Below are 57,671 nucleotides of genomic sequence, written 5' to 3' on the forward strand. Positions count from 1 at the left end.
GTAAAGTCGTTCATGGCCCCAGTAGCTCGGCCCGTCATGGGTCTCGTGCGGCTCCCAGGTGTTCGGATCGATCAGCCGCCCGCCCCAGCCGTTCTCGACGAAAAAGCCCGACGGCGAGTTGGCGTAGAAGGAGGTCATGTAGTCATTGGTGTGGCGGCCGAGCGTATAGGCAAGCCGCCCTTCCTCGAGCCCGGCAAGGTCGTAACCCTGACCGACATCGTCGAGGTTCTGGAACTCAACCATAAAATGATGGAAGCCGAGCTTTCCGGAGCCCACCATGGCGAAGGAGTGGTGGCGCTGGTTCAGATGGAAGAAATAGAGGCCATAGGGTTCGAGCCCGTAATCGGACACATGGAAATCGAGAAGGTCGCGGTAAAACGGCATCATCACCGCGATGTCGGTCACATGCAGCACCGCATGGCCCATGCCGAGCGGCCCGGTCATGAAGCCGTCGATCGGCCGGCCGGGCACGAAGGGGTCGCTCGCGATCATCGGCGCGTGAAACAGTTCGACGCGATTGCCGCCAGGATCGGCAAAGTGGATGAGATCGCCGACGAAGCGGCGGTCGGCGAGTTCGCGAGACCCCCGCGTCACCTTCACGCCGGCCCTGTCGAGCCTCGCCGCATAAGCTTCGAGATCGTCGCGGTCTTCGACTTCAAAGCCGAGGAAGGCGAGCGTTTCGCCAGGCTCGTCGGAAACGAGGAGGCGCTGCACCCGGTCATCCATGCGGAAGGCCATCGCCTTGCCGCCGCGATCGATCTTCTGCATGCCGAGCAGCCTTCCGGCGAAATCGGACCAGTCGTCGAGCCGGTCGGAGCGCACGCCGAGATAGCCCAGTGCATTGATTGCCATGGTCATTCTCCCACAGAAAAGTGTGTTGAGGCCCGAGCATAACCGGTGAAACCGGTTGCTCTGAGAACCAATCCGCGCCCGTCCGCTGGGCGGACGCGGATCGTCGAAGGCTATTCGGCCGAGGCCTTGCGGGCGTCTTCGAGCACGGCACTGGCCGTTTCCGCGTCGCTCTGCTCGCTGACCCATTTGTCGGCGGCCCCCGAAAGCGCATCGTTCCAGAGAGCCGTGTCGGCATCGCTCAGCACGACGAAATCGACCTTGCCGGCGGCGCGATAGTCGGCCTCGATCGCGGCGTCGGCGGCATCAACGGTGGCTGCGATCTTTGCCGCTTCGCTCGTTCCCGACATCGCGTCGATCGCGGCGCGGTCGGCCTCGGGCAGGGCCTCATAGGTCCTTTTGTTCATCAGGATCGCCATCGGCTGGGCGGTGAATTTCAGCGTCGTGATCGATGGCGCCACCTCGTCGAGGCGGAAGGTCTTGTAGGCATCCATCACCCAGGCGGCGCCGGAGACCACGCCGCGCTCGAGATTCTCATAGACCTGCGGCGCTGGGATGGAGACGCCCGAGGCCCCGAGCATCTCGTAGAGCGTCGAGCCGAACTGCGAGGGCGTGCGCAGCTTCAGTCCCGCCATCTGGTCCGGCGTCGTCACGCCCTTGCCGGCCATGAACAGGCGGTAGCCGGGCGTGGTGAAGAGCGCGATGACCTTGTAGTCGGCATATTCCTTTTCCAGAGCTCCCTTGTCCCAGAGTGCGCTCAGAATGTGCGTGCCCTGCTCGGAGCTTCGGGCAAGGCCGGGCACTTCGACCACGCCCGACATCGGAAACAGGCCCGGCGTATAGGTCGGCACCACCAGCGCGACGTCGGCGACGCCGGCCTTCACCAGTTCGGCCTGGGCCGGCGGCGCGCCGAGAATGGCGCCCGGATAGAGCTTGAAGGCATTTCCCTCCGAGAGCTTCGCATTGACCGCATCGATCCAGGGCTGCAGGATCTGCGCGGAATAAAAGCCCTGCGGCGGCTCGTGCGAGGAGACCCGCATTTCCCGGGCCTGGGCCGCAAGCGGCGCCCCGAGAACCAGCGCCAGGGCGGCGGCCTTTAACAAAAGTCTGAACATCATTCTTCCTCCCTTGATGACAGTTCGCGAAACTAGAATGCGTGGCTCGGAAGCCAGGTGACGATGGCCGGGATCGCGATGATCACCGACACGCGGACGAGATCGGCCAGGACGAAGGGGGTTACTCCGCGCCAGAGTTCCACCATCGAAATCTCGCGATTGGTGGTTTTCAGGACGAAAAGATTCATGCCGACCGGCGGCGTGATCAGCCCCATTTCGACGACCATGACCGCGAAAATGCCGAACCAGACGAGATCGATGCCGGCGCTGCTCGCGATCGGCACGAACAGCGGCACGGTCAGAAGCAGCATGGCGAGGCTGTCCATCAGCGTGCCGAGCACCAGATAGATCGCCAGCATCAGCAGGATTACCAGGATCGGCTCGCCGGTGATGCCGGAGAAAAGGCCGGTGAGCGAGAAGGGCAGACCGGAAAGGGCCAGAAAGAAATTGAACAGGTTAGCGGCGATCAGCACCAGATAGAGCGCACCGCAGGTGAGCGCGGTATCGGTGGCGGCGGCGAAGAAGCCGGACGCCGTCAACCGCCGGGAGAGGAGCCCGTAGGCGAGCACCACCGCCGCGCCGACGGCGGCCGTCTCATTGGCGGTGAAGATGCCCGTATAAAGCCCGCCCATGATCAGGCCGAAGATTGCCGTCGGCGGAACGAGTTCGCGGATCGCCGCCAGACGTTCGGCCGTGCCGGCCTTGTCGCGCTTCGGCGCTTTCGACCAGCCGAAGGCGATCGGCAGCCAGATCGCCAGGCAGTAAAGCAGGACGGCGAGAACGATCGGTCCGGCGGTCGCGAGCAGCAGCGAGCGGATCGACTGTTCGGCGATGAAGGCATAGATGACCAGCACGGTGGATGGCGGAATGAGAATGCCGAGCGTGCCGCCGGCGGCGACCGATCCGGCCGAAAGCGAGGGCGTGTAGCCGGCCGCGCGCATTTCCGGCAGGGCGATGCGGCCCATGGTGGCGGTGGTGGCGAGCGAGGAGCCCGAAATCATGCCGAAGCCCGCGGATGCGCCGATGGTGGCGAGCGCAAGCCCGCCGCGCCGGTGGCCGATCAGAACGGCCATCGAGCGGTAGAGGCTTGAAGACAGCCCGCTGCGGGCGGCAAGGTTGCCCATCAGCACGAACAGCGGCAGCATGGTAAGCGTGTAGTTGGTGACGCTGTCCCAGACCGTCGTCGCCCCCATGGCGACCATGCCGGGAACGCCGATGATCAGCGCCGTGCCGGTGATGCCGACGAGGCCGAGCGCCACAGCGACCGGGATTTCGAGAAAGATCATCAGGATGGCAGCGGCAAAGCCGGCGCCGCCGAGGAAAAGCCCGCTCATTCGCCTGTCCCCCCGCCTTTGAACTCAAGCCAGAGTCCGACCAGAGCCGCTACCGCGGCCGCCGCCAGCGCGGCGGTGACGATGCCCAGAAGCAGCGGCATCGGCAGTCGCAGATCGGGCGTCGTTTCCGGCGACCCGAGCTTGGAAAGCGCATTGGCGGCAACGATCCAAAGCAGCAGCGCGGCGAAGACCGCCGAGGCTGCCGCGCCGAGAAGGCCGAGCGGCCGCGACAGGCGACTGGGCATCAGTTCCGACATCAGCTTTGCCGAGACATGGGTGCGCGTGGCGTAGCAGACCGGGATCGACAACAGCGCGCCCAGCCCGATCGAATAGGAAGTGAGCTCGATCGCCGCCGGAACGTTGCGTCCGAAGAGCGCGCGCATGGCGACATCGGTGACCGTGACGCCTGCGCCGACGAGAAAACACCCGGCCGCAACGGCCAGAAGAACCGTCGACAAGATTGTCTTGCGTCTTTCGGCCATCAGATCTGCCTTCCGCCGGAACAGGGCCAATGCCGGCCCCGCATGACAGTGCGCGCTTCGTGTTCATTATGCTGCATACTTCCTCCCGGTCGATGCACTGCTTCCTCCGTTTCAGCTTCTAGAAGCAAGAACCCGAAAAAGGGAGGCGCAGCATCAAACTGTCCGCCAGGCGGACGCATTGCTTGAGCCAGATCAATGCGCCACGACCACCCAACGTCTTCCGCCGTGCGACCGGCAGGATCTTGATCGGCGCGGGCGTCGTTTCTTCCATGTCCGGCACAATCATTCGCGAGCGCGCACGGGATAGAAGCATGCTTGACTTTCGTCATGTAAAACTTTACTAAAGCTTACTAACGCACGTCGGACAGTTCGTGGAGGGACCGCCGGCGGCGAGGGAGGAGACAGAATGGCCGGGATCGAACTCCGCCGATTACGCAAATCCTACGGGGCTTTCGAGGCCATTCCCGCCATCGACCTGACGATCGAGGACGGCGAATTCTGCATATTCGTCGGACCATCCGGTTGCGGCAAATCCACATTGCTCAGAACAATCGCGGGCCTTGAGGATGCGAGCGCAGGCGAGATCCTGATCGGCGGCGAAGAGGTCAGCCAACGTCACCCGGGAGAGCGCGGCGCGGCGATGGTCTTCCAGAACTATGCGCTCTACCCGCACATGACCGTGCGCCAGAACATGGGCTATGCGCTCAAGATCGCGAAAAAGCCGAAGGAAGAGATCAAGGCAACGGTCGAGCGCGCCGCCCGCACCCTCGGTCTTGAGGATCTGCTGGAGCGCAAGCCATCCGAACTTTCCGGCGGCCAGCGGCAGCGCGTCGCAATCGGGCGGGCGATCGTGCGCGACCCGAAGGTGTTTCTCTTCGACGAGCCGCTTTCCAATCTCGATGCGGAACTGCGCACGCGCATGCGCCTCGAGCTTGCCGATCTTCATCGTACGCTCGGGGTCACCATGGTCTATGTCACCCACGACCAGGTCGAGGCGATGACGCTTGCCGACCGTATCGTGGTGCTGCGCTCCGGGCGGATCGAGCAGGTCGGCTCGCCGCTCGACCTTTATGACAACCCCGAAAACCTGTTTGTCGCGCGCTTCATCGGATCCCCGTCAATGAACCTTCTGAAGGCAGAGGCTGAAGCCGACGGCATCCGCCTGACCGGGATTGATTGCCCACCCTTGCCCCGACCGGATTTCGTCCCGGCCGCGTGGCGCGGCCCACTCGGCATCAGGCCCGAACACCTTCGGCTCGGCGCCGGCGGAACGGAGGTCCGTCTGCGGGCTGTCGAACATCTGGGCGGCGTCACCTACGGCTATGCGACGCTTGCGGACGGAACCGAGTTCTGCGTCGATCTTCAGGGCCACAGGACGACGGCGGCCGGAGACAGCGTCGCGCTCGCCATCCCCACGGAGCGGGCATTCTTCTTTGATCAGAAAACGGAGAGAAGGCTCCGCTAACTTTCAGCACGGGAGGACAAAATGCTGAAATCGATACTCAAGGGCAGCGCCGCGACATTGATTGCGTCCGGCATCATGGCTGGCGCGGCAAGCGCCGAGGAAATCCGCATCTATTTCAATGCCGGCCACGGCTATGACACCTATCTTGAAGTCTTCGAGGAGTTCGAGGCCGACAATCCCGGCTGGACCGTCGCCTTCGAGCGCTACCAGTGGCCGGACCTGCGCACCAAGCTGGTGGCCGATTTCGCCGCCGGCAATCCACCCGACCTCGTTGCAGAACCCGGCGCCTGGGTGCCGGAATTCGCCCAGCAGGGCCTGCTCTACAACCTCGACGATCTTGCAGCGCGCGATCGGGCGGAATTCGATTATCCCGGCGACTGGCAGGATGCTTCCGTCGAAAAGAACACGGTCGACGGCTCGCTTTACGGCGTCCAGATCCACCTGACCTGCGCGACCCTGCTCTACAATGTCGACATGCTCAAGGAGGCGGGCTACGACAATCCGCCGACGAACTGGGCGGAATTCCGGGAGATCGCGAAGGCGACCACCAGGAACGGCGTCTTCGGCTTCGCGCCCAATGCGGTCTGGGCCTATTCCATGCCCTGGGTGATGCAGAACGGCGGCCGGTATTATGATCCCGAGACCGGCAAGATCGCCTTCGGAAGCGAGGCCGCAGCCGAGGGCGTGCAGTTTCTGTCGGATCTGATCCATGAGGACCGCTCGGCCCCGGTTCCGGTCACCGGCGCCGATTACGAGGGCCCGCAGCGGCTCTTCACCGCCGGTCGCGCGGCAATGATCATCACCGGCCCCTGGGACATCAACCCCATTCGCACCGGCAATCCCGACCTCAACTGGGCGGTTGCGCCTTCGCTGAAGGAAGTCGAGCAGGCGACGATCCAGGGCGGCGTCAGCCTGATGATCCCCAAGGATGCGCAGTATCCCGAACAGGCCTGGGACCTGATCAAGCGCCTCACGGCCGTCGATGTCGAGGTCGCCACCTCGCTGCAATATTCGATGACCATGCCGCGCAAGTCCTGGCTGAACGACCCTGAAGTGCAGGCCGATCCGATTCTCGGCCAGTTCGGCGCCTGCCTTCCCTATTCGCGCGACGTGACGCTCGAGCTGCGCCAGGCCGGCAAATACAATCCCGCCATCGATGAGGTGCTCAACGGCGCCATTGACGAGGTTCTGTTCGCCAATGAACCGGCGGCCGAGGTGCTTGCCGCGGCCGAGGATGAAGCCAACGCGATTCTTGCCAACGAATGAACGGGAGCATGCCCCGGTCGCCGGTTGCGCCGGGGCATGCCGCTTTCCAGCGGGGAATGACGGGATGACCTACAAAACCAGGCGGACATTGACAGCTTATGCCTTTCTGTCGCCGGCCATCGTCTATTTCCTGATCTACTTCTTCTGGCCGATCGCCATCGAGTTCTGGGCGAGCTTCAGAAGCGGACAGCCGCTGATCGGCGACTCCGCCTTCGTCGGGCTGAAGAACTATGCCCATATCCTGAACGACAGGCTGGCGATCAAGGCGATCAAGGCGACGCTGATCTACGCCATCGGCAGCGTGGTCTTCACGCTGGTTCTGGCGCTCGGGCTCTCGGCGCTTCTGGTCGGCCCGGTCAGGGCGCGCAACGGCATAAGGGCAATCCTGTTCTTCCCCTACATCATCTCCTTCGTGATCTCGGCGCTGATGTGGCGGGCGATCCTCGATCCCTATACCGGCCTTCTCAATGCCGCGCTTGCCAAAGTCGGGCTTCCGCAGCAATTCTGGCTGGTCGATCCCGATACCGCGATCTGGACGCTGATCGCCGTCTCCGTCTGGAAGGATCTCGGCTATGCGGTGCTGATCTACATCGCCGCGATCCAGGGCATTCCCGCCCATCTTTACGAGGCCGCGCGCATGGACGGCGCCAGGCGCCACCATCTGTTCCGCGACATCACCCTGCCGCTGTTGATGCCGACCACGCTGTTTCTCGCCGTGGTCATCATGATCACCTCGCTCCAGGAAATGGCGCTGCCTTACCTGATGACCCAGGGCGGTCCGGCAAATGCCACGCGGCTCTATTCGCTGCATGTCTACGAGACCGCCTTCCAGGGGCTCAACATCGGTTATGCCTCCGCTCTCTCCTTCGCCATGTTCATGCTGATCCTGTTGATCACATGGGCCCAGTTCAAACTGCTTCACCGCGACATCAGGCACGTATGAGGACGACATGGCCCGCAAGGACAATCATACAACAGCATCAAAACTGCTGATCTATCCGCTTCTGGCCTTCTTCGTCCTGATGGCGGTGCTGCCCTTCCTCTACATGGTGTCGCTTTCGCTGCAGAGCGATGCGGAGATGTTTTCCGGTCAGGTGGTCGTCATTCCCGAAAGCCTGCAATTCTCGAACTATGTGACGATCTGGGAGAAGGCGCCGTTTGCGCGTTTCATGCTCAATTCCCTGATCGTGGCGGGAACGATCACGCTGCTCCATGTCCTGTTCGATCCGCTGATCGGCTATGTCTTTGCCAAGATGGAGTTTCCGGGAAAGCGGTTGATGTTCGTTTCGCTGCTGGCCACGCTGATGATCCCGTTCTTCATCCGGCTCATCCCGCTTTACGTGATGACGGCCGAAATGGGCCTCCTCAACACCTATCCGGGCCTGATCCTGCCCTTTGCCATGAGCGCTTTCGGCATTTTCCTGATGCGCCAGTTCATCATGCCGATCCCGGATGATCTGGTGGCAGCCGCCCGGCTCGACGGGGCGAGCGAATTCAGGATCTTCATCGATATCATCCTGCCGCAGCTCAAACCCGCGATCGCGACGCTGGCGCTTCTGACCTTCGTCTTCCAGTTCAACGAGTTCATCTGGCCGCTGGTGGCTGTCTCTTCCGAGAGCATGCGTCCGATCACCACCGGGCTTACCCTTTTCAACCAGGAATTCTTTACCCAATGGAATCTCACAGCCGTGGGCGGCATGCTTCTGTTCCTGCCCTGCTTCCTGCTCTTCGTCATCATGCAACGCTATTTCGTGCAGAGTGTCATGCTCTCCGGCATGAAGTGAGGAAGAGGCCATGACGAAAAAGACGAAATGCCCGAATGTGCTGATCTTCTTCACCGACCAGCAGCGCTGGGACACGGTTGGCGCCCATGGCAACCCTCTGGATCTCACCCCCAATTTCGACATGATGGCCGAAAAGGGACGCTTCATCCGCAACTCCTTTACCTGCCAGCCGGTCTGCGGCCCCGCCCGCTCCGCCTTCCAGACGGGCAAATACCCGACCACGACCGGTTGCTACCGCAATGACATACCGCTGCCCCCCGGCGAAAAGACGCTTGCGCACTATTTCGGCGAGGCCGGCTACGAAACCGGCTATATCGGCAAATGGCATCTGGCGGAGACCGACCCCGTGCCCCAGAGTCAGCAGGGCGGCTATGACGAATGGCTTGCAGCCAATATCCTGGAGTTCACCTCCTGGCCGTATCAAACCGATCTCTTCGATCGCAAAGGCGAGCGCCATCGTCTGCCGGGCTACCGGGTCGATGCGCTGGCCGATGCGGCAATCCGCCATATCGACCGGGCGCGCGACAAACCCTTCTTCCTGTTCCTCTCCTTCCTGGAGCCGCACCATCAGAACCAGCACGACAATTACCCGGCGCCGGTTGGCTACGCGGAGCGGATCGCGCGGCGGATCACATCCTACCCTTCCGACCTCGACACGCTGGGCGGCACGACGAAGGAGCACTATCACGGCTATATGGGCATGGTCGCGCGGCTCGACGAGGCCTTCGGCCGGATCATCGATGCGCTGATCTCGCGCGGGGAACTCGACAATACCATCATCCTGTTCACCTCCGATCATGGCTGCCATTTCAAGACCCGCAACGCGGAATACAAGCGCTCCTGTCACGAAGCCTCGATCAGGGTGCCAACACTGCTTGCGGGACCCGGGCTCGACGGCAAGGGGGATATCACCCGTGCCGCCTCGCTGATCGACCTGCCGCCGACCTTGCTCGACGCCGCCGGCATTGAGATACCGGCCGCGATGGAGGGGCGGTCGCTCCTGAGGCCGACCGACCGGCCTGAGGACGAGGTATTCATCCAGATCAGCGAAAGCCAGGTCGGTCGCGCGCTCAGGGCTGGACGATGGAAATACTGTGTCGCCGATCCAGACGCCGACGGCTGGAGCGACAGCGCCAGCCGGCGCTATGTGGAAACGCACCTCTACGATCTGGAGCGCGACCCGGCCGAACTTGACAATCTGGTCGCCGCGCCCGACTACGCTGGAGTTCGGGACGAACTGGCAAAACGGCTTGCCGCGCGTATCATCGCGGCCGGCGAAGCGCCCGCGGAGATCGTCCCGGGGAACTAACGGGCAGAAAGGGACGGGTGCATGGTAACGCTGAAGGAGATCGCCAAGCGGACCGGGGTCGCGGAATCAACCATCTCGCGCATTCTCAACCGCGATCCGACCCTTTCGATCTCCGATGAGAAGCGTCGCCGCGTGGTCGAGACGGCCGAAGCGCTGCAATATGTGATGCGACGGTCGCGCAACAGCCGCAAGGAAGACGCCTCAGTCGCGCTGCGCCGGCCCGGCGACCTCCGATCGGTGATGATCGTGCACTTTCTTTCCAGTGCTTCCGAACTCTCCCAGCCCTTCTATGTCGGCCTGCGCCAGGGCATCGAAGCGCGCGCGGAAGCCTATGGCATGGCGACGACAAGGCTCTTTGCCGGCGAATTCGATCCGGCGATGCTTACCCGTGGGCGCAATGTCGGCATCATCTCCGTCGGCGATCTTCCCGACGGGCACCTGGAGGCGATCCGCGCGCTCGGCGTTGCGACCGTGCTTGCCCATCCGCAGGAAAGGCCCGTCGATGTCGACGTCGCCTATGTCGACCTTTGGAGCGCATCCACCCGGCTTTGCGAATGGCTTTTGACGCGCGGCGTCAGGCAACCGGCCCTTGTGGGCGTCCAGGGCCCGCAGTCGCGGCGGCTGGCGGCGTTCCGTTCGGTGATGTCGGAGGCCGGTCTGTTCGACCCGGATTATGTGACCTATGCAAGAGACTCTTCCGACGACGGGCAAGACCAGATACGCACCTTGTTTTCTCGGCTTGCGGATACCGGCAAGCCGCTGCCCGACGCCGTGGTGATCTATGCGGACCGCACGGCGGTCGAGGTCTATCGCGGACTTGAAAAGGCGAAACTTTCGATCCCGCGGGATGTCCAGGTCGTCGCATTCAACGACAGTTCGATTGCCCACATGCTCGCGCCCAAGCTATCCACCCTGCGGCTGGAAGCCGGCGTGATCGGAGAAACCGCGGTCGACCTGCTGATGGAAAGGCACGGCGGCCGCAAGGCCGTGAAACATGTGCAGATTCTGCCCACCATCATCGAGCGCGGCAGCACGCGCAAACCATGATTTTTCGGTCCGGCCGGCCTGAAGCTGAGGTTCCGCTGAAGCCTTTGCCGAAGATCCTGTCCATCCGTCGGATCCACGCCCGGCGGCCGGTTGGAAAGGCGGCGATGCAAACGGCTCATCCGCCTTCCCGAGCGAGAAGGCGATCAGTTCTGGCCGGCGTCGAGACGCGCGACGCCCGAGAGACCGAGCGCACGCGCAGAGCGCTTCCGCTTTTCCTGGAAACGCCCAAAAGCCTACTCGATCGCCAGCGTCATGTTGACGGTGATCGTGTAGGTGTTCTCGCCAGCGGCGATCGGCGGCGCGCCTTCGGCCTTCGCCATCATCATATCGGACCGGGCGAACATCATCGGCTGCGGCATGGAACTCTGCTCCGAAATCGACAGCACATTGCCGAGCGAGACGCCGGCGGCCTCGGCAAGCGTCTCAGCCTTGGCAAGGGCCTTCGCGACGGCCTCGCGCCGCGCCTCGTCCTCGGCCGCGGACGGATCGCTGTTGGTAAGGGCGATGCCGCCGCCCGAATTGACGCCGAGAGCGACCGCCCGGTCGAGCACCGCCCCGAGTTTTGCAAGGTCGCGCACCTTCACGTTCAGTCCGTTGCGCACCTCGTAGCCGACGATCTCGCTCTGCGTCGAGCCGTCGGAGGCCTTGACCTGCTCGTAGCGCGGGCTGACGGAGAAGTTTGCGGTCTGGATATCCCTTTCCGCGATACCGTCCTCCTTCAGGGCTGCGATTACCTTCTGCATGGCGCTCGCATTGTCGGCCATGGCGGTTGACGTGTCGTCCGCCTGGCTGATGACGGAAAGCGAGACAGTCGCCATGTCCGGCACCAGCGTCGCGTCGCCCTCGGCCGAGATCGAGATCGTCGCCGGACTTTCCGGGGATTGGGCAAGCGCAGCGCCGCCTGCGAACGGAAGCGCGAGAACAAGCCCGGCGGCTGCGATGCGAACCGGAAGATTGGCCATGGGAAATCCCTCCTTGAAAAAAGCCGTGAGCGCAGTCTTGTCCGGCAATTGTGAAGCCAATGCGGCAAAACGGGCGCCAACGCGCCGGATAGCAGACTGCCTCGGTCCGCCTTGCGTAGCAGCAAGGATTGCCTGCGGCAACGGACAACCTGTTTCGAAGGCGGTCGATGGCCACCGCATCGCGCCGCAGCGTCTTGGGTGGGTAGAGATGCCCTTTTTCAGAGGCTTGAGCTTGACGCCGGCACGTGGCCTTGACGACTGGCGACGACAAGCGGGCGACGCGCGCGCCGAAGCCTTCTCCCCGGCGCGGAAACGCGCGGCCTTCCTGTTGGCGGAGCGCCCCGTCGGCATGCCTCGGCGGGATCGCAGGCACGACCGCGGCGAGGCTTGCCGTGGTTTCGAATTTGGGGTAGTCGGAAGAACCGCGCCGGGAGCCATTGCCGGCGCGGCGCCGGACAAACCGTCTGACGTCCGGGCGGGCCTGTAGCTCAATGGTTAGAGCCGGCGGCTCATAACCGCTTGGTTGGGGGTTCGAGTCCCTCCAGGCCCACCACCCTTGAATTTTGACTTTGATTGTCGTCCGACACGGAAACGCCGACTTTGCGACAAAAGACGGTTTTTCGATTCGCCGCTTGCGGCGATGCCTTGGAGACCTCTTCGCCTTCCAAATCGGGCGCCTACTGATCTCTCCCCTTACCGATGAATTGAAAAAATAGATGCCACGCAGCGCCGATCAGCCGGTGCTAAGCTTCCCGCGCCAACAGACCGGCTTTGTCTGTGTCAATCAGACCCCGCAGCAACACATCCGCTTCCGCATCAGCTCTGACGTTTTCCGGATACCCGAAAGAAACGTTCACGATCGGCGTCCTTCCGACTTGTCCGCTCAGGTGTCGGTGCGTATGCCCAAACAGCCACAAGTCGGGGCTATGCCGCAAAATCCATCCGTCCAGACCGGAAGCGAAACAAGGCGTCAGATCATCGACAGGTCCAGCCACACATGGACTGGGCGCATGATGGCCGACGATGACGGTACGACCGTCAAAAGGCTCCTGGATTTTTCGCGTCAACCATTCGAGATGGTCCGCATGAACTCCGATCGTATCATCCGGGTGCACCATTCTCCCGTCGATCCGGATCCGATCATAATCGGTCATACGATAGCTCGCCTGCCGGATTGCGGCTCCACGATCCCCGGTCAGACAGAAATCTGTCCAAAGCGTGCAGCAAAGGAAACGAACACCACCGAGCTCCAGCGCCTCCTTCTGGATAAAGCGCATCCCGGCATCTTCCACGAATGACTTCAGCCGCTCGTCACCATCGAGTTGCCACTGATAATAGTCGTGGTTGCCTGGCAGGATGAATACCTTTGCCGGATTAATCAGACGTGACAGCTGCTCCAGACCCCTTGGCCAGTTCTGCGATGGGTTGTTCGCGAGATCCCCCGCCAAAACAAGAGCGTCAAGCCCATCGAAAATCGACCTAAACGTCGCAAAAGGATCGCGATAGCTTCGCCACCAGAAGTCCAAGTGCCAATCGGCTGTAACGAGTATTCGCATCATGAGCGCTCTGGTTCGGTATTGCCATTTCGCGTGGTTGCTGCCTGATTAGCACTCGGACGATCGGATCGCTATCGCGTAACACGCAAACCTGCCAGGCGGGAAGCCGGTCGATTTCTGCATACTGTTGTTCAGAATGGCTGCCTTCGGCAGACCTTGCGATTTCACCCTGCAAATTGGCAACCGCCTCGATTCGAGGAATTATCCAGTTTTCTGTTGCTCGCGTACCTGCGAGGCCTTGAGCCAGCCCGAAGCCAGGCGAGCACTGTCGGCGCCGGCCCGATGGGGCACACGCATGCGCTCGAGCTTTTCGTATAGAAAATCCAGGGCGAGGCCATCAAAATGAGCGAAGCTCACAGCATCGTAGTCTTCGACAGTGCTTGCTGACGGTGTCCAGCCTGCGGCGACAAGGAGACGGCTCAGCCAGTGGGTTTCGAGTTTTGGAGCATCGGAAACCAGAATAAAGCCCTCGATTTTGGGCATCAGCTGTTGGGCGACGTCTTCAACGGTCGGGGCGGTCTCCAGATCCGACATCGAAATCCCATGCACAGCTTCGCTTTGCCTCGACCAATCCGCACGATTCCAGACCGATGCTGGCCGTATCAGCGACGACCATGTCTGAACCTGGTTGCCTTCAATCCATGATATGCCGACTTCGATCGGCCAGCTCTCTGCCGATAGAGATGAGGCTTCGAAATCCAGGGCCATGAGTGTTTCTATATTTTTGCCGGTCATCGAATTCATGTGATCTGTGGCCGTATCTAGTTTTCTGCTGAGCGAGTTCGAGGCTGTTTCCATCATCGAAGGCCAGATCGAGACCATTGCAAATAAATGGGATTGCGCGTAGCCCGATAGCTCAGTTGGTTAGCCTCTTATCGCGAACAGGTCCGGCTGCCGCACGTCGATTTTTAAAATTCTGGTTATTCCTCGCCTTTCAAAATCCTCTGGAATGATCTCTTCGCCAACGGCCTCCGGCGTGCGGGATATCCCTTTTCTCTCGTCCAGCCTGGAGCGCCAATCGTTCAATTGGAAGATCGTAGGCAGCCCAATATCGGTCGCGCGACCTTCATAGGACGGGATGATTTCTTCCATATATCGCTCAATTGGAAGGTCTTCCTGCAATCGCTGAAGGTAGGGGCCCTGCGTCGCCGAGAACTTATGTCTCGCGCACAAAAAATGCCAGGGAACAGTATCGTTTTCGATCTTATTGAGTTTTTTGGGCGCTTTTGATTTCACAGTTTCAGCGTCCGCAATAAGGCAACCGGTTTCGAATGCTTCGACTTTTTCTTCTGCGATCCCTTTCACCCAGTAGGACCTCTGGGGTTCGGCACAATAAAAGCAGTATGCAGGGAAGAGGCTGTTCGCTTTTGCATCTTCGATGAGTAAATCTATCTGCGGCTTGGCGGCTCCTTTGCCCATTTGCTTCAAGTTTCCAATTCCACCGGCCTTATGAATTCTCTTGGCTTGCACGCGCATCTTCAGCGTGTAGGCTCTTCCGATAATGTGCCACTCCCAGTCGGCCCCGGTGTTTTTGCTTTCCTGCAATTTTGAAAATGTCAGCAGTGTTACTTTGCGTGGATGGCGCCGCCTGATTTCCAGCAAATTCGTCTCGGTAATCGTCTCTTCTCCATAGCTGACCTTTACATGGGGCGAATGGGCGAATTCCAAGTTCTTCGAGGTGGAATGGCCAAGTTCCAACAGTGTGTGGAGCAAGGAAATCATGCTGTCTCCCAGTGTTAGAATCTGAATATTCGGTTGTTATTGTAGACTCTGCAACCAATTTTGTACCATGTTGGCCGTTTCGTCTGCTGCACACACTGACCGCTTTGGACGCGCCTTCCTGACCCACAAAAACGGGGCCGTTTGCTGTCAGTCAGCTATCAGCGGAAAACCGTGAAGAACAGACATTCAATCGCTGATACCGAAAACACAAATCAAGCGCCGCTCTGGAAACCTGCTCCAGGTCCATTCAGGTATAGCCTGAATCCCGTGTTGGCATTAAGTTCTATTTGAACAAGAGAAGAACTGCATGGCAACAGAACCCGAAACCAACGACATCGAGCGCAGTTTTCAGGACATTCCTGACGATAAGATCAATGAGGCCGAGCAAACTGCCTTCCTCATGGATTTGGGCTGGCACAAGGGCTCGAATTGGGCTGACCTGCTAAAATCCAAACGTATCCTCATCATTTCCGCAGCAGGGGCAGGCAAAACGTATGAATGCCGCACGCAGCAGCAAATGCTTTGGGCTGCTGGCGAACCTGCCTTCTATGTTGAACTGGCAGACCTTGCACACAGCAACCTGCGCGATCTCCTATCGCACGATGAAGAAATCCGTTTCGATTCTTGGCATGCGTCCCAATCGGATGTCGCCACGTTCTTTCTCGATTCCATCGATGAGCTGAAGCTTAGCCTCGGATCATTCGAGCAGGCACTGAAGCGGTTGGCCAAAGCGGTTGCCGGGCAGCTCGGCCGGGTCCGCGTTATTATCACGTCCCGCCCCATTCCAGTCGATGAGCAAATCTTCCGTCAGTTTTTGCCGGTGCCAGATGAACCGCACGAAGCCGCGACCAGCGAGAAGTTCGCGAATAGCGTCATGGCGCGCCGAGCGCAGAAATCTTCCGAGGAGCAGATTGCGCGAGATTGGCGCAACGTTGCACTCCTGCCTCTCTCGAATGGTCAGATCAAGCAAATGGCGATCAAGGAAGGCGTAGATGATCCCGATGCATTGCTCGCCGACATCCGGCAACGCAACGCCGAGGATTTTGTTCGCCGCCCCCAAGACTTGATCGAACTGTGCGCCGATTGGCGAGAGCATCGTCGCATTAGCTCGCATCGCGACCAAGTGGCGAGCGACATCGCCGTGAAGTTGAAACCGCGCCAAGATGGCCGAGAAAGGGCTGCTTTGTCTGCCGACAAGGCATTGAAAGGAGCACGGCGTCTTGCTCTCGCCGCTAGTTTGAGCCGCAAGCTTACCTTGCGCCATAGCGCTGAGGCAGACCGCGAAGGCGATCCGACCGACGCGCCGCTTGATCCTTCAACCATCCTGCACGACTGGACGCAGGACGAATGCACGACGTTGCTGGAGCGGTCGCTTTTCGGCTTTGCCTCTTATGGTCGGGTGCGCTTCCACCACCGCTCAGTGATCGAATATCTGGCTGCCGAGCATCTTCTTGCCTTGCGCGAACGGGGTGTGCCCGTCCGGTCGATTAAGCGCATTCTGTTTACGACCACGACGCAAGGCGACGAGGTCGTTAGGCCATCGCTACGTCCGGTTGTTGCGTGGATGGCCCTGCGCGACGATGCTATTTTTGAAGAACTGCTGCGACGCGAGCCAGACGTTCTCTTGAATTTCGGCGACCCTGAATCGCTCTCGCCTGCGCAACGACAGCGAGCCCTACGCTCCTATGTTGAACGCCATAGCGCTGGCGGCTGGCGGGGATTGCGTGTGCCCAGCGTCCAGCTCCATCGCTTTGCGACCAAAGACTTGGGACCGGAGGTGAAGCGCCTTTGGGAAGGCGGCATCGAGAATCACGAAATCCGCGAAATTCTACTGGACCTGATCGGCCTTGGTAAGATGACCGATTGTGCGGATATTGCTTACGGTATCGCGGTCGATGCCACAGCGCCCGAGGGCGAGCGGATTGATGCACTCGATGCGCTTGTCCATTTGAACGATGCCCGCCTTACTGCAATCAGCACCAGCTTGGCCGAAAACGGGCCAATTTGGCCAAACCGTCTCTCACGCGCTGCGCTGCTACGGCTGTTCCCAGCCCACCTCTCCGTAGAACACTTGTACAATGTGCTCACCCGGATCACAGAAAAGAAGCGCTCCGCTGGCGGTATCTCATGGAATCTCCCTCGCCTGATCGAGCATGTCGATCTATCGCCGGAGACGCTCGACACACTACGTTCCGGGCTTACCGAACTGGCTTTGGAGGGGCTCGCCTGGAACGAGAAGCAATGGCCCCATCTTGCCAGTAAGCGGCAGTTCCTTCTGCCAGCACTGGCTGCAACGTGCCTCCGCCAGGTTCGGAATGGCACGACGACCCCTGATGTGATGCGTTCCACGGCGATTGCGTTGCGGTTGGCAGAGCGCGAGTACGATCATACCGAGATGGCCAAACAGTTGGCGGCAGCCCTTTCGGACTTACCGGCCGAAGCTCGGCGTCTCATGTTCGAGGCCGAAGACGCATTTCTTCAAGCGTATCAGCCACAAACGGACCCCTTCAAACGCTATGCCCGATTGGCGTTTCACGGGGCTGCAATTGATATAGGCGCCGTCGACGCTGGTTGGGTTCTCGCGTCGCTCGCCGATCGCAGCCGCTCTGCCGAAGATCGCACGATGATGCTCGAAGCAGCCATTCGCATTCGCGAAGACAATGTTGACTGGACCGAACACCTAGCTTCGCTAAAATCGCATGTTCTTGATCTACCGGACTTGATTGAACGCCTCGACCAGCTTGCGCAGCCGCGTAAGCCCGCCCCAGAAGAGCTGCGCTGGCAACGAGAAGATGCCAAGCGGCGGAAGCACGATGAACGCCGCGACGCGAAAGCCCATGCCAGTTGGGTGATGTTCTGGCGCGAAATCGTCAATGACCCTGAATCGGTGTTTGCCACTGACCGTTCTGAGAATACCGCTTGGAATCTTTGGCGAGCGATGGAGCGCAACGGTGAGGAAAGTCGGGCCTCGGGCTGGAACAGACGCTTCATCGAGCGGCATTTTGGCAAAGAGGTTGCTGACCGATTGCGCCTCGCGGTCATGGCATTCTGGCGCAAAGACCATCCGACCTTGCGAAGTGAACGCCCCGAAGAAGAAAAAGGTGCGTACCTGACCCGGTGGCAACTGGGCCTCGCAGGGATCTACGCCGAGGCGGAAGATTCTCAGTGGGCGAAAAAGCTCAGTCAAGACGAGACCGAATTGGCCCTGCGCTACGTTTCCATCGAACTCAACGGCTTTCCCGCTTGGCTGGAAGGATTTGCCACTGCGCATCCAGCTGCGGTCGACACCGTACTGGGAACGGAATTGACGGCGGAACTTGACGAGCCAGCGGTGGGCCATTCCGGCATGCTGCAAGATATTAAGTACGGTGCTCCCGCAGTCGCGCGCCTTTTCGTACCACGCCTTCGTGCTTGGCTAGATGCGGGCAAATGGCGGCTTGGGCGCAACGAGGATGAAGCCGCCCGCGCGAACCGGCTTCGCCAGGTGGTTCAAGTCCTCGTGCAGCATGGCGACTCCGACACCACGGCGCACATCCATACGCTCGCCAAGACAGAACTGGCCGAGGGTGCAAGAGATGCGATGGCCAGCATCTGGTTGCCGATTCTGATGCGGCTCAACGCGGCGGATGGCATCGATGCGCTCGAGAAAACCTTAAAGCCACATGCACCAGAAAAATTGGGTCCGGCATTGGATTGGTTCAGCTCGCTCTTCGGCAACCGGCATGGTGATGAGGAAACCTATCTTTCGGCGTCCGGCTTCACTCCGGAATTGCTCCTTCGGCTGGCACGCCTTGCCTACCAATACATCCGCCCTTCCGACGATATTGTGCGGGACGTGGGTAGCTTCTCGCCCAACGCGCGCGATCATGCCGAACGCGGGCGTAGCAATATCGTCAATGCGCTTTTGTCGACCTCCGGGGCTGAAGGTTGGGCAATCAAACTCAAATTGGCTGAGGATCCGCTCTTTGCCGACTTCAAAGACCGGGCATTGGCCATGGCTCGCGAACGGGCCTCCGAGGAAGCAGATGCAGCCGCCTTCACCGAGGGCGACATGGTGGCTCTCGATCGCTATGGCGAATTGCCGCCGCTGACGCGCGACGAGATGTTCACCCTCCTGACCGATCGCTTGGGCGACATCGACGATGCGTTGCTGCGCGATGACTCGCCCCGTGCGGCTTGGGCGCTCATCAATGATGAGAAAGTCATGCGCCAGCAGGTCGCCCGCGAACTGCGTGCCCTTGCCAACGGTGCTTATACGGTCGATCAGGAGGCGGTGACGGCCGATGAGAAAGAAACCGACATCCGCCTTCGCTCTACCGGCTCGGAACATGAGGCGATTATCGAATTGAAGATTGGCGAAAAGGACCGCTCTGCCGCCGACCTGAAAGCCACGATCAAAGACCAACTCGTGGTCAAATACATGGCAGCGGAAAACAGTCGCGCAGGCTGTTTGCTCATCAGCGCTAATTCTAGCCGCACGTGGCTGCACCCCGAGAGCGGCGCGGCATTAGACTTAGCCGGGCTCATCACCATGTTGAATGAAGAAGCTGCTCGGATCGAGCAGGAAATGGGCGGCTGCTTGCGGTTGATTGTGCGCAGCCTCGACCTCCAGCCGCGCTTGCCGACCGAGCGCGCGAAATCACGCGGCCGTCAGCGGAAAGCCTCGTCCAAGCGGGAACCGAAAGAAATGCCTGCCAGATGAGCGGGGTTCGCGCACGACGATCTTTGCGCGATGGCGCTTGCTACCGATGCTGGACCAGCTTGCTCCCGTATTGGTCGAGGGCAAACTTAACTACATTCTCGGCCGTTTGAATCATTCAAAAAAGGTCGAGCAAGCGCTTCCATCCGAGATGGAGGTTGCTCTCCTATGGACCATTCATTCGCTTGGAGATTTGGAAGTGGAGCCGGAATGGTGGGCGGATTCCAAGCGTCCCCATGCCATTTCCGGCGAAGAAGCAATAAAGGGGTCGGTTCAGGCTGAGGGGGAATGACACTCTAGCGGGACAAGTCGGCAATCTCACGAAGCTGTGTAAAATTGCAATCCTGATGTAGAATCATCTGCGTCGATCGAAGGTCACGATGCCAGACTATGTCGAAGCTATCAGTCGTGATCAGGTTCCACCGTTTCCAGACCGCCTTGAGGAGTGGATCGACGAAGATCACCCTGCTGGGGTTTTCAGGGATGCCTATCCCGGAATCGCCCAAGGAAGAGTTCAGGACATATGGTGGCTAGGAGCTTTGCAATGAAATACGCATACGTCGCGCTGGCACTGGGCCTTATGGCCTCGACCGCTTCCGCGCAACAGGTACTCGATGACAGCATCGCGAAGGTCGGAGAAGTGAACGCCAAGGCTGCCATGGCGGCGGTCATGGACAAGCTCAAGGACCCGATGTCGGCGCAGTTCAAGTCGTTCGTGCACCCGGATCCGATGTACCAGCAGTACCCGCAGAACATTGTCTGCGGCATGGTCAACGCGAAGAATGGTTTCGGCAGCTAGCGTAACGCGCAGAACCATGATGGATCGGGAGAACCGGGCGGGCTTCGCAGTGCTCAGCCCTGCCGCGATTGACCGCTGGCATGAGCCGGCTGAGAGGCTTTTCGAAAGGAAAGCTTATCGTCCAGGCACTTTGAAAGCGTGCGAGGCTGACCTCACTGCATGTCGACCTTCGCAGGGCAGTTAGTGCGGTCGCAAGGCGTCGAACAAAAACGAGAGGATTCAACTGATCGATGCTCCCGCTGGCGGACATCCTCAGAGTTCGGCTGACGCTGTGATCTTCATAGACAGCATGGACGAAGGCGACTTCCTGGCTGACCTCAAGACACAGCGTGCCGTTGTCATCAGCCTGATGATTGTCGGGGAGGCCGCAAGCGGGGTTCTCGCCGACTATCCGGCGTTCGCGCAGTCGCACGCCACTGTTCGCTGGCGCAGCATTTGTGGCACGCGCAACAGGATCGCGCATGGCTACTTCGACATCGACCTCCATGTTGTTCAGCCATGCTGACTTGGCTACAAGGAGGCACATAAAGATACCATCCACATTGCCGCGCCTGAAGGGCTATCGTTATCGTTGTGAAATCATCGCCTACGCGGTTCGGGCGTAGCAGCGATTCTCGCTGAGCACGACTGATGTCGGGGATCCGCTTGCCGAACATGGCGTGATTATCGGCCGAGCACCAATTCGTCTCTGGGTCAATCGTTTCGGTGCGCATTCGTCGCTTGCATACGACGCGCCGTAATGCGCGAAAAGGGCGCGCCGTATCCGGTCATTTGTCTCCCGGGAGACGTTGGTGTGATCACATTTCAGACAAGCGCGACCGCGCGTATCGGGGCGCCGCTTCCGTTGGCGATGGGAAGCGGCAGGCCGATGAGGGTCGAAAAGGCCGGCAGCCGCCCGAGATTATTAAAATTCTCGCCGATCAGGATGCCGTTACCGAGAAGGACCCGGTGGGCCGGGAAATGCTCCGTCCGGGAACTGTCTATGGAAAGGCAGTCACAGCCGACCATCCTGACATTCCCCTTGGCCAGATAAAGCGCGGCATCTTCCGAAAGCCCCGGCCAGCCGGCGAGAAACAGCGCGCGGTCTTCGATAAAATAGCGATCCCAGCCGAAATGGAAAAACACAGCATCGTCTGCTCGAATGGCGCCATTCTGCTTTTCCCAGGAGGCAATGTCATCGGCAGAGATCAGCGCACCGGCGGTCCTTTCGGGAAATTGCAGGCAGGCAAGCCTGAGGGCCAGCTGCGTGACCGGAACCTGGTCGATGGAGGCGCCACCGGCGACGAAATGCACAGGGGCATCGAGATGGGTGCCCGTATGCTCGCCAAGGGAGACGGCGTAAAACTTGCTGACGGCGCCGGTCTCGTAGCTTTCGCACAGATCGTGACACATCGGCGGATGTCCGGGCCAGACGGGCATGTCAGGCGACAATTTATGAGTCAGGTCGATGTGTTCATAGCCCGCCATCAATGCGTTGAGAGCTTGTTCCACGATTACGCCTGCGCCTCGCTGAGATCGAAAATCTCCGGCTTGCTGCGGATAAGCCGTTCTATGGTGCTGTAGACTTCGCTCAGATGTTGTGCCATCGCCGCGCTGGCAGACTGCGCGTCGCGCGCACGGATGGCCTCCGTAATCACCTTGTGCTGGTTGAACAGGTCATCGACGTGAAGCCTGTTATTGGGCAGGCTTAGATATCGAACGCGGTCGAGCTGGCCTTTGACGTGCTGCAGCATTTTCCACGTACGGTTCAGACTGCAATGTTCGCAGAGAGTCTCGTGGAAAGCCTCGTCATATTTCAAGAAGCCGTCGAGATCGGACACGCCGATTGCTGCTTCCTGCTGGGCAATCAGCCGGTCGAGCTGGATCATGAGCTCGTCCGTGACCGTTTCTGCAGCCCGTCTCGCGATCGCGGTCTCCAGTGCCTCCCTGATGAACTGCGCTTCCTTGACCTGATTGATCCGGATCGGCGAGACGAATGTGCCACGCTGCGGCAGAATATCAACCAGCCCCTCTTCGGCCAGACGGATCAGCGCCTCACGGACCGGCGTGCGGCTGAGCCCCAGACGGTCCGAAAGGTCCTTTTCGCTGAGCCTCACCTTGGGCGCGATCGACAGCGTCAGGATCTCGCTGCGAAGATAGCGATAGAGCTGCGTCACGATCGGCTGTTTGGGATCGAACCACTCCCGCCACGATTCCCGCAATGCCGGTATAGTTTCAGTTGCCGCCAACTGGGTCATGTCGCACTTTCTCGTTTCTGGTGCTGCTGGCCTACAGCGCAAATCCAGACGCTTTTGTCTTCAGATTCGCAGAGCGAACCGCCAACGCAGGCATCACTTTCGTCAGCAACAACCGCTTGCGTCTTCTCTTGACAGACGGTCACCGGCCCCAAAATGACGCAAGCCTCATTTGCCTTTCTGTCTTGTCACAAAATCAGGGCGCAATCAACTCTTGACGTACTACCATGGTAGTTATATTAGTGTGCTGCGGTCGGTTGTTTGGAGGCAATGACCGCTCAATGCATTTTATGGAGGAACAAATGCATCTCTCAAAATCACTGTCATTGGGCGTTGCCGCCATTGCCCTGCTTTGTGCCAACAGTGTGATGGCTCAGGTCGCCGACGGCGACACCAGCACGATGAAGATCGGCTTCAGCAATTCCTATTCCGGGAATTCGTTTCGCCAAGTCATGAACCAGAGCTTCGAGGCGATCGCCAAACAGGCTGTCGCCGATGGCGTGATCGCCGATTACGGCATGGTCAGCGCCAACAACAACGTGACGGAACAGGCCGGCCAGATCCAGAACATGATCCTGGAAGGATATGACGCAATCGCGATCCTGGCGGGGTCCGACACGGCGCTCAACGGCGCGGTTCGCGATGCCTGCGACGCCGGGATCACCGTTGTCGTTTTTGCGGGAACGGTGACAGAAGATTGCGCCTACAATGTCAACTACAACTGGGCGTCGATGGGCAAGCAGGAGATCGACTTTGTCGCCGGTCAGCTCGGCGACAAGGGCAACCTGCTCGAAATCCGCGGCATTGCCGGCGATTCCACCGACAAGGACATCTCGGACGGACTGCATTCCGCCGCCGAAGCCTATCCCGACCTGAATTTCGTTGGCACCGTCTACGGACAATGGACATCAACTGTTGCCCAGAAGGAGGTGGCAACCGTGCTGCCGACCTTGCCGGATGTTGATGCGGTGGTCACGCAGGGGGGCGACGGTTATGGCGCGGCCATGGCGTTTGCCGCATCGGGCCGCAAGATGCCGATCATCATCATGGGCAATCGCCAGGATGAACTGGCCTGGTGGAAGGAACAGAAAGACGCAAACGGCTACCAGACCATGTCGCTGGCGGCAACGCCATCCGTTTCGCAGATCGCCTTCTGGACGGCCCAGCAGATCCTGGCGGGCAAGGATGTTCCGAAAAAGGTCGAGGTTCCGCTGTTGACGATCAATGGCGACGATCTCGACGCATGGCTGGCCGCAACGCCGGTCGGCGGGGTCGCCAATCCGACCTATACTCAGGATCTGGTCGTCAAGATGATCGACGCCAACAAGAACGGCGATCCGCTGCCTGCGACGCCCGCCCCAAATCAATAAGCCGAAGGGTCGGACAATGACTTCTCAAACAGTCCTCAGGCTGGTGGGGATCTCCAAGGCCTTCGGTCCCGTAAAGGCATTGACGAATGTTAACTTCACGATCTCCCGGGGAGAAGTCGTCGGGCTTGTCGGCCACAATGGCGCCGGCAAGTCCACCCTCGTCAATGTCATGATGGATAACCTCAGGGTTGACTCCGGCCATATGGAAATCGGCGCGAATGCCGAGATCCGCTGTGTCTTTCAGGAACTCTCGCTGTGCGCAAATCTCGATGTGGTGGAAAATGCCCGCCTCGTGCATCGCGGCCTGAAAGGCCCCGGCTGGCGCCGTCGCGCGGCGCAGATGATGCGCGCCTGCCTCGACGAGATTTTTCCCGACAATGACATAGACGTCGGTGCCAGGCTGTCGCAGTTGCCGATCGGGCAGCGCCAGATGGTCGAGGTCGCCAGAGCTTTTTCCGAACTCGACAAGCCATTGGCGATGGTCATTCTGGACGAGCCGACCTCGGCGCTTGGCGAAAAGGCAACCCGGCAGTTTCTCGATTACGTCGGAAAGACCGCCCGGCGCGGCGTTTCGATTGTCATCATCACGCACCGGCTCAACGAGATCTATGCGGTTTCCGACGAGATCGTGGTGATGAAGGATGGAACGGTCGTCGCCCAGGCGCCGTCATCGGACCTGCCGAAAGAAAGGCTCGTTGCCCTCATGGGCGGCAATGGCGCCCCACGGCGGCAGCGGCAGGAGCGCGCCGGCAATACCGACAATGCGATCATGGTAACGGTTCCTGGCGCCGTCGAAGCCGTAGCCCGAAAAGGCGAGATCATCGGCTTTACCGGGCTAGATGGCCACGGCCAGCGCGAAGCCTTGCTGGCGATCCAGCTCGAGGGCCGCGGCACGGAAGTCCCGACCAGTTTCGTCGCCGGGGACAGGCAAAGCGATGGCGTGTTGCCGGTATGGACAATCGCCGAGAATCTTACGATTTCCTGTCTCGGCGCCATCCGGCGCGGCTTGTTTCTTTCCCATGCGACCGAGCAGACCTTCGCGGAGGACCGGCGGCAACGGATCGGGATTCGCGCCCGCGATATCAACCAGCGCCTCACCGAACTGAGCGGCGGAAACCAGCAGAAGGTGCTCTTGGCCCGCGCGCTGGCGGCGCCCGCGCCCATCGTCTTGCTCGATGACCCCATGCGGGGCGTGGATGTCGGCACCAAGGCCGAGTTCTACCGCATCATCAGGGAAGAAGCAGATGCCGGGCGAACCTTTGTGTGGTTCTCCACGGAGGTCGAAGAGCTGGAAAACTGCGATCGGGTCTATGTCTTTCGCGAAGGTCAGCCCGTTCACTGCATCGATCACCAGTCATTGTCGCAAGAGGCCATCATTGCAGCCTCGTTCCAGTCTTGAAGGGTGTGCCTCATGACCACCATGTCCGCCGCTCTGGCAGGGGGCAGGATCAGGCGCCTGACGCCGGTCCTTCTGCCCCTCCTGATACTCGTCATGCTTGTCGGCCTGGTGTTCGTCCTGCGCCCGAACACGATGAGCTATATGGGCCTCAACCTTCTGTTGAAGCTCTCTGTGCCCCTTATCTTTGCCGCGCTCAGCCAGATGCTGATCATTTCGCAGGGCGACCTAGACCTTTCGACCGGGGCCTATGTCGGTTTCGTCACCTGCATTTCCGCCGTCTACCTCGCCGACCAGCCGATACTGGGCTGGAGCATCCTGATCGGCTCGGTTCTGCTGTACGGGCTTGTCGGGCTTGTCACCTGGTTGCGGCGGCTGCCGTCGATCGTGGTTACGCTCGGTATGTCCTTCGTCTGGCTCGGACTGGCCTTGTTCATCCTTCCATCGCCGGGCGGGCAGGCGCCTGACTGGCTGGTCGCACTGCCGCGTCTGCGCCCAGCGTTCATGCCGTTTCCCATCTGGACGGCCATTGTCTGCGTGATCGTTCTTGAATTCGGCCTGATGCGATCGTCCGCCGGGGTCGTGCTGCGCGGCGCCGGCGGCAATCCCCAGGCAATGGTGCGCGCGGGCTGGTCGGTCGCGGGATTGCGGGCCATCGCCTATCTGCTGGCCGGGGTGTGTGCGATGATCTCCGGCCTGTTGCTCTCCGGGCTCACCACCTCCGGCGCGCCGAATATCGCGCCATCCTATACGCTGCTTTCGATTGCCAGCGTCATTCTCGGCGGCGGCGCCTTCGTGGGCGGCATCGTATCGCCTTTCGGCGCGGTTGTCGGCGCCATCACCCTCACACTGGTTTCCTCGGTCCTGACTTTTCTGCATGTGCCTTCGGTCTGGCAGATCGGCGCGCAGGGCGGCCTTCTCATTCTTGTGCTGCTGTTGCGCGGCCTTCTCAAGGGAGACGATCAATGACATCCGCCCTGTTTTCCCGCGCGATACGCAGGCCGCCGGTCGCCAGCTATGGGTTTATTGCGGCTGCGCTTCTGTGGGGCGGGACCATCCTGATGTCGGACGGACGCGGCGCCACGGAAATGCTGGCCATTGCCCTTTCGTTTTCGATTTTCACGGTCACCGTTGGCACCGGACAGATGTTCGTGATTGCGTCCGGCCCCGGCAATATCGACCTGTCCTGCTCCGCGGTCATCACGGCTTGCGCCTATCTGGGAATGAATGTGATGGGCGGTTCGTCCGTCATGCTGCCCCTTGGCATTCTTCTGGCGCTTGTCGCCGGCGGTCTGATCGGCGGGTTCAATTATGGCCTTGTGCGCGCCCTGCGCATTCCGCCGATCATCGCGACGCTGGCCACGAGTTTCATTGTCATGTCGTTTGCGATGTGGGCCGGCGGCGACAGCACCGTCAAACCCCCGGCCTTGCTTTCGCAGTTCATGGACTGGCGGATCGCCGGCGTGCAGGTGGTTCTCGTTCTCGCTCTCCTAGGCTCGCTTTGTGTGCATATCGTTCTTTCGCGCACGGAATACGGGCGTCATCTGCTTGCCATCGGCCAGAACGAGCGCGCGGCACGGCTGGCCGGGGTCAGAACCGAACGCGTGCGGATGATCGCTTATGTCGTGTCCGGCGTGATGGCGGGGCTCTGCGGTGTGCTGCTGGCCGGCTTTACCGGCGGTGCAGCGCTCAACATGGGCGAATCCTATCTGATGGAATCCGTGGCTGTCGCCGTTCTCGGCGGGACGGCCGTGTCCGGCGGCCGGGCCTCCGCCTTCGGCATCTGGGGCGCCGCGCTTTTTCTCAGCCTGCTGGTAACGCTGCTGAACACATCCGGCATCGCCGCCGGCTCGCGGTACATTTTCACCGGCATCACAATCCTTATCGTCATTCTGTTTGCCACGGAGCGCCGCTGATGCCTGCTTCTTCCGGCGGTTCGATTGCGGCCGCAGTGCTCCGTCTTCACGCCAAAGGCGACCTGCGCCTTGAAAGCGAAATGTCGGCGCGGCCAGGGCCGGGCCAGCTTCGGCTATCCATGGAGCGTGGCGGCATCTGCGGTTCCGACCTGCATTACTACGCCGACGGCGGCGTCGGGAAAATCCGCGTGCGCGCGCCGATCATACTCGGCCACGAGGCCGCGGGCCGGGTCGAATCCGTCGGCCAGGACGTGGCGGGCTTTCAACCCGGCATGCTGGTTGCAGTCAATCCAAGCCGGCCTTGCGGCCATTGCCGGTTTTGTCTTTCGGGGCGCGAGCGGCACTGCACGGATATGCATTTCATGGGCAGCGCGATGTTTCTGCCGCATGAACAGGGTCTGTATCGCACGGCGCTGACGGTCGACGCGCGTCAGTGTTTCCGGTTTCCCGACGGTATCGGCGCTGGCGAGGCGGCCTGCGCGGAACCGCTGGCGGTCAGCCTGCACGCGGTCTCCCGCGTTGCCGGCGGGCTGACGGGGCGGCGGGTTCTGGTTACCGGCGCGGGGCCGATCGGCTGCCTGACGATTGCCGCGGCAAGGGTGGCCGGCGCCGCGCACATCGTTGCAAGCGATCTCAATGCGCAACCGCTTGAGATTGCACGGCGTATGGGCGCGAATGCGACGGTTGACCTGCGCGAGCGTCCCGACGGCGTTCTCGAGGAAGGCACGTATGACGTGGCGTTTGAATGCTCGGCCGCGCCGCAGGCTGCCGCAAGCGCGGTCGAGGCGCTCGAGCCCGGCGGCGTGCTGGTGCAGGTCGGCGTTGCAGGTGTTGCGGAATTGCCGATGGGCCGCATGGTCGCCCGCGAGATTGCCTATCTCGGTTCCCACCGGTTCGACCGGGAATTCGCCGAGGCCGTGACGGCCATAGGCAACCGCCGCATCGACGTCCGCCCGATCATTTCGGGGACCTACCCGATGGCGCATGCCGACGAGGCCTTCAAGGCCGCACTGGACAAGAGCAGAAGTTGCAAGGTGCAGATCGCCCTCGACACGCTCGACACCCCCCTGGAACGAGGAGAAAGCTGATGCAGCGGACATGGCGCTGGTTCGGTCCCGCAGACCGCGTGACCATTGAAAACATGATGCAAGCCGGCGTGGAAGGCGTGGTTTCAGCCTTGCATCACGTGCCGACCGGCGCGGTGTGGAGCCCGGCGGAGATTGCGCAGCGCCAGCAGCAGATCGCAACCGCCGCCGCCGGCAAACCCTCGGGGTTGCGCTGGAGCGTCGTTGAATCGCTTCCAGTGTCGGAAGACATCAAGAAGCAGAAGCGCAACTGGAAAACCCATATCGCCAACTGGAAGACCAGCATGCGGCACCTTGCCGAAGCGGGTATCGACGTCATCTGCTACAATTTCATGCCGGTTCTGGACTGGACGCGCACGGACCTAGCCTGGGAACTGCCGAACGGTGCGCGCTGCATGCGCTTCGACCTCATCGATTTCGCCGCCTTCGACATCCATATCCTCTGCCGGAGCGGCGCCGCGGAGGATTTTCCGCAAGAGGTTCGCGCCGCAGCCGCGGCGCGCTTCGCGGCCATGGACGAGGCGGACAGGCAGCGGATCACCGCCAATGTCGTTTTCGGTCTTCCGGGCGCCGCCGAAACCTTCACGCTTGACGATGTGCGTACGCAACTCCAGGAATATGACGGTATTTCCGAACAGCGCCTGCGCACCCATCTGGTGGACTTCCTGTCCGAAGTTGCGCCTTTGGCGGAGGAGCTGGGCATGCGGCTCTGCTGCCACCCGGACGATCCGCCATTTCCCTTGCTCGGCCTGCCGCGGATCATGTCGACTGCGGAACACTATCGCCTGATACTGGAGGCCGTCGATCTTCCCTCCAATGGCATTACGCTATGCACCGGCTCGCTCGGCTCGCGTCCCGACAACGACCCCGTGGCCTTCATGAAACGCCTCGGCGGTCGGGTGCATTTTCTGCACCTGCGCAATGTCAGGATTGAAGGTTCGGCGATCATGAATTCGTTTTATGAGGACGAGCATCTGAGCGGCCATACGAATATGGCCGCAATGGTGGAGGCGGTCGTGGAAGAAGAGGCGCGTCGCAAGGCCGCTGGCCGAGCAGACTGGTCCATTCCCATGCGCCCCGACCATGGGCACGATATCCTCGACGATATCGGCCGAAAGGCACAGCCCGGCTATCCGGCGATCGGCCGGCTCAAGGGCCTGGCGGAACTGAAGGGGCTTTATACCGCGTTTGAATACGCAAGGACCAAAGAAGGCAGCCAGATCAACTGAGTTTCACGGCGCGCAGGCCGCCAGCAGCTGCATCTCTCATGCGTCCCTCGGTTTGAAATATTCCATCGTTCAACGCGCATCGCAATCCTTCTGCGCGCAATCTGCGCGTGTTCGATGAACCTCATCGTCAATGTCAAAAACCTGCTGGTTCCGGACGAGATCGGATATCTGCTCCTTGGCGGCACCTTGCCTCTGCCGAGAACCCTCTCAACAGCCAGATCTTTGCTGGTTTCAGGGAGCACTACACACTGCCCCGCAGACTATCCCGAAAAATGAAGGAAGTGCAGGGTTCAGGCTAGTGGGTCTACTGAGCCATAGAAAAAGGCGCGATTCGCGAGAACGGAACTTACCGTTTAAAAACTCGCTCATCGCTCGGATGCTCGTCCAGGTTTTTCTCACTCTCACAACCCGCGTTTGTCGCCTGCATCTCATTGGTGCACCTTACTTCGAAACAACAACATCCAATGCCAGCGGCTGCTTCCGAAGCCTTTGTGTGACCGGAGTTTTTGTCTGGCAAACAGACGCCACAGGGCTTTCTACGGATGATGAAATTGTTAGTTTTGGTGCATCAGTCGTAGTGCACAGATTTTCCTTTTCTCGCATCTCCTTGAAGATCAAAATCGATTTTTCTTCGGAAAGCGTGACCGCCTCACGAAGATGGGAAAAAATTTATTATATGTTGTTTTTTCGCATTTATATTCATTTCTCATTTGGATTTGAGTCCGAGACACAATTTTTAAGAACTTTCGCCTTAAATCATTGCTTTGTCGAAATGGTAAAAAATTCATCAGTATTTTTTATTGACGGAGGAAATTCTATCTACTGCCAAATAGCGCAAACCAGCCGAATCACCCAGAGGGATGACGATATCGATGCTCGCCGCGCTCCCCTTCGATCTTTCCGACCCCGACCACCGGGCTGAGTACTTCCGCGTGGTGATGAGCCGCAAGAAACTTCGCCTGGAAGACGTGGCGGACGGTATTCAGATGAGCAAGAGCATTGTGAGCGCTGCGCTCAACGGCAAAAAGCAGTCGAGAAAGCTCGTGCGCGCAATCGCAACTTACCTCGAACTTGATCCAGATATGTTTTTTGCAGAAAAGCCAAACCAAACCCCACGAAGGGAATAGGACATAAGATTACCAGTCAGGTAATCTTCGTTCGGCACGATCAACGCTGATAACAAAGTATATTGTAAGCGTCCCTAACTCCCCTAGTTAACGATGATAATCGTTAAAAAACAAAGACTTGTAAATTTCATCAAAACAAAAAATTAACTATTTTTCAAGCCAGAAAGTGGGTGACAAAAGCCCACCTAAGCACGATTGCCTCCGAAAACGACACGGAGATTACCAGCATGGCGATCGTCAAATGGTGCCAGGAGCCATGTTGAATGGCACCAAATCGCTCCTGACAAGCCGATGCAGAAGGGCTTTCTCGAAAGCGTCAATGGCAACTTCCGCCTCCTGGCCTAAATTTACTCCGCCGCTCACACTTCAAGCGCATGTCGCCATCTCCGCATGGAAGGAGGATTACGACGCAAACAGACCGCACTCATCGCTGGGCAATATCACGCTCAACGAGTTCGCAATGAAGATGGCACCGGAAAAACAGGCCACTTGAGGCCAGATTGCAAACCCAAGACTCTCTGGAGAAATGTAAGCGTTACATCCAGCCCCTTTTTTAGTTTCTTCCCATGGTGGGGTGGGTATCGGTATATTGGCGCGTAGCGCCAATATAGAGACGGATTCTCTGCGAGATCCGTTTTTTTGAATCCTGTCAATTAATTGATTTAAAACGATTTTTACGTCAATAAGCACTCACTTCAACTGACTGGGTGCGCTGTTGGCGTGATATCGGCGGATCGGAAGCGATGACACGGGTTCTGTGCCTGGTTGATTCGCCGTATGCGTCAGCGTCGTTGACGCCTCTCTAGTGTCTATTCGTCTGGGTGCATTTCATGCGTCCAGCGTAATAGCAGACCGGCAGGGTGTCGCAGCGGCCCGGATGACGGGGTCGGCGGCAATCAATCGACGTTTGATGGTTCTGGGATCGGACTCGGTGACTGGCTTATCGACCGTATTCGCCATGATCAGGCGCATGACATCTGACCACGAGGTCGGCCATGAACGAAGGCTTGTTGTTTTGAAGCGGATCCATCGGAGACGCCAGAAGCTATTGGCTTTCTGCTCAAGCACGGCTTTTGCTGGATTGCCCGCGCATCCGGCGTGCGCCAGGTGGGTTGCCGTTTGCCGTATCCGATTTCGGCGAGTTGGAGGCGGTCACTATCCGGCTCGGCAATTGATGCCGACGAACCATGCGCTTGCCCCTCGGCAATTATGCCTGACGCAACTCCAGCGGCGCATTCCAGGGGAGAAGCTTTTCGTAGTCGACGGTTCCGCGATTGCGGCTGATCTCGTCGAATATCCATTTCAGGTAGGGTTCGACCCTGACCCTGTTCAGCTTGCAGGTCTCGACGATCGAGGACAGGATTGCCCATGCCTCGAAACCTTCATCGCTGCCGACGAAGAGGGCATTCTTTGCGAGCAGCTTCGTCGGTTTGAACAGGCGTTCGACAGCGTTCGTATCGAGATCGATACGCCCGTCATCAACGAACATGGTCAGGCCTGCCCAATGATTGAGGACATAGTGGATGGCCTTGCGCATGCCGTTGTTGACGACATGGATTTCAGCGAGCTCGATGAGCCTGCATCGCAGCCGGTCGAGTATCGGTTGTGACAGTTTTCGTCTCACCGACCGTCGATGATCGGGCGGTTTGCCATTGATCTTGCCCTCGACGGCGTAAAGTTCGGCGATGATCTGGATGATGTCATCAGCATCCGGCGTCTTGTTAGCATCAAACTCGTCGGTGAACTTGCGCCGTGCATGGCTCCAGCATTTCGGCGACTTGATGCCCGCAACACAGGTGCCCGGCGTTCCGAGCCGTCCATAGCCGGAATAGGCATCCGTCTGCACGATGGCGGTCATGCCTGAGAGAATTTCATGAATGCGTTTCATCGATCGCGTCGGGCCGACATAGTAGATGACCAGCGGCGGACGGTTGCCGCCGAAGGAGCGGTCGTCACGATGAAGGGCGTACAGGTAAACCTGGCGGGTTCTGCCCCGACCCGGATCGAGCTCCTTCATGGGGCTCTCGTCCATGAACAGCCGCCAGCTTTCGGACCGTGCTTCGCTCTCGATCCGTTGCCACATGGGAAGGAGAGCGCCGAGTGCCACCGCCGTTGCCCAGCGCATCAGCGTGGAACGCGGATAACTTATGCCACAAGCCTCGAAAAGCCGCTCCTGCCTGTACCAGGGGAGATAGCAGTCAAACCGCATGGCGATCGAATGCGCCAGAAGGCCATTGCTGAAGGTGGTTCCTCTGATCAGCGCGGGTTCAAAGGGCGTGCCGACCATCTTGCCCTGAAGGCAACGATATTTCGGGTATTTGCGAACAGCGATATAGAATTGCGCGGGAATTAACTCCGGCGTCTCCTTGATGTCGTAGTCGCGGATTGTTCCGCCGCAACCGCAGGGACAGAGGCCATCCTTGGTACCCATGTAGAATTCGCGCCGTTCAAGATGGGGCGGCCATACGCGCGTGCCGCGCCCGGACTGGTTTCGCGGCTTCGCCTCCGAGGTCGTCGTGCCTTCGGCAGGTTTGCCCTCTCCAGTCTCTGGCTGACCATAGGAACCCGTGCCGGACTTGTCTCTATCTTTGCCTTTCTGGGGATTGGTATCGGCGCTCGGGCCGAATTTCATCTTGTTGAGCTTGGCAATCTGCCCGCCAAGCCTTTTGATCTCAACCTCGAGCACACGTATTGTCGCCGTCAGCTTCTGGTTTTCGGCCTGCAGATCGTCATTGTCGGAGATCACGGTGCGCCAAAGCTCGTCGAGCCGGTGAGCGATCAAAGCCCCGTCGGCAACGGCAGCATCCAGAATATCCTGCTTTATGTTTTCGATCGTATCGAGCATGGCGCCATGCACGACAAAGAGCACGTCCGATCGCGGCGTTCAGACAAGGTCCATTCGTTCACGCGCACCCAATGGTGGCGTGTAACTTGACTTCTTCCGTGATGCGTGGGATGAGAAGACCAATCGTGGCACACGATTTATATGGGGTCTGGAGGACGGCAATCCTCCGGGCCTCAGTCTTTTTCAGCCCTGATGCTCAAGTCAGCGCATTTCAACTCCCGTATTTCTCATGCCCCTCCGCCATCAATACCGATCGGCGAAGCAGATGTTTGACGACTGATTCGCAGTCTTTCTATCGCCTGCGATTCACCTCGACAAGTCATGCGATTAATAATTTTGCTGTTAATTTGAACGATGAACTGCAACGAATTTCAAATTCCTGATTTATACATTCTTTTTTCGCATTATATACACGCGCTTTTCTTTTATTTTTCGCATTTGTTTTTCCAGATTTTCGCATTCCCGATTTCATCACCACTCTCAGGGTTGTATCCCGTCCGCAATCGGACAAAGGGCTGAGGTGACAGGCGATCCGAGCTAACAGTGTCGTATTCGTCTTGCTGGCTTCCGTTCGGGACAGGCAGAGTCTCGCATTGGCAGAACGGCAGACTTTTGCATAATTTTCGCATGCATCAGAGAAACCGCGTTTCATTTTTCGCATTTGCGCGGGGAAGCCGCGTTTCATTTTTCGCATCATCTCACGTGGTGCTAGGCCGTCAGAAACATTCGTGGCGCCGCAGCTTCTTCGCATGGGCCCTGCCTGCCAGACCTGACTGCTGGCGGCGCCTCGGGAAAGCGGAGCAGAACGATACGCCCCGATAGAGGCCAGTCCCCCAGGCGCGCTGAAGACCTGCGTCTGAAGCATTCGCGGTTCGAGACGTCTGAACATCGAAAAATCCGGACTTGTCAGGGGCTTGTCATCACGGAAATTTTGGACTGTGCAAATGTCTGCCCGAACAAGCCGAGCCGCTTCAGTGTGATTGCTGCAGATGCGCCTCCCGACAAGACGGATGGCGGTTGTCCGTCCGGCTGCGCACAAACACAGATGCACAGTGCGTTTTCTAAAGAGTTCTATGAAAGCAATCAATGGTTGATCGCGGTGATCGACTCTGGTCTATATTCGGTTCGGTTAACTTAGGTCAGTTGTGTCGAGGGGATGGCAATGGAGAATCAGGCGACAAACAATACGAACAGCGATCCCGTCGCCGGAAAATCGGTGGCAGAGATCTTCGGTGAGATCGTCTGGCTGATGAGCCAGGATGCCGCTTGCCGTGACCTGACTTTGAAAGAACTCGAATGGCTGGTTATGCCGGCGATTCTGCTCAGGCAGTTCCACATCACCTACGCCCCGGTTCAGGGCAATGCACATGGTGATGCCGGGCACGGCGAGAGCCACGCTGCCGGAGAAAGTCCGTTGCAGCCCGTTGCCGTCGAAATCTTTGCGCTCTGTTCGGAAGCCGTCGCCGATGCGATCGATGCTGCAAAGCCAGGTGCGCCTCGGTTGGGCATTCAGGACTGGCGCAGCGGGTCGAACAGGAAGACCGTCATCAAGGCTAACATTGTCGGTGCGGCGGGGAAGCAGTCATGAAATATACGAAAGAAAATCAATCAGCGACGCCGATCCGCCAATCAACAGGACCGGCCTGGTTTTGCCTCGCTTTTCTGGCGGTTGTTGCATTCGCAGATACCGCTCCGGCTGAGGATACACCCCTCGATTGTTCAGTCTACCGTCAGGGCCGGCTGAAAACCGTGGATATCGCGATTGCCAGGCCGGAGTACTGGGAAGACCGGACGGCCTATGACATGGTGAGCGTGCGTTACCGGCCGGAATATAATCCGGCGCCCTGGCTGCCGAGCGGCAGCCCGGACGACCCGACCAGATGGACGCTTCTCGCAGAAATCAACTATGAAACCGGCCAGCCGGTGACCCGCAAGGAAAGAGATGAAACCCATTCCTGGACCAGGCCAAGCTTTCGCATGCTGCTGGATGGTCGGCCCCTTCCTCCGGCCAGAACGCTTGATATTCTGGCCGGGCGATCGATTGCGGACAGGGATCCCGGACATGTTGAAAACGGGACATTTGTCTACACGCCGGGACCGTTCGAGCGCACCGGCGAAGATTTTCATGGCTTTGAACGAATAAATGTCCTGAATGTTCAGGGTATCAGGACCAGAAAAAATGATTTCTATATATTGAAAGATGAACAGGCTGGCGCAGTCAATTCCGTTTTGAAATGCGGGAAAGTCGATGCTTACCCGAACTCTCAATGTTCTCTCTATATGAATTCTGGTTTACTTAATCAGACAATTGATTTTGATCGAGATAAAATGACAGAGATTACCCGTATAATTCACCACGCTCGCAACTACACCCTTTGTCTGACGGAATAGGAACCTCGCCATGCCACGACTGAGTGTTTCACAGCTGACTGAACTCAGGGCTTATGCCGATGCGTCCGACCGCGTTGGTTATTATACCTATCTTGAAGACCATGGATTCAGCTATGCCGGGCTTGCGCTTGGCGTTGTCGAGCAGGACACGGTTTCGGGACGTTTCGCCGTTGCTTTCATGACGCAACGGGCAACGGAGCTGGGCATAACACTGACATCGGATCTCATCGAAGCGATCGGCGTCGATCTGATGAACGCCGATCTTGACGCAAGAGAGGCGTCTGGCGGTGAAGTTCTTAAATATGATGTGATTTGGCGTTACCATACGCAAACATTCGAGTTTCACGGACTCGACGCCGATGCATGGACGGCGAACAGCCTTCTCCAGGTTTCGGGCGAGCTTGCATTTTACGCCCCTTCAACGGCTCGAACGATAACATGGACAGGCCTTCGGGATGGCGGCAGTTTCGTGCAATTTGTGGAAGCCATCGACATGCTTGGAGCTTATCCGATCAACGCGGAAGCACGCGAATGGGTCGGACGGGTCAAGCAGATCTTGTCCGAAAAGGGCGATTATATTCTGACAGGGCAGGAAGTCGATCCTCTCGAGAAGGCGGCTGTGGAACTGCTGAAGCATATCGATGGACGCATTGATGCGGCTATTGGTCAGGCGCGTTTCGGAAATTATTGCTTCCCCGCCGACACGACCATTCTGGTGAGTACAACAAAGACCGAGCGTATCGCCGATCTTCGTGTCGGCGATACGGTTCTTGCATTCGATGCCGCTGCGGAAATGGGGCGCGGCGCCTTGGTGGAAAAGCGGGTCGTCAGGCTCTACCGCAACACAACGACAGAATGGCTGAAACTCTCCTGGATGGAGAACGGCGAGCCGCGTGAACTGGTGGTGACGCCGGGGCACCGGTTCCTGACCGAGACGGGCGCCTTCGAAAAGATCGGCGACATGCTGGAAAATGGCCGGGCGCGGATCGTGCTTGCCTCCGGCGTGGTGGTCGAGGCGACGGCGGAGAAGATCGTCTATTCGCAAGAGACTGCCGGTCTTTTCGAACGCGCCCGGACTTATGGCGTATCAAGCGGCAACGCGGCGCTGGCGCCGGTGGAACAGGACGCCTGGCAGAGCTATAATTTCGAGGTCGAGGATCTGCACACCTACGTGGCGGAAGGCGTGCGCGTCCATAATGACAGCCAGGTCTATATCGATACGGCGGGCGCCATCGGCCAGGCCTTCGGCACGCAGCTTGGCCAGATGCTGACGGAAGGCGAAAGCCAGTTCGTGCAGCTCGCCGCCGGCACGGCGCTTGGCGTGGTGACCCGCAACCTTGCCGAGATCATAGAGGATGCCGGCTACCATGCCTTCACGGGCAACCAGATGAATTTCGGCGCATCGCTGAGCCAGGCCGTGCGCCAGCTTGACGATATCGGCGTCGATTTCGCCAATGCCGCGATCGGCACGGCCTCGTCCTTCCTGATGGCCGAACTGGGCGAAAGCCTGGGGCTCGATGGCTTCGGCGCATCGCTTTTCAACGTTTCGGCAAGCGCCTATACCGGCAGTGTTCTCAACCAGGCACTTTCGAATATTGCCGCCGGCAGGACCATCCTGCAGGGCGCGGATTTCACCAATGCGCTTTCGGTGCTGCCCGGCACGGTCGGGACGTTCTTCGGCTCATCTCTGGCACAACAGGTCCTGCCTGCGGAAACCGTTGCCGGAACGATCGGCGGTTCGCTGGGTTCTGTTGCCGGGTCCGCGCTGGGATCGAGTTTCGTCGGCTCGGTGTTCGGCAGCGCAACCAGTGTGCTCGGCAATTTCCTGCTGCCCGGAATCGGCAGCTTTTTCGGTTCTATTATCGGTACCTTTCTCGGTGATCTTTTCGCCGACGAGCCGGATCCGCATGCGGCCATCGATTTGTTCATGCGCACCGGCCTTTCCGCTGATCGTGGCGGACTCCTCGAGGTTGTCGCCCAATGGAAATCCGTCGACGGATTTCCCCACGATGCAACGACGGCCTGGGCCGAAGCCGTCCACAATCTCAGCCTTGAATATGTCAGAACGGTAGGCGGATTTGACTACGCGAATGCCAAGGTCTCCGGACTGGAGATTTCGCAGGAGGCGATCGACCAGTTTGGGTTGTCTCCAAACGAACTCGTGCGCGTTCTCCAGCAGATGAATATTACCGTCGATGGTTCTGACAACCTGCATTATTTCGTCAACGGGATCGAAGTGGGCAGCGCGGAACGGATGGTCGACGGCGCCATTGCCGGCTTTATCAAAGATGCGCAGGTCATCGGCGGCGACCTTCTTTTGCAGCGCGCTGCCGCCAATTCCGCCGCAAGCGACACGGCGACGCTTTCCGGCGATATGGCCGTCGCGGAACAGTATGCGAAATATCTCAACAGCCGCGATGCCATCAATGCGCTGATCGTCGCCCAGCCCGATTCTGTGTTTGCCGCCAGTTGGGCGATAACGCTGGCCCAGGCCAATGATCTCGGCCTTTCGCGTACGAATGTGACTGACTTCCACGGGGGACTTGGCGGTTTTCTGGCCTCGCTTGCCCACGCAGGGGTCAGCGTCACGCCGGATGACGTTTCGATTTGGCGCGACAATGCAACGGGCATGGCGAAGATCGACATACGCGTCGATGCGGATTTCCAGATGCCCGGGATCGTGGATGTGTTTGCCGATACCGTTCAGGTCGTTGACGAAAACGGCGGCCGGGTGCTGCGGCTCGGATTCTGGAATGCGATGTCCGGTGTTGGCTACAATGACGTTACCGGACAGCAATGGGTTAATGGTGTTGCCGAAATTACCGGACAAACTGCTGGTCGTGATCTCTGGATCGCCGGTGATAATGCCAATCACCGTTTTGTCGATTCCGGGACGCGCTACATTGGCGTCGGCGATGCCGAAATCATCAGCAGTGACGATATTCTTGTTGGCGGCGCTGGTGCCGATCAGCTTGACGGCGCGGAAGGCTGGGACTGGATTGTTGGCGGTGGCGGTAACGACGTGCTCAACGGCGGCAGCGAGGCCGACACGCTTCTGGGCGGTGACGGCAATGATATCCTCAATGGCGGTTTCGATCTGGATTATCTTGAGGGTGGTGCTGGCGCGGACATACTAAATGGCGGCGACTATGGACTGGACTGGGACACGGCTGGCTATGCCGGTTCGAATGCAGCGGTGAACATAAACCTTTCGGCGCATACAGCCTATGGCGGCCACGCAGACGGCGACCAGTTGAACGGAATTCTCAATCTCGTCGGCTCGGACTATGACGACCATCTCACCGGCAACGAATACAGAAATGTTCTGGAAGGCGGGGCTGGTGCCGACGTTCTCGATGGCGGCTGGAATACCGCTTCGGATATCTATGATTTCGCCTCCTATTTCCGCTCGAGTGAAGGTGTGACCGCGTCGCTTGCCGATCGAAGCGTCAATACGGGCGACGCTGCAGGCGATGTCTATATCAATATTCGCGCACTGGAGGGTTCCGCCTTCGGCGATATTCTGATCGGTGACGCAAACGACAACCCACTGTGGGGCCACGGCGGAGACGACGTGCTCATCGTCGGCGAAGGTGCCGATCTGGCCTATGGAGGGTTCGGTTTTGACGTGATGAGCTACAGGACACTGAACTACGGGATCGTTCTCAATCTTCAGGACTGGAATTCTAGCAGCGCTGTCGTCGTTGATGACGGCGCGTTAGGTGTCGAAGCTTTCGAGGGAACAGGCTTTAATGATACGCTCATCGGCCGGAACACATCGGCGGAGCCTTCCGGTGCTTCGGAAAACGATGTCCTATATGGTCTGGCAGGAAACGACGCCCTCCTCGGCAATGCCGGCAGCGACCTTCTCGATGGCGGGAAAGGCAACGACATGCTTTACGGGGGAGCAAACGACGACAATCTCTACGGCGGCTTCGGCAATGATCATGTTTTCGGCGAAGACGGAAATGACCGGATATTTGTGGAAGCGGAAGACGGCGCGGATGAGATCGACGGCGGCGGCGGCAGTGACCATCTTTATCTGAGCCGTGCCGGTTACGACGTTGCGTTCACATTTTCGCTCGCAAACCCATCCGTCAAACAATATCTCGCTGATGGCACGACAATCGTCAATATTGAAAGCCTCGAATATCATGGCGGCAATCTCGTCGATACTGTCGAGGGCGGGACTGGCGACGATACCATTTACGGCTATGGCGCAGATGACATCCTGAAAGGCGCATCGGGCAACGACGGCCTCTATGGCGGTGCTGGCAATGACAGGCTTTACGGCGGTTCGGGCAATGACTGGCTCGATGGCGGGGCGAGCGCGAACGGCGGCTGGAACGACCTTTACGGCGAGGACGGCGACGACACCTACAATATCGCCAGCTGGACGGGCAACACCTATATCGATGAACAGGGCCATTCCGGCAATGACCGGGTTCTGTTCCGGGATCTGGAGCTGTGGGCGATATCGGTTGAGTGGGATGCGGGCTATACGCATCTTGAGGTCAGCGACGGCACCGGCAGCATGACCCATATCCATAGTCCTTCTGCCTTCGAGAGCTTTGCGTTCGAGCGTGCCGACCGTGTCTTTGGCGGGTTGCTTGCGGGTGGGCCCGGGGCATCAAACGATGTCTTCCATGGCGGCGGCAGCGATGACCTTGCCTATGGCGGCGATGGCAATGACGAGATTTACGGCCAGGCTGGCGATGATCTGATTGTCAGCGACGGCGGCAACGACGGCCTCTATGGCGGTGCTGGCAATGACAGGCTTTACGGCGGTTCGGGCAATGACTGGCTCGATGGCGGGAGCGGTGATGATGTGTTCGTCTTCGAGGAGAGCTTTGGGCAGGACAGAATAGGCAGCTTCGAATATAGCCGAGATCACATAGACCTCTCTTCTGTCGGCGCAATTTCCGACTGGAACGACCTGCTGGATCACCATCTTTATGAGGTGGATGGGAATGCCGTGATTGATGATGGTGCGGGCAACACGATCACGTTCGATGGACTGCACAAGGCCGCCTTGACCGACAGTGACTTCATCTTTGCTTAGCTCAGGTGGGGCTGTCATGGGGGGCAGGAAAGTTACTCTTTTCAGCGCGGCTGGAGCATGCACTTCATGAATGATGCTCCCTCCAAGGGTCGTTCTGAACTTTGGCAGGCGCTGCTTTCCTCCTGCGGCGCGCTTTTCGGTGTGGCGGTGTTCAGCGCGGTGGTGAACCTTTTGATGCTGACGGGGCCGCTGTTCATGCTGCAGGTCTATGACCGGGTCTTGTCCAGCCACTCGTCGGCCACGCTGCTGGTCCTGTTTGCCATCGTCGCCTTTCTCTACGGGCTGATGGGGTTTCTCGATCATGTGCGCGGGCGGGTTCTGGCGCGGGTCGGCGCGCGGTTCCAGGCGCGGCTTGATGGAAGGGTGTTTCGCGCCGTTTTGAAACAGGCGGAGCACCCCGGCCTGCGGGAACAGCCTGCCGGCGGGCTGAGGGACCTTGCCAGCATTCAGGCGTTCCTGTCCTCGCCTCTGCCGGGTGCCGCCTTCGACCTGCCCTGGACGCCGCTGTTTCTGGCGATCCTGTTTGCCTTCAACATGTGGATGGGCTGGCTCGGGCTTGCCGGCGGCATTGTCATCGCGGTGCTGGCCTTTGCCAATCAGCGGCTGACGCAGAAGCGGCAGGCGGATGCCGCCCGGCTGGCGCGGGACGCCGACGCGGCGACCGAACGCACCCGCAAGCAGATCGAAACCGTGCGCGCGCTGGGCATGACGGGTCCGCTGATTTCCCGCTGGCACGCGGTGCGGAAAACGGCGCTTGAAGCGCAGATCGCCGCATCGGACCGGGGCGGCGGGCTGACGGCGGCGACCAAGGCCTTCCGGCTTCTGCTCCAGTCTGCCGTACTGGCGCTCGGTGCGCTCCTGGTGCTCGACGGGCAATTGTCCGCCGGCGCAATGATTGCGGGCTCCATCCTGCTCGGTCGCGCGCTTGCGCCCATCGAGCAGGTGATCGGCCAGTGGGCGACCTTCCAGAAGGCGGGCCGTGCATGGTCTTCGCTTGCAAAACTGCTGAGCGCTGTTCCGGAAAGCGAAGCGCCGATGCCCCTGCCACGGCCGGAAGGCCGGCTATCGGTTGAGGCGATCACCGTTGTACCACCGGGAGAGAAGAAACCGGTTCTCTCCGCCATCAGCGTTGCCGTGGCGCCCGGCAAGGCGCTGGCCGTCATCGGGCCGAGTGCCGCGGGCAAGTCGAGCTTTGCCCGCGCGGTTACGGGGCTTTGGCCGGCGGCGGGCGGCGTTGTGCGTCTCGGCGGCGCGGATATCAGGCACTATGATCCCGATGTCCTGGGAAGCCTCATGGGTTATCTGCCGCAGACCGTCATGCTGTTTCCCGGAACAGTGGCGCAGAATATCGCCCGGTTTGCGGCAGACCCGGCCCCGGAAGCAATCGTCCAGGCAGCTCAACGGGCCGGCGCCCATGACCTGATCCTGTCATTGCCCGATGGCTATGACACGGTTCTGACCGAGGGCGAGAGCCGTCTTTCGGGCGGCCAGCGGCAGCGGATCGGACTGGCGCGTGCGCTTTTCGGCGATCCAGTCGTGCTGGTGCTGGACGAACCGAATGCAAGCCTCGACGATCCGGGCGTGAAGGCGCTGAACGGCGCGATTGCGACGGCGAAAGCCGATGGGCGCGCCGTCATCATCATGTCGCACCGGCCGTCGGCGCTGGCGGAATGCGATGACGTGCTTCTGCTCGATAGCGGACAGGCGCGCGCGGTCGGTCCGCGCGACGAGGTGCTGCAGCGTTTTGTCCGTCAGCCACAGGGCAAGATTGCGGGAGGGGCGCCCTAAGATGAGCAATCAGAATTGGACACCGCATCATTATCTGCGCAACGGCTTTCTGGCGCTGGTTCTCGGGTTTGGCGCTTTTGTCGCCTGGGGCTTTGCCACTGAGATCAACGGCGCGGTGGTTGCCCCCGGTCTGGTGGAGGTCGAGGCACGCCGCCAGGTGATCCAGCACCGCGACGGCGGCATTGTTGCGGCGATCGATGTGCGCGACGGCATGCCGGTTGTGGCCGGCCAGCCGCTGATCCGCCTGGATGGCACGGAGCTTGCTGCCGAGCGGCAGATGCTGTCGCGGCAATTGTTCGAGACCGAGGCCCGGCTGGCGCGGCTTGCGGCGGAGGTCTGGGGCGATGACGGCCTCGCCTTTGGTCAAGCGCTGGCGGACAAGGCGGCGCAAGACAAGGAGCTGGAACAGGTTCTGACCGATGAACAGGCCCTGTTCGATGCGCGGCGCGACACGCTGGCGCTGACAAAGCAGCAGTTTGAAAAGCAAAAGATCCACACCGAGGCGGTGATCGAAAGTAAGGAGCACAAGCTGGTCGCGCTTAACAAGCAGTATGATCTTCTCGATGAAGAGGTGAAGCGTTATGAAGGGCTCTTGAAGCGGGGGCTTTCGCAGGCAAGTCCGGTCTCGACTCTGAAGCAGCAGGCGGCCGAGCTTGAAAGCGACATTGCCGGGCTCGAGGCCTCGATCGCCGAGGCGCGCGGCGCGCTGGCAGGCTATGAGGTCGAGATATTGAAAACCGTTGCCGACCGGCGCGAGGCGGCGCAGACGGAATATCGCGAGACCCAGCCGCAGGCCGCAGAACTGGCCGAACGCCTCGCCGTTGCCGACCGGCAATATGACCGGCTTGCCCTGCGCGCGCCGATGGATGGCGTCATCTACGGCATGAATGTGTTCACGGTTGGCGGTGTTATCCAGGCGGGAACGGAGGTGGCGGCGATCGTTCCGGCGGATATGCCGGTGGTTCTGGCCGTGCATGTCGATCCGGTACAGATCGACCGTATCAGCACCGGCCAGGCGGCGGTGGTCAAGTTTCCGAATATCAACGCCCGCTCGACTCCGGAATTCGACGGCCATGTGCGCACGATCTCCGCCGACGCCCTTGCCGGCGAGGACGGCAGCCAACGCTTCTACCGCGTCGAAATCGCCCTCGACAAGCCGTCGCTCGAAGCGGCGAAACAGCACGGCATCATGCCCGGCATGCCCGTCGAAGCCTTCATCCAGACCGCCGCCAGAAGCCCCGCATCATACCTGCTCAAACCGTTCACCGATTATCTCGATCAGGCCTTCAGGGAGGAGTGATATTTTGAGAATTTGCGACTATTGGTAAAATTGGATACGTCGAATTACCGATGAATTGGTGATGTGGGCTGTCCAACTGAAAGCGCTAATACAGGCGCGGCAAGTGCCAGAAAACGGTCGAACCGCCGCGGCCTTATCACTGCAGCATAGGCTGCTTTTCCAGCACCTCCGCACGCGCGAGCATGCGGTTGACCGAGCGCAGGTTCAGGGGCTGCCGCCGCGTTTGGTGTCGCTCGATAACCTCGGCGATCACCTCGACGGATAGTTCCGAAAGCCCGCGCTTTCTGCCCTCTCTTTGAGCAAAGCTGATCATGTCCGATGGCAGTACGGGTGAAAGGTTCACGATGTTCAGCCGGGTTTGCAGCGGTTCCGGAATGCCGGCAAGACTGTTCGATGTCAGGATCCAGCCGATCCACGACATATCGAATCTGAGCTGATAAAAGGGGCACTCCCACCGCGCCGCCGTGGCCGGTTCCAGCAATGAAAGCAATGCGTCGGGCAGGCTGCAGCGAGCCCCGTTTGTCGAGACTGCAACGCCCGCCTTCTCGATCTCATCGATAACGATAATCGGATTGGCGACCTTGTGCTGGATCACCGTCTGGATCGGTTTGCCGGGATGCGCCGAACCCCAACCGCGCTGGGAGCCCGCGACAGCAAAAGAGGCCTGTTCGCCAGCCGCGTCAATTGTCCGCAGCGGAACCTGAAGCACTTCGCTTACCTTGCGGGCCCAGACCGACTTGCCAATGCCGGGCGGCCCGTTCAGCAGCAGAGGCGGAAGGCGGAAGCCAGCCATGCCGGAGCGAACGGATAGCCGCATCGCCTGCCAGAACAGCTCTGTCGCGGGCGCCATCCATGGCATTTCCGCATGAAGTGCTGCAGCAATCTCATCAGCGCGTACCTCGCTCTCGATTTCGATCACCTGCACGCCGGTATTCAGCATTTCGATCGCCTTGCGGTCCTCGGGCCGTAGATGCATGATCCCGGACACCTTTTCCCGTCCCTTGATGATCCGTACTGCCCACCGCCTGATCCGTGCCCGGTCGCGACTTGTCACAATGTCTCTCGAGCGATGCCAGTCGTCTTCGTCGGAAAGCTCTTCGACAGACTGCTTGTCCTCGCGCAGCTTGCGTAGGTGGTTTTCAAATCGGTATTCAAGATCGGCTTCGCTGTCGCCGACCGGAAACAGCCTTGCCTCGACAAAGGGGATACGCATCATACTACAATGTCCGGATACAGAAATAGAAGGGAAGAGGCCGCCCGATCACGCGATCTTCGGATGGGTATAATGGGCGGTTGCGACCCGGCCCCAATCGAGGCCTTCAAATAGAGCCTCGAACTGCGCCTTGGTCAGTGTGACCGTGCCGCCCTGCATTTTCGGCCAGACGAAACCGCGGCCCTCGATACGCTTGTAGATCAGCACGAGGCCCGTTCCGTCCCACATCAGCACCTTGGTCTTGTCGCTCCCCTTGGAGCGGAAGACGAAGAAGGCGCCGCAAAATGGATCGAGATCAAAGTTGCGCATCACATGGGCGGCGAGGCCATCCATCCCCTTGCGGAAGTCGACGGGATCGGTGGCGAGATAGATCTTGAAGGTGCTCGACGGAAAGATCATGAGAACTGCCCCGCGACGCGGATCAGTTTCGCCAGATCGGCTTCAGCGATACTCAGAGGGAATTCCAGGCAGACTCCGCCGACAAGCAGCCGTCCACTTGAGCCGCTCTCCCTACTGGGTTCAGCCAAGCGGGGTGGTTCGTGAGCCAGTTTGACTTCGGCAAAAGGCTTGGGCTTTTCACGCCCGTCATGGGTAGCCCGCGCTTCCGCCAGCTTGACCCATTTGCGGACCAGGAAATCTCGTGTGCCGAGTTCAGCGGCGATCAATTTGACCGGGCAGCCATCGTCCCGAACCCGACGGACCGCTTCACGCTTTATCGACTTCGGCCAGATCTTCCTGCCATCGGTCGAAAGCCCGACCTTGAAGCCCCAGATGTCCACTGACGCCATTCTTCCCTCCTGATTTCAAAGGTGAAGAGAGGCCTATCATTGGGACTTTCGGTTCAGCTAGCCAAAAAAAAGGGTAGTTTGTTACGCTTACAGTATATTTCTATATTCGCATTTCTAAAGAAATGCGAACTGGACAAACTGTGCCGAATTTCAATGAACACAGTACTCGCGCTATATAAGCGCATCACCTATTGGAGGCGAGCGTTAGCGGACTCACGCTGAAAAAACTGCTTCCGAGCCGAAACCAATAACGGGGCGGTCCGCCGCTCGTAAATACTGGACAGGAAAGGAAAGGAAAGGAAAGGAAAGGAAAGGAAAGGAAAGGAACACAGGCGAAACACATATGGCCAAGGCCAAAACAGAAAAGGCGTGATTGCTGTAACAACCACGCCCTTCCGAAAAGAAGCAGACGCTTCTTCGTAGAGACCACCTTAATAGCACGCTCGTGCCGGGGTGGGAAGGGTGTCGCTTCTCCTCAAAATCTGAATTGAACAGACCCGAGAAGCCATGCTTCTCGGGCAAGGAGAACCTATGCCTATTCAACGGCAAGTAAACTTCGAAATCCCGTCCGAACACCCTTACGCCAATCAACCTGAGCTTTGGGATTGCACCATCCAACCGCCGCCGCTTGCCGACCCCGATGATCCGCATCGGCTATCGCGCTCGCACCTGCAGAAGATCGAGCTCGGGAAATCCAGTGGCTCCTGTAAGGTTGCCTTTGTCACGCGGCTGCACTGGTCGACCGTCTTGCAGGAATTCTGGTGCGCTTCATATGAGGAGTCACAGGTTTATCTGAACCTTGCCGCCCATCCCGATACCGTCAACTTCAAGGAACAGCTGACCCGCATCGATTATGTCGATGATGCCGGCAAGGACAGGCATACGCTCGGCGAGAAGCGGCGCGAGATCGACATCGGTGATTTTGTCGAGGCCTATGCTGTTCGCATGGACTGCGATGACGAGATGAATCCGTTCTTGGCGAAGAATTGGATCGTCGTTGATACCAATCTGGCATTACAGCGGCATGAAGTCGATCACTCGAGGAAGCGACGGCGGCCGAGAAAATGGAAATCCCAAAAATCGGGTGTTTATTCAGGGCTGCTCCTTCGGGAGCGGCCCTTTTTTTGTGCGTATTTCCGGCCGGAGGAATAGCCGTTCAATCCAGGACGGATTTCAGGCGTCGGAAGACGGAATTCGGGTGTCGGATTCAAAAAACCGACTTGTCGCAAGGTGATTTAAGTTATTGATTTTATTGATCCTGAAAATCGGATAGAACGGCGTTTCCATGGCGGACGTCACCTTTCATTTCAGCACCTTGCTGTTATTCTTGGCGAACCTTGACTGAAGGTTCGATTTTTCGCCAAATAGTGTCAAAACCATTGACATCTACATATGGTTGCGACACTTGATTGAGATAGAGTGATTTAGGCGATCCACCGCGCTGAGCGTCTTCCTGCTGCCCTATCGAACTTTCTTTAAAATCAATTCATCCGAGCATGACGCGTCAACATCGTGTGATCATCTGTTCATCGTGCTGACTTTTGCAACCTGGTGTCTCAATTACATGCAGAATATTGAAATCTCTTATGAAAAACGTCTTTCCCCTCCCGAAGGCGAGCCTTGGCTCGAAACACGGGGTGGCCTGAAATACTGGCTGGTAGATCGCCAGCCGACAATCGGGCTGCAGATTTCGGTCCTCACCGAGGATCCAAGTATTTCGATGCACAGATATGGCGGTGGCGGGCGAGAGGACTATGGCAGCTTTCTGTTCCGCTACAAGGGGTTTCAGATCGGCTTTATGCATCATGAGTTGGGAGAGGAGTGCTGGCCATTGCCGCCCAAAAGTCTCCCAGAAGATTCGGAAGAAGGCCGGCGAACCGGTACTTATATAATCAGGATCACAGCTGTCGGAACGCCGGTTTTCGATCCCTCCGCCTTTTATGTTCGCGATGAAAATCGCCGGCCGATCAAAGACGGGGAAGGCCACTATATCCGCGACCGTGCCTATAAGCGTGGATCGGAATATGTCACCGGTCTCAGTTGGGAAGATTATCGCGCGGGAAAGCGCGATCGTTTCCGTTCGCGTCAGCAGCAGGAAGAAATGTTGTCGATCTGGCCGGATCTGTTCACCGGCATGTGGGGGCGACTCAAAGATCTGAAACCGGGTGCACGCAAAACTCTACCGAGTGGCAGAAAGATGCCAATTGCAGCGATGCGCTTTTCCGACGAGGTCATTCGGCAATTCGAAACGGGGGAGTTGATCGATGGCACATGTAAAGAATCAGCAGAAATTAATTTTCTATAAATCTCGGAAATAATATAAACGGTGGCAATAAATTGAAACTGAAATTATTTTTTACTTTATTGATATTTTGTTTCGGTTATTTTACCTATCAACATTTACTTGAATTCCGGATTCAAAAAAATATTCCGGCGAGCGTCGAGGTTGAGAATATCGAGTATTTTCACCGAGAAATTTTCAGGTGTACCGCTGCTGAAATCGATATATCTGACGATCACGAAGTCGACAGAAACTTAATTACATTGTCAGAGAACGCGTTAGAAACTCTTCGAAAGAAGGGGGAAGAGGAAAATATAGGGGTTTATGTATTCCCGGATGGGAAATTTGCTTACTTTTCCGATGCTTCTCTCATAGATGTTGCAGGTAGCATCGAAATATCGGGCGATAGAAGGCTCGGGGAGCATATATCAAATCAAATATTCTCTGGCAGATCGTGCTTTCCTGAGAGGGGAGACAAGAAAGAGTATTTGGGTTTTCGAATTAAATTCACCCAGGCTTTGACCGACAACACAGGCATTGTCATTATCGGCGAGGGATTTCTCGGCGGCGTTATGGTTCTGTTCCCTGATGACAGAAAATTGTTTTATTTTGGCCCATAGTGGGTTGGCGAAACCTCGTGCCAACAACATATGAACTGACTGATCCGCCTACGGGAATGGCAAGCCTCCTCATTTTAACGGGGTTCAGTGGTAGAAATCACGCGGCCATTTTCAGTTTCCGAGCGGGTGGGATGCCGCCAATGCCCATGTCGGGCCGTTCGTGGTTATATGTCCAAAGCCCGTTCTTCATGGTGAGGATTGGAGCATTTCGCAGTCAGATGGAAACATCTGACGTTAAGCGAAAATGCGTCAAAACAAATAGGTAGAGTGGTGCGCGTCTCCATGAAAGGCGGAACCGCGCTAGCGTCGCTCAAAGGATCCAGGCTCGCACCCGGGCCGATCAACCTGACATCGCCGACCGGGGCCTGACCGGCAATACCCGTCGAGATATCACATCTAGATGCGAGCTTTCAGGAGGTTATCCATTCGGACGCACAAAGACCGCTCGAACCGATTGAACTGACGCATCGCGCTTCCCGAAATTCAATTCCGATTCTCCGGCCGATGCGCTAGCCCACCCTCGTACGCCGGCTCGCTGCCCGTTCCAGATCGGCTCCCATGCGGGCGGATAGCCGCGTTGCAATACGCCTGACATTGGCGATGGTGCGTTCTCTGTCAATGAGCTCGTCGGCCCGAAGACTGACGGCAACCCCTGCGATCGGGAAGTTGCGTGAATCGAGAACCGACGCACCAAAACAGATAATGCCTTCGGCGACTTGCTGGTTGTCGACGGAGTAGCCTCTTTCGCGCGTCTCGCGCAGTTCCGCGAGCAACTGCTCCACGGTCTGGACGCTGGAGGACGTACGCGGCGGCGGCAGCCCGTCCGCATAGATCCTCTTGACTTCGAAATCGCTCATATGGCTCAGGAAGGCCTTTCCGGTCGCGGTAAAGGCCGCCGGAAGCCGCATACCGGCGCGGAAATCGACAAGCGAATGGCTGATGTCCGAATTGCGCGCCGCGATGTAGACCACTTCGTTGCCTTCGAGAACGGTAAGCGTAATCGTTGCACCCGGAAGCTCGGTTTCCCTGTCCCAGATCGAGGCGAACTCGGTGGCCACGTCGGACTGCTCCATAAAGGCGTTCGACCAGCGCATCAGATGGGGACCGAGCTGATAGGTCTGGTCAGGGCGGCGGATCAGCAGTCCCAGTTCCACAAGCGTGCGGCACAGCATGTGAACCGAGCTTTTAGCGATTCCAAGCTCGCGCGCGAGATCTGACAGGTTGGGATGGCTTCGGTTTCTCGCCACCAGATCGAGTATGCGCGTCGCCCGCTCCACGGCGGGCACCAGTTTTGTCTGTTCTTGATCCATCGCCAATCAAATGCCGTTTCGCTCCAAATCATTCTTGACAACCATCAGAACAGATCATTATTGTTCTGTCTACTGAAAACAGTTCACTATATCGAACTGTGGGCATGATTATGGACTGATTTCATAATCGTGATCGGGTCGGGATACGACCCACGGGGCAGGCTATGTTGCTTTTGGGAGGGGGCGCATGGTGATGAGCAAGAGAGACTGGGCCATCCGTTTCGCGGAAGCGTCCGACGGCGATCGGACGATCGGCGCGATGGCGCGCTATTTCACCTGTACTTACCTTTGGGACATGGGCACCGCGAAGATCATCATTCGGATGATCGACGGCAAGGTCAGCGAGATCAATATCGACCCCGCGCCGATGGATGCCTATGACTTTGCCTTGCGGGCCGGTCCTGCTACGTGGCGCGAATTTGCCAAGCCGATACCGGAACCGATGTATCACGGCATCTGGTCGGCAAGCTTCCGGCGGGACCTGAAGCTTGAGGGCAATCTTCTCGTCCTCATGCAGAACCTGCGCAATTTTACCGTTCAGTTTGAACTGCTTCGCAAAGTCGGCGTGCCGGTCTGAGCCGGCGCGCCCTGTTGTTGCGCCCGGTGCGCTTTCGAAACATACGGAGCCCTTTATGGCCAAGCATTCGCCTGTCATCGGACGTTATGTCACGATTGATGTCGACGGCTACGAGTACAAGGTCTTTTACCTGCGCAACGGCGAGGGCGTGCCGCTTGTCTGCCAGCATACGGCCGGCTGCCACAATCACCAATGGCGCGATCTTCTGGAAGATAGCGAAATTACGGCCGACTACGATGTGATTGCCTATGATCTTGCCCGTCACGGCAAGTCCGACCCGCCGCTCAACAAGGAGTGGTGGACGGAAGAATATCGGCTGACGACCGAGCACTATATGAACTTCATTACCGCGTTTTGCGATGCGCTCGATCTGGAAAATCCGATCTTCATGGGCTCTTCCTTCGGCGGCAATATCGCCTTGCAGCTCGCGCTCCATCACCCGGACCGTTTCCGCGCGGTCATCCCGGTCGAGGCCGCAGAGCATGCGCCCGGCTTCTTTCTCGACTGGTGGCGCCATCCGCATGCCAACGCTGCCCAGGTCTGCGCCTCCGGCGTATGGGACCTGATGGCGCCGCAAAGCCCGGACAAGGACCGCTGGCTCACCTGGCACTACTACACGCAAGGGTCCGAGGTTTTCAAAGGCGACCTCTACTTCTACTCCGTCGACCATGACCTCCGGACCAAACTTGGCGGTATCGATACCCGTCAGTGCCCGGTGATCATGATGACCGGCACCTATGACTATCTCACACCGCCTGATGCGACGGAGAACACCGCGCGGCAGATCCCGGGCGGCATCTATATCGAGATGGAGGATATCGGGCATTTCCCGATGTCGGAAAACTACCCGCTTTTCGCCGTGTATTTGAAGGAAGCGCTGCGGCTCATCGAGGAACGCACATGAAGCGCGCATCACCGGGACACAGCAGCCAGCAGAAAATCGCGTCGGGGAAATTCGTATGAAAATCATTGAATTTGACGAAAAGGGACAGCGCCGGGAAACCCGGCCGGAAACGCTTTCGGGAAGCGGAACGGCCAGCAGTCTCGCACCGCGTCCGGGCATCCGGTCGCCTGCCGCCGATCGTTCGCGGCGCAGAAGCGGCAGTTCCTCGGGTATCGAGCTTCATATGTTCCAGACAGGGATTCTGAAGACCAAGCTCAAGTTCATCAAGATGAACCAGGGGGAGAGCGATTTCGACATTCCCGTTCCGTGGTTCCTGATCAAGCATCCGGCAGGCAATATCGTCATCGACGGCGGCAATGCGATCGAGGCCGCGATCGACAAGCGGGCGCATTGGGGCGCGGTTGTCGACGCCTATGATCCGGTCATGGAGGTTTCGGAGAACTGCGCCGATCAGTGCCGCTCGGTCGGCGTCGACCCCGGCTCGGTCCGCTACGTGCTGCAATCCCATCTCCATCTCGACCACACCGGGGCAATCGGTCACTTTCCGAACGCGCAGATCATCTGCCAGCGCGCGGAATATGACTATGCGTTCAACCCGCACTGGTTCGCTCGCGGCGCCTATATCCGCGCCGACTTCGACAGGCCCGGCCTCAACTGGAAGCTCCTCGGCGGGGAATACACCGACAATTACGATCTGTTCGGCGACGGCGCCGTCCGCATGATCTTCACGCCGGGTCATGCGCCGGGGCATCAGTCCTTTCTGATCACCTTGCCGAAAACCGGGCCGGTGCTGCTGACCATCGATGCTGCCTACACGCTCGACCACTGGGAAAACAAGGCATTGCCCGGCCTTGTCCATTCGTCTGCCGATGCCGCGAATTCCGTGGCGAAGCTGCGCCGGATCGCGAGCGACACGAATGCGATGGTGGTTACGGGACACGATCCCGACAACTGGCAGACCTTTTTGAAGGCGCCGCACGACTTTTATGACTGAGCGGACTTCGGGCCGGGCCCGGTGGGAGTGACTGCAAGGCCGCGGCCGGCGGCCAGTAAGGAAGAGCCGGCCTGTTTCCGTTGAACTGCCGCACAGGTGGTCTGTGCTTTCGAAGAGGAGGAACCGATGACTTTTTTGAGAACCCTGGCAATTGCCGTTGGCATGGCCGCGTCCTGTGCGGCTTTTGCACATGCCGACGGCGTCGATTCTATCAATCCGGATGTCGCCAAACGCCTTTACAATCCCGACATGCTGGACCCGGCGCAGCCGGTGGCCGCAAGCCCGTTGCAGGATTTCAAGGCGAAGAACCCGCCGCCGTGGAAAATCGGCTATGCGTCGTCTTATGCCGGCAACACGTGGCGTGCCGGGGCGATGGACGAACTCCAGAACGAGATCATTCCGAAATGGAAGGAACTCGGCCTGATCAGCGACGTTGTGATCACGCAGTCCAACCTGAGTGACTCGACGCAGATCCAGCAGATGCGCCAGCTTGTCGACCAGGGCGTCGACGCCATTTTCGTGTGCTGCTCCAATCCCACCGCGCTCAACCAGACCGTACAATATGCCTATGACAAGGGTGTGCCGGTGTTCTCGATGACGGGCTATCTGACAGCCCCTTCGGCAATGAATTCCTCGGTCAACTACCAGGTTGCGGGCTTCGAGATCGGCAAGCGCCTGGCAGAGGAACTGGGCGGAGAGGGCAATGTCCTGATCGTCGAAGGCATCCCCGGCACGTCCGGTTCCGACAGTCAGGATCGCGGCGTGAAAGCGGGGCTTGCCACCGCGCCGGGCATCAAGATCGTCGGCTCGGTCGCAGGCATGTGGACCGACCAGATCGCACAGGGAGAAGTGCAGAAATGGCTGGCCACTCATCCGGGCAAGCTTGATGCCATCGCCGTCCAGTCCGCGGCTGAAATGGGTGTTCTGCGGGCGCTCAAACAGTCCGGTCGCACCGGCGTCAAGGTCACCGTCGGCGGCGAACTGGGCGCGCTTTGCACCTGGCGCAAGAATCCGGACCTGATTGACGCCGCCGTTCAGACCTGGCCGCCGGGCGATGATGTCCAGCTGATCTGGGATGTCATGATGCGCACGCTGCAGGGGCAGGGACCGAAGATCCAGTCCGTTCTCGTCGATCCTGTCGTGCTGACCTATGAGGACGTCGCGAAAATCCTTCCGGAGGATTGCGACGAGAACAGCCAGGCCTGGCTCAATGTCGGCAAGGACAACTGGGGCTCGCAGGCCTATCTGAACGACTTCTTCATGAAGCCCGCCGATCCGACAGCATACAAGCCCTGATGCAGAAGGCCGCCGGCCACTGTCGGCGGCCTCAAGCGTCTTGAGATTTCACCGGGATACGATCGCCATGCTGCGCCCAGAAGCCGAGATATCACCAACATCCCACGGTCAGGAAACGATCGCGGTGCGCAACGTGAAGAAGTTTTTTGGACCGACCCGTGCCCTGAACGGCGCGAGCTTTTCGGCGCGGGCAGGCGAGATTCACGCCATCGTCGGCGGCAATGGTTGCGGCAAGAGCACCATGGCGAAAGTGGTGTCGGGCGTGCTTCCCTTTGACAGCGGCTCGGTCTCGATTCTCGGCGAAACCCCGACGACGCCGGCGGAAAGCCGGGCGCTCGGCATCTCGACCGTCTATCAGGAGGTGCTGGTCGCCGATGAGAGCACGGTCGTCGACAATATATTCATGGGCGCGGACGCGCTCTTTTCCAAGGTTCTCTCCCAGGAGCGCAAGGTTGCCCGCGCTGCCGAGCTGATGCTCGACCTTTCCGGAGAGCCCGTCGATCCCTTCGCCATTGCGGGAACGCTGCCGCTTGGCCTGAAACAGTGGATCACGATTGCCCGTGCGCTGGTCAGCGAACCGAAAGTCCTGATCCTGGACGAGAGCTCCGCGGCGCTCGACTTCGACAGTACCGAGCGGCTTTTCGCCAAGATGCGGGCGCTGCGCGATGCCGGCGCGACGGTTCTGATCGTCACTCACCGCATTGCCGAACTGATCCGCATTTCCGATCGTGCGACGGTGTTGCGCGATGGCTGCGATGTCGGCGTGCTGGAAAAGCATGAGATCACCGAAAAGAACCTCCTGGCGCTGATGACCGGCGATGAGACCGCCGGCAGCGGCCATCATCAGGAGGCGCCGCGACCGCGGGACGACCGGCTTGCCCTTTTAGCCGAGCGCATCACGCTTTGGGACGGGACGGCGCCGTTCGATTTCCATCTGCGGCGCGGAGAAATCGTCGGCATCGCCGGCCTCGACGGCCAGGGGCAGGACGATTTCGTCCGCGCGTTGGCCGGAGTCGAGCCGCCGCGCAGCGGGCTTGTCCAGGTCGCCGACCGCGACGGCAGGCTTCAGGCGGTTTTCGGACTTGCCGACGCGGTCAAGGGGCGGGTCGCCTATGTATCGGGCGACCGCAAGCGCGAAGGCATCTTCGCCTCGCTCTCGATCTTCGAAAACATGGTGATGCCACTCTACCGGGAAAAGAAGCGCGGCGGATTTCTGGGCATCATCGACAGGCAGACGCTCTCGGCGGTTTTCAAGCGTGAGGCCGAAAACCTGTTGATCAAGTTTGGCGCGCGCGAGGATCGCATAACCTCCCTTTCCGGCGGCAATCAGCAGAAAGTGCTGATCGGACGGGGGTTTGCCATGCGGCCCGATATCATCGTGCTCAACGATCCCGCGCGCGGGATCGATGTCGGCGCCAAGAACGAACTCTACAAACATCTCAGAGCCTTCGCGGAGGACGGAAAATCGGTCGTCTACATGTCTTCGGAGCTGGAGGAATTCGTAGGCTTTGCCACCCGCGTGATCGTGTTCCGCGACGGCCGCCCCTTTGATGCCTTTGACGGGCGGACGCTCGAGCCGCAAAAGGTGCTTGAGGCGATGTTCGGCCAGACCGACGGAAGCGGACTGGCCATGCCCGAGGGGCAGAAACCCGAAGGGTCAGACCGGCCATCGCCGGCGCTCCAGCCGACGGCGGAAGCGCGCGGCCATGCCGCCGTCGAAACAGCGCTTGTCCCGGCGGCCGCTGATGACGCCGCGCACGAAGCCGCCGATCGCCCGCCGCCCGCACCGTTTCGCAAACCCATCCGGATCATCGAATTCGATGCCGAGAGCGGCCAAGCCAGAAGCCTTGGCCGATGAACAACGCGCTCACCAATACCAGGACGGAAACCGTATCCGATCGCGCTGTCGCCGGGCAGGCGCAGGGCGGGCGTGCAAATCCGTTTCTTCTGGTTCCGATCACCATGTTCTTCGCGCTGCTCGGTCTTGCGGTGTTGCGCGCGCCGAACCTGATGAGCAGCAATGGCATCGGCAGCGCCATCATTGTGGCCACGCCGCTGATACTGGCGACCTACGCGCTGATGGCCTCGGTGATCTCCGGTCGGGGCACTGTCGATCTGTCGATCGGCCCGCTGATCGGCTTCATCAATGTCACGCTCATCCAGCTTCATGGCGCAGGCGTTATCGGCAGTCCGATCACGATCTTCGTCTACGCCATTCTGACCGGCGCGCTTTACCAGTTCATTTTCGCGCTTATCGTAATCTACGTCCGGGTCCAGCCGATCATCGTTTCCCTGTCCGGCTATCTGGCGCTTTCCGGCATCAATCTCGTGATCTTGCCGCGCCCGGGCGGCATGGCGCCGCAATTCATGGCCGACTGGGGGCTTGGCACCACGATCTTCTCCCCCGTCCTCGCCATTCTTGTGCTTGCCACCATTGCCTGGGGCCTGTTCTCGCGCACCGCCTTCTTCACGCACCTGCGGCTGATGGGCTCGGACGAACGCGCCGCCTATACCAGCGGCGTGCCAATCACCGTCGTGCGGATCGGCGCCCATCTGATTTCGGGCGCTTTCGCGGGATTGGCAGCGATAGCGTTCACGGCGCTGATTTCCTCCGGCGATCCCTCTCAGGGCACCACCTACACGCTGATCGCCGTCACGGCGCTGGTCCTTGGCGGGGCATCGCTTGCCGGCGGACGGGCCAGCGCTTTCGGCTCTTTCCTTGGCGCGGCGAACCTCTACTTGATCACCTTCGTTCTCGCGACCTTCAATTTCGGCGCGGTGCAGAGCTTCGTCACCAATCTCGCCTATGGTTCGATCCTGGTGATCTCGCTGCTGCTCACACTGATCATCCCCTTCATTCAGCGCCATATCCATAATTTCTCGCCGCTTCTTTATTTTGTGGCACTCAGTGTCGTGGCGCTTGGCGTCATACTGCATGCGACGAATGACGGCCCCGTTCGCGATCCCGCTGAGGTCGAAGCATCGGTTGCCGGTCCTCTTGCGCCGATCGCGCCGGAGGCGCTCTACGTTGCGCCGCTTGAGGTTGCCCGACCGGATACGCAGACAATCGCGCTTCGCAATCAGGCCGCGCCGTTCGTGCTCGCCGCCCTGCTGTTCGCCGTCATCGCCTTCTTCGTCCGCACGGCCTTCAACCAGTCCGACCGCCGCAGGATTGCGCCTGTCGCCGCAGTGGTGATCGCGTTGATGGTTCTGCTCGGCGCATGGCTGATGCGTGAAGGGGTTGCGGCGGGCCGCGCCGGTGTCGAGGTGGAGGAACCGCGATGAGCATGACCGGTTCGACGCCCCGGCTGGGTCTTCCGGCCACCATTCTTGGCCTTGCAATCGGTCTCGTCCTGACTGTTGTCGGCGTCGTCTTCGGCTTCATGCAGGGGCTTTCGGTGCAGATGATCATTCTGGCCGCCATCGCCACCATGGCAGCCTTTACCTGGGGCTGGCGGTTTGTTCTCGGCCAGTTCGAACGCGAAAAGACGGGCGAAACGGAGGGCCAGCCGTCCGAATTGCGGCAGGTCTGGCAGCAGTTTCGGCCGGCCGTCTA

General features: G+C 59.2%; 50 protein-coding genes, 1 tRNA gene and 1 pseudogene (2 of these 52 cut by a window edge). 35 read left to right on the forward strand and 17 right to left on the reverse strand.

Annotated elements, in window-relative coordinates; translation table 11 throughout:
* The 5 genes from JET14_RS21840 to JET14_RS21860 form a co-directional block, all read right to left on the reverse strand.
* On the reverse strand, positions 1 to 852 hold the 5' portion of the coding sequence (locus tag JET14_RS21840) for a VOC family protein (RefSeq protein WP_200338422.1). It extends 129 nt beyond the left edge of the window; 852 of the gene's 981 nt are visible here — the first part of the coding sequence; it begins with the start codon at positions 850 to 852; its stop codon lies off the left edge, out of view.
* Between the two features lie 110 nt (positions 853 to 962).
* Complete coding sequence (locus JET14_RS21845) at positions 963 to 1,964, reverse strand: TRAP transporter substrate-binding protein (protein WP_200338517.1); 1,002 nt, start codon at positions 1,962 to 1,964, stop codon at positions 963 to 965.
* A 32-nt stretch (positions 1,965 to 1,996) separates the two neighbouring features.
* On the reverse strand, positions 1,997 to 3,298 hold the full coding sequence (locus JET14_RS21850; protein WP_200338424.1) for a TRAP transporter large permease: 1,302 nt from the start codon (positions 3,296 to 3,298) through the stop codon (positions 1,997 to 1,999).
* Positions 3,295 to 3,780, reverse strand: a complete 486-nt coding sequence (locus JET14_RS21855) for a TRAP transporter small permease (RefSeq protein ID WP_200338426.1) — start codon at positions 3,778 to 3,780, stop codon at positions 3,295 to 3,297. The genes JET14_RS21850 and JET14_RS21855 overlap by 4 nt, the downstream gene beginning before the upstream one ends.
* Positions 3,781 to 3,898: 118 nt before the next feature.
* The gene (locus JET14_RS21860; protein ID WP_200338428.1) at positions 3,899 to 4,093 is read right to left on the reverse strand and encodes a hypothetical protein; all 195 of its coding nucleotides are present in this window, start codon (positions 4,091 to 4,093) and stop codon (positions 3,899 to 3,901) included.
* A gap of 93 nt (positions 4,094 to 4,186) precedes the next feature.
* Between JET14_RS21860 and JET14_RS21865 the strand changes: the two genes are divergently transcribed.
* The 6 genes from JET14_RS21865 to JET14_RS21890 all read left to right on the forward strand — a co-directional run bounded on the left by JET14_RS21865 (position 4,187) and on the right by JET14_RS21890 (position 10,651).
* On the forward strand, positions 4,187 to 5,245 hold the full coding sequence (locus JET14_RS21865; RefSeq protein ID WP_200338430.1) for an ABC transporter ATP-binding protein: 1,059 nt from the start codon (positions 4,187 to 4,189) through the stop codon (positions 5,243 to 5,245).
* Positions 5,246 to 5,266: 21 nt separating this feature from the next.
* A complete protein-coding gene (locus JET14_RS21870) occupies positions 5,267 to 6,511 on the forward strand; it encodes an ABC transporter substrate-binding protein (protein WP_200338433.1) in 1,245 nt (414 codons plus the stop codon).
* Positions 6,512 to 6,575: 64 nt separating this feature from the next.
* Positions 6,576 to 7,454, forward strand: coding sequence for a carbohydrate ABC transporter permease (locus tag JET14_RS21875; RefSeq protein WP_200338435.1), 879 nt, complete (start codon positions 6,576 to 6,578; stop codon positions 7,452 to 7,454).
* Between the two features lie 7 nt (positions 7,455 to 7,461).
* Entirely contained in the window at positions 7,462 to 8,295 is an 834-nt protein-coding gene (locus JET14_RS21880; RefSeq protein ID WP_200338437.1) for a carbohydrate ABC transporter permease, read from the forward strand.
* 10 nt (positions 8,296 to 8,305) lie between these two features.
* The gene (locus JET14_RS21885; protein WP_200338439.1) at positions 8,306 to 9,604 is read left to right on the forward strand and encodes a sulfatase-like hydrolase/transferase; all 1,299 of its coding nucleotides are present in this window, start codon (positions 8,306 to 8,308) and stop codon (positions 9,602 to 9,604) included.
* A 21-nt stretch (positions 9,605 to 9,625) separates the two neighbouring features.
* On the forward strand, positions 9,626 to 10,651 hold the full coding sequence (locus tag JET14_RS21890; RefSeq protein ID WP_200338441.1) for a LacI family DNA-binding transcriptional regulator: 1,026 nt from the start codon (positions 9,626 to 9,628) through the stop codon (positions 10,649 to 10,651).
* 233 nt (positions 10,652 to 10,884) lie between these two features.
* On the opposite strand, the gene JET14_RS21895 is transcribed toward JET14_RS21890, so the two are convergent.
* Entirely contained in the window at positions 10,885 to 11,613 is a 729-nt protein-coding gene (locus JET14_RS21895; RefSeq protein ID WP_200338443.1) for an SIMPL domain-containing protein, read from the reverse strand.
* A gap of 477 nt (positions 11,614 to 12,090) precedes the next feature.
* Here JET14_RS21895 and JET14_RS21900 point away from each other — a divergent pair.
* Positions 12,091 to 12,166 (forward strand) — tRNA-Ile (locus JET14_RS21900).
* 190 nt (positions 12,167 to 12,356) lie between these two features.
* On the opposite strand, the gene JET14_RS21905 is transcribed toward JET14_RS21900, so the two are convergent.
* The 3 genes from JET14_RS21905 to JET14_RS21915 all read right to left on the reverse strand — a co-directional run bounded on the left by JET14_RS21905 (position 12,357) and on the right by JET14_RS21915 (position 14,891).
* A complete protein-coding gene (locus tag JET14_RS21905) occupies positions 12,357 to 13,172 on the reverse strand; it encodes a metallophosphoesterase family protein (protein WP_246750683.1) in 816 nt (271 codons plus the stop codon).
* A 198-nt stretch (positions 13,173 to 13,370) separates the two neighbouring features.
* Positions 13,371 to 13,970, reverse strand: coding sequence for a 3'-5' exonuclease (locus JET14_RS21910; RefSeq protein WP_246750684.1), 600 nt, complete (start codon positions 13,968 to 13,970; stop codon positions 13,371 to 13,373).
* Positions 13,971 to 14,033: 63 nt separating this feature from the next.
* The gene (locus JET14_RS21915; RefSeq protein ID WP_200338446.1) at positions 14,034 to 14,891 is read right to left on the reverse strand and encodes a DUF6615 family protein; all 858 of its coding nucleotides are present in this window, start codon (positions 14,889 to 14,891) and stop codon (positions 14,034 to 14,036) included.
* A 307-nt stretch (positions 14,892 to 15,198) separates the two neighbouring features.
* On the opposite strand from JET14_RS21915, the gene JET14_RS21920 reads away from it, so the two are divergent.
* From JET14_RS21920 to JET14_RS22850, 5 genes and pseudogenes are all read left to right on the forward strand, one after another.
* Positions 15,199 to 19,593, forward strand: a complete 4,395-nt coding sequence (locus tag JET14_RS21920) for an NACHT domain-containing protein (protein ID WP_200338448.1) — start codon at positions 15,199 to 15,201, stop codon at positions 19,591 to 19,593.
* Between the two features lie 46 nt (positions 19,594 to 19,639).
* Positions 19,640 to 19,882 (forward strand): hypothetical protein, encoded by a 243-nt coding sequence (locus tag JET14_RS21925; protein WP_200338450.1) that lies wholly within the window; start codon positions 19,640 to 19,642, stop codon positions 19,880 to 19,882.
* 252 nt (positions 19,883 to 20,134) lie between these two features.
* Positions 20,135 to 20,389: a hypothetical protein gene (locus tag JET14_RS21930; RefSeq protein WP_200338452.1), complete on the forward strand. Its 255-nt coding sequence runs from the start codon at positions 20,135 to 20,137 to the stop codon at positions 20,387 to 20,389.
* A gap of 271 nt (positions 20,390 to 20,660) precedes the next feature.
* A complete protein-coding gene (locus tag JET14_RS21935) occupies positions 20,661 to 20,894 on the forward strand; it encodes a HepT-like ribonuclease domain-containing protein (RefSeq protein WP_200338454.1) in 234 nt (77 codons plus the stop codon).
* Positions 20,895 to 20,913: 19 nt separating this feature from the next.
* Positions 20,914 to 21,122 (forward strand): annotated as a pseudogene (locus JET14_RS22850) (IS6 family transposase); the annotation flags it as partial.
* Between the two features lie 71 nt (positions 21,123 to 21,193).
* Here JET14_RS22850 and JET14_RS21940 read toward each other — a convergent pair.
* Positions 21,194 to 21,856: a cyclase family protein gene (locus tag JET14_RS21940; RefSeq protein WP_281435300.1), complete on the reverse strand. Its 663-nt coding sequence runs from the start codon at positions 21,854 to 21,856 to the stop codon at positions 21,194 to 21,196.
* Between the two features lie 26 nt (positions 21,857 to 21,882).
* The gene (locus JET14_RS21945) at positions 21,883 to 22,626 is read right to left on the reverse strand and encodes a GntR family transcriptional regulator (protein WP_200338458.1); all 744 of its coding nucleotides are present in this window, start codon (positions 22,624 to 22,626) and stop codon (positions 21,883 to 21,885) included.
* A 299-nt stretch (positions 22,627 to 22,925) separates the two neighbouring features.
* On the opposite strand from JET14_RS21945, the gene JET14_RS21950 reads away from it, so the two are divergent.
* From JET14_RS21950 to JET14_RS21985, 8 genes are all read left to right on the forward strand, one after another.
* Positions 22,926 to 23,993, forward strand: a complete 1,068-nt coding sequence (locus tag JET14_RS21950; RefSeq protein WP_246750685.1) for an ABC transporter substrate-binding protein — start codon at positions 22,926 to 22,928, stop codon at positions 23,991 to 23,993.
* Positions 23,994 to 24,009: 16 nt separating this feature from the next.
* Positions 24,010 to 25,392: an ATP-binding cassette domain-containing protein gene (locus JET14_RS21955; protein WP_200338460.1), complete on the forward strand. Its 1,383-nt coding sequence runs from the start codon at positions 24,010 to 24,012 to the stop codon at positions 25,390 to 25,392.
* 12 nt (positions 25,393 to 25,404) lie between these two features.
* Positions 25,405 to 26,358: an ABC transporter permease gene (locus tag JET14_RS21960; protein ID WP_432443097.1), complete on the forward strand. Its 954-nt coding sequence runs from the start codon at positions 25,405 to 25,407 to the stop codon at positions 26,356 to 26,358.
* Positions 26,355 to 27,305 carry an ABC transporter permease gene (locus JET14_RS21965; RefSeq protein WP_200338462.1) on the forward strand — a complete coding sequence of 317 codons (951 nt, stop codon included), beginning with the start codon at positions 26,355 to 26,357 and terminating at the stop codon, positions 27,303 to 27,305. The genes JET14_RS21960 and JET14_RS21965 overlap by 4 nt, the downstream gene beginning before the upstream one ends.
* On the forward strand, positions 27,305 to 28,393 hold the full coding sequence (locus tag JET14_RS21970; RefSeq protein ID WP_432443098.1) for an L-idonate 5-dehydrogenase: 1,089 nt from the start codon (positions 27,305 to 27,307) through the stop codon (positions 28,391 to 28,393). Before JET14_RS21965 ends, JET14_RS21970 begins: the two co-directional genes overlap by 1 nt.
* Complete coding sequence (uxuA, locus tag JET14_RS21975; protein ID WP_200338464.1) at positions 28,393 to 29,619, forward strand: mannonate dehydratase; 1,227 nt, start codon at positions 28,393 to 28,395, stop codon at positions 29,617 to 29,619. Before JET14_RS21970 ends, uxuA begins: the two co-directional genes overlap by 1 nt.
* An 872-nt stretch (positions 29,620 to 30,491) precedes the next feature.
* Entirely contained in the window at positions 30,492 to 30,746 is a 255-nt protein-coding gene (locus tag JET14_RS21980) for a hypothetical protein (RefSeq protein WP_200338466.1), read from the forward strand.
* A gap of 319 nt (positions 30,747 to 31,065) precedes the next feature.
* On the forward strand, positions 31,066 to 31,239 hold the full coding sequence (locus tag JET14_RS21985; RefSeq protein ID WP_246750686.1) for a transposase: 174 nt from the start codon (positions 31,066 to 31,068) through the stop codon (positions 31,237 to 31,239).
* A 714-nt stretch (positions 31,240 to 31,953) separates the two neighbouring features.
* On the opposite strand, the gene tnpC is transcribed toward JET14_RS21985, so the two are convergent.
* The gene (tnpC, locus tag JET14_RS21990; RefSeq protein ID WP_200338470.1) at positions 31,954 to 33,591 is read right to left on the reverse strand and encodes an IS66 family transposase; all 1,638 of its coding nucleotides are present in this window, start codon (positions 33,589 to 33,591) and stop codon (positions 31,954 to 31,956) included.
* 319 nt (positions 33,592 to 33,910) lie between these two features.
* Entirely contained in the window at positions 33,911 to 34,480 is a 570-nt protein-coding gene (locus JET14_RS21995; protein ID WP_200338472.1) for a hypothetical protein, read from the reverse strand.
* Positions 34,481 to 34,753: 273 nt separating this feature from the next.
* Between JET14_RS21995 and JET14_RS22000 the strand changes: the two genes are divergently transcribed.
* The 5 genes from JET14_RS22000 to JET14_RS22020 all read left to right on the forward strand — a co-directional run bounded on the left by JET14_RS22000 (position 34,754) and on the right by JET14_RS22020 (position 44,132).
* Positions 34,754 to 35,179 carry a toxin-activating lysine-acyltransferase gene (locus JET14_RS22000; protein ID WP_200338474.1) on the forward strand — a complete coding sequence of 142 codons (426 nt, stop codon included), beginning with the start codon at positions 34,754 to 34,756 and terminating at the stop codon, positions 35,177 to 35,179.
* Positions 35,176 to 35,982, forward strand: a complete 807-nt coding sequence (locus JET14_RS22005; protein WP_200338476.1) for a hypothetical protein — start codon at positions 35,176 to 35,178, stop codon at positions 35,980 to 35,982. The genes JET14_RS22000 and JET14_RS22005 overlap by 4 nt, the downstream gene beginning before the upstream one ends.
* 10 nt (positions 35,983 to 35,992) lie before the next feature.
* Positions 35,993 to 41,044, forward strand: a complete 5,052-nt coding sequence (locus JET14_RS22940; protein ID WP_200338478.1) for a hypothetical protein — start codon at positions 35,993 to 35,995, stop codon at positions 41,042 to 41,044.
* Positions 41,045 to 41,110: 66 nt separating this feature from the next.
* Complete coding sequence (locus JET14_RS22015) at positions 41,111 to 42,832, forward strand: type I secretion system permease/ATPase (RefSeq protein WP_200338480.1); 1,722 nt, start codon at positions 41,111 to 41,113, stop codon at positions 42,830 to 42,832.
* Position 42,833: 1 nt separating this feature from the next.
* Positions 42,834 to 44,132: an HlyD family type I secretion periplasmic adaptor subunit gene (locus JET14_RS22020; protein ID WP_200338482.1), complete on the forward strand. Its 1,299-nt coding sequence runs from the start codon at positions 42,834 to 42,836 to the stop codon at positions 44,130 to 44,132.
* 136 nt (positions 44,133 to 44,268) lie between these two features.
* Here JET14_RS22020 and JET14_RS22025 read toward each other — a convergent pair whose 3' ends face one another.
* The 3 genes from JET14_RS22025 to JET14_RS22035 are packed head-to-tail and all read right to left on the reverse strand — an operon-like array spanning position 44,269 to position 46,133.
* Positions 44,269 to 45,348: an AAA family ATPase gene (locus tag JET14_RS22025; protein ID WP_200338484.1), complete on the reverse strand. Its 1,080-nt coding sequence runs from the start codon at positions 45,346 to 45,348 to the stop codon at positions 44,269 to 44,271.
* Positions 45,349 to 45,393: 45 nt separating this feature from the next.
* On the reverse strand, positions 45,394 to 45,744 hold the full coding sequence (gene tnpB / locus JET14_RS22030; protein ID WP_200338486.1) for an IS66 family insertion sequence element accessory protein TnpB: 351 nt from the start codon (positions 45,742 to 45,744) through the stop codon (positions 45,394 to 45,396).
* Complete coding sequence (locus tag JET14_RS22035) at positions 45,741 to 46,133, reverse strand: transposase (protein WP_200338488.1); 393 nt, start codon at positions 46,131 to 46,133, stop codon at positions 45,741 to 45,743. The genes tnpB and JET14_RS22035 overlap by 4 nt, the downstream gene beginning before the upstream one ends.
* 531 nt (positions 46,134 to 46,664) lie before the next feature.
* Between JET14_RS22035 and JET14_RS22040 the strand changes: the two genes are divergently transcribed.
* From JET14_RS22040 to JET14_RS22050, 3 genes are all read left to right on the forward strand, one after another.
* The gene (locus tag JET14_RS22040; RefSeq protein WP_200338490.1) at positions 46,665 to 47,285 is read left to right on the forward strand and encodes a hypothetical protein; all 621 of its coding nucleotides are present in this window, start codon (positions 46,665 to 46,667) and stop codon (positions 47,283 to 47,285) included.
* 412 nt (positions 47,286 to 47,697) lie between these two features.
* Positions 47,698 to 48,438 carry a hypothetical protein gene (locus JET14_RS22045; RefSeq protein ID WP_200338492.1) on the forward strand — a complete coding sequence of 247 codons (741 nt, stop codon included), beginning with the start codon at positions 47,698 to 47,700 and terminating at the stop codon, positions 48,436 to 48,438.
* 32 nt (positions 48,439 to 48,470) lie between these two features.
* Entirely contained in the window at positions 48,471 to 49,034 is a 564-nt protein-coding gene (locus JET14_RS22050; RefSeq protein ID WP_200338494.1) for a hypothetical protein, read from the forward strand.
* Positions 49,035 to 49,543: 509 nt separating this feature from the next.
* Here JET14_RS22050 and JET14_RS22055 read toward each other — a convergent pair.
* Complete coding sequence (locus JET14_RS22055) at positions 49,544 to 50,344, reverse strand: IclR family transcriptional regulator (protein ID WP_200338496.1); 801 nt, start codon at positions 50,342 to 50,344, stop codon at positions 49,544 to 49,546.
* A gap of 187 nt (positions 50,345 to 50,531) precedes the next feature.
* Here JET14_RS22055 and JET14_RS22060 point away from each other — a divergent pair, with 187 nt between their 5' ends.
* The 7 genes from JET14_RS22060 to JET14_RS22090 form a co-directional block, all read left to right on the forward strand.
* Positions 50,532 to 50,921, forward strand: a complete 390-nt coding sequence (locus tag JET14_RS22060; protein ID WP_200338498.1) for a hypothetical protein — start codon at positions 50,532 to 50,534, stop codon at positions 50,919 to 50,921.
* Positions 50,922 to 50,976: 55 nt separating this feature from the next.
* The gene (locus JET14_RS22065) at positions 50,977 to 51,825 is read left to right on the forward strand and encodes an alpha/beta fold hydrolase (protein WP_024708759.1); all 849 of its coding nucleotides are present in this window, start codon (positions 50,977 to 50,979) and stop codon (positions 51,823 to 51,825) included.
* Positions 51,826 to 52,048: 223 nt separating this feature from the next.
* Positions 52,049 to 52,819 carry an AttM family quorum-quenching N-acyl homoserine lactonase gene (attM, locus tag JET14_RS22070; RefSeq protein WP_200338530.1) on the forward strand — a complete coding sequence of 257 codons (771 nt, stop codon included), beginning with the start codon at positions 52,049 to 52,051 and terminating at the stop codon, positions 52,817 to 52,819.
* Between the two features lie 126 nt (positions 52,820 to 52,945).
* On the forward strand, positions 52,946 to 54,115 hold the full coding sequence (locus JET14_RS22075; RefSeq protein ID WP_200338500.1) for an ABC transporter substrate-binding protein: 1,170 nt from the start codon (positions 52,946 to 52,948) through the stop codon (positions 54,113 to 54,115).
* Between the two features lie 133 nt (positions 54,116 to 54,248).
* Positions 54,249 to 55,973 carry a sugar ABC transporter ATP-binding protein gene (locus tag JET14_RS22080; protein ID WP_246750687.1) on the forward strand — a complete coding sequence of 575 codons (1,725 nt, stop codon included), beginning with the start codon at positions 54,249 to 54,251 and terminating at the stop codon, positions 55,971 to 55,973.
* Complete coding sequence (locus tag JET14_RS22085) at positions 55,970 to 57,400, forward strand: ABC transporter permease (protein WP_200338504.1); 1,431 nt, start codon at positions 55,970 to 55,972, stop codon at positions 57,398 to 57,400. Before JET14_RS22080 ends, JET14_RS22085 begins: the two co-directional genes overlap by 4 nt.
* A protein-coding gene (locus JET14_RS22090) for an ABC transporter permease (RefSeq protein ID WP_246750688.1) crosses the window boundary here: on the forward strand, positions 57,397 to 57,671 show its 5' end (the start). Its footprint extends 1,099 nt past the window's final position; 275 of the gene's 1,374 nt are visible here — the first part of the coding sequence; the start codon lies at positions 57,397 to 57,399; the stop codon falls past the right edge of the window. Before JET14_RS22085 ends, JET14_RS22090 begins: the two co-directional genes overlap by 4 nt.

This window comes from Martelella lutilitoris, assembly GCF_016598595.1.
Classification (GTDB): domain Bacteria; phylum Pseudomonadota; class Alphaproteobacteria; order Rhizobiales; family Rhizobiaceae; genus Martelella; species Martelella lutilitoris_A.

Excerpts from the sequence above, each read along its gene's own strand:
- JET14_RS22065 (WP_024708759.1), top strand. The coding sequence starts at position 50,977 with ATGGCCAAGCATTCGCCTGTCATCGGACGTTATGTCACGATTGATGTC.
- JET14_RS21910 (WP_246750684.1), bottom strand. The coding sequence starts at position 13,970 with ATGATGGAAACAGCCTCGAACTCGCTCAGCAGAAAACTAGATACGGCC.
- JET14_RS21995 (WP_200338472.1), bottom strand. The coding sequence starts at position 34,480 with ATGTTCAGACGTCTCGAACCGCGAATGCTTCAGACGCAGGTCTTCAGC.
- JET14_RS22025 (WP_200338484.1), bottom strand. The coding sequence starts at position 45,348 with ATGATGCGTATCCCCTTTGTCGAGGCAAGGCTGTTTCCGGTCGGCGAC.
- JET14_RS21905 (WP_246750683.1), bottom strand. The coding sequence starts at position 13,172 with ATGATGCGAATACTCGTTACAGCCGATTGGCACTTGGACTTCTGGTGG.
- JET14_RS21970 (WP_432443098.1), top strand. The coding sequence starts at position 27,305 with ATGCCTGCTTCTTCCGGCGGTTCGATTGCGGCCGCAGTGCTCCGTCTT.
- JET14_RS21870 (WP_200338433.1), top strand. The coding sequence starts at position 5,267 with ATGCTGAAATCGATACTCAAGGGCAGCGCCGCGACATTGATTGCGTCC.
- JET14_RS21885 (WP_200338439.1), top strand. The coding sequence starts at position 8,306 with ATGACGAAAAAGACGAAATGCCCGAATGTGCTGATCTTCTTCACCGAC.
- JET14_RS21875 (WP_200338435.1), top strand. The coding sequence starts at position 6,576 with ATGACCTACAAAACCAGGCGGACATTGACAGCTTATGCCTTTCTGTCG.
- JET14_RS22085 (WP_200338504.1), top strand. The coding sequence starts at position 55,970 with ATGAACAACGCGCTCACCAATACCAGGACGGAAACCGTATCCGATCGC.
- JET14_RS21945 (WP_200338458.1), bottom strand. The coding sequence starts at position 22,626 with ATGACCCAGTTGGCGGCAACTGAAACTATACCGGCATTGCGGGAATCG.
- JET14_RS21915 (WP_200338446.1), bottom strand. The coding sequence starts at position 14,891 with ATGATTTCCTTGCTCCACACACTGTTGGAACTTGGCCATTCCACCTCG.
- JET14_RS21930 (WP_200338452.1), top strand. The coding sequence starts at position 20,135 with ATGAAATACGCATACGTCGCGCTGGCACTGGGCCTTATGGCCTCGACC.
- JET14_RS21845 (WP_200338517.1), bottom strand. The coding sequence starts at position 1,964 with ATGTTCAGACTTTTGTTAAAGGCCGCCGCCCTGGCGCTGGTTCTCGGG.
- JET14_RS21865 (WP_200338430.1), top strand. The coding sequence starts at position 4,187 with ATGGCCGGGATCGAACTCCGCCGATTACGCAAATCCTACGGGGCTTTC.
- JET14_RS21855 (WP_200338426.1), bottom strand. The coding sequence starts at position 3,780 with ATGGCCGAAAGACGCAAGACAATCTTGTCGACGGTTCTTCTGGCCGTT.
- JET14_RS21850 (WP_200338424.1), bottom strand. The coding sequence starts at position 3,298 with ATGAGCGGGCTTTTCCTCGGCGGCGCCGGCTTTGCCGCTGCCATCCTG.
- uxuA (WP_200338464.1), top strand. The coding sequence starts at position 28,393 with ATGCAGCGGACATGGCGCTGGTTCGGTCCCGCAGACCGCGTGACCATT.
- JET14_RS21860 (WP_200338428.1), bottom strand. The coding sequence starts at position 4,093 with ATGCTTCTATCCCGTGCGCGCTCGCGAATGATTGTGCCGGACATGGAA.
- JET14_RS21920 (WP_200338448.1), top strand. The coding sequence starts at position 15,199 with ATGGCAACAGAACCCGAAACCAACGACATCGAGCGCAGTTTTCAGGAC.
- JET14_RS21895 (WP_200338443.1), bottom strand. The coding sequence starts at position 11,613 with ATGGCCAATCTTCCGGTTCGCATCGCAGCCGCCGGGCTTGTTCTCGCG.
- JET14_RS21955 (WP_200338460.1), top strand. The coding sequence starts at position 24,010 with ATGACTTCTCAAACAGTCCTCAGGCTGGTGGGGATCTCCAAGGCCTTC.
- JET14_RS22075 (WP_200338500.1), top strand. The coding sequence starts at position 52,946 with ATGACTTTTTTGAGAACCCTGGCAATTGCCGTTGGCATGGCCGCGTCC.
- JET14_RS21890 (WP_200338441.1), top strand. The coding sequence starts at position 9,626 with ATGGTAACGCTGAAGGAGATCGCCAAGCGGACCGGGGTCGCGGAATCA.
- JET14_RS21980 (WP_200338466.1), top strand. The coding sequence starts at position 30,492 with ATGCTCGCCGCGCTCCCCTTCGATCTTTCCGACCCCGACCACCGGGCT.
- JET14_RS22020 (WP_200338482.1), top strand. The coding sequence starts at position 42,834 with ATGAGCAATCAGAATTGGACACCGCATCATTATCTGCGCAACGGCTTT.
- JET14_RS22060 (WP_200338498.1), top strand. The coding sequence starts at position 50,532 with ATGGTGATGAGCAAGAGAGACTGGGCCATCCGTTTCGCGGAAGCGTCC.
- JET14_RS22035 (WP_200338488.1), bottom strand. The coding sequence starts at position 46,133 with ATGGCGTCAGTGGACATCTGGGGCTTCAAGGTCGGGCTTTCGACCGAT.
- JET14_RS22040 (WP_200338490.1), top strand. The coding sequence starts at position 46,665 with ATGCCTATTCAACGGCAAGTAAACTTCGAAATCCCGTCCGAACACCCT.
- JET14_RS21965 (WP_200338462.1), top strand. The coding sequence starts at position 26,355 with ATGACATCCGCCCTGTTTTCCCGCGCGATACGCAGGCCGCCGGTCGCC.
- JET14_RS21950 (WP_246750685.1), top strand. The coding sequence starts at position 22,926 with ATGCATCTCTCAAAATCACTGTCATTGGGCGTTGCCGCCATTGCCCTG.
- tnpB (WP_200338486.1), bottom strand. The coding sequence starts at position 45,744 with ATGATCTTTCCGTCGAGCACCTTCAAGATCTATCTCGCCACCGATCCC.
- JET14_RS21960 (WP_432443097.1), top strand. The coding sequence starts at position 25,405 with ATGACCACCATGTCCGCCGCTCTGGCAGGGGGCAGGATCAGGCGCCTG.
- JET14_RS22940 (WP_200338478.1), top strand. The coding sequence starts at position 35,993 with ATGCCACGACTGAGTGTTTCACAGCTGACTGAACTCAGGGCTTATGCC.
- attM (WP_200338530.1), top strand. The coding sequence starts at position 52,049 with ATGTTCCAGACAGGGATTCTGAAGACCAAGCTCAAGTTCATCAAGATG.
- JET14_RS21985 (WP_246750686.1), top strand. The coding sequence starts at position 31,066 with ATGGCAACTTCCGCCTCCTGGCCTAAATTTACTCCGCCGCTCACACTT.
- JET14_RS22000 (WP_200338474.1), top strand. The coding sequence starts at position 34,754 with ATGGAGAATCAGGCGACAAACAATACGAACAGCGATCCCGTCGCCGGA.
- JET14_RS21925 (WP_200338450.1), top strand. The coding sequence starts at position 19,640 with ATGCTGGACCAGCTTGCTCCCGTATTGGTCGAGGGCAAACTTAACTAC.
- JET14_RS21880 (WP_200338437.1), top strand. The coding sequence starts at position 7,462 with ATGGCCCGCAAGGACAATCATACAACAGCATCAAAACTGCTGATCTAT.
- JET14_RS22055 (WP_200338496.1), bottom strand. The coding sequence starts at position 50,344 with ATGGATCAAGAACAGACAAAACTGGTGCCCGCCGTGGAGCGGGCGACG.
- JET14_RS22045 (WP_200338492.1), top strand. The coding sequence starts at position 47,698 with ATGCAGAATATTGAAATCTCTTATGAAAAACGTCTTTCCCCTCCCGAA.
- JET14_RS21940 (WP_281435300.1), bottom strand. The coding sequence starts at position 21,856 with ATGGCGGGCTATGAACACATCGACCTGACTCATAAATTGTCGCCTGAC.
- JET14_RS22005 (WP_200338476.1), top strand. The coding sequence starts at position 35,176 with ATGAAATATACGAAAGAAAATCAATCAGCGACGCCGATCCGCCAATCA.
- JET14_RS22015 (WP_200338480.1), top strand. The coding sequence starts at position 41,111 with ATGAATGATGCTCCCTCCAAGGGTCGTTCTGAACTTTGGCAGGCGCTG.
- tnpC (WP_200338470.1), bottom strand. The coding sequence starts at position 33,591 with ATGCTCGATACGATCGAAAACATAAAGCAGGATATTCTGGATGCTGCC.